We start from the raw sequence: 53626 nt of genomic DNA, 5'->3' as shown, positions 1-53626 counted from the left end.
CCACCTGATCCCATCCCGAACTCAGAAGTGAAAAGCGCCATCGCCGATGGTAGTGTGGGAGATCCCATGTGAGAGTAGGTCGTCGTCAAGCTTTACATTAAGAGAAACCCCACATGACAATGTCATGTGGGGTTTTTTCGTTTAAGAGAAGTAACGAAGTAACAACGCTTCCCACGTGTGGGGCTCTTTATCAAAGACACGCATGTGAGAGTGACGCTGTTATCAAGCTTTAAATATAAGAAGCCCTGATAGGTTATCCTGTCAGGGCTTTTTTACGTCTGTAGGAAAGCCAGCATGGCTTGATCTCCACTTAAGTTTGAACCACCTGATCTCATCTACTTTCTTTTCGCCGCAGGCGCTCGCCATGCCGATGGTCGTGTGGGTCTTATAATAGAAAGAAAGCATGTGAGACAAGGTTGTCGTCAAGCTTTAAAACGAAAAGAACCCCATCCTGCATAGCAGGGCGGGGTTTTTTATGCCTGAAATAAATCAAAAACCCAGAGCTGGGTCTAACCCTCCTAGAAAGCGTTGGTGTCTTGGTCTTGTCGCCAAGATCGCTTCTTGTTCTTTCATTTACTTGCGCCTGCCTCGTACCTCGACGCGTCAGCGCAAATGAAAACAAGAATCTCTCACACTGATTGCGCAAGGTCAGATCTCTTAAACAGAGCAGTATCTCCTTTAACCAAGACAGGCATAGTTAAAACCCAGTAAACACAGTACTTCCCATAAAGTCGCTCCTTGGTTTTCCCTTTACTTGCGCCTGTTTCGTCCCTCAATGCGTCGGCGCGAATCAAACAGCAAGGAAGATAGAGTTGTACAAGATGATTTTTACCTAGAGGACACTTTGTCATCCGATCCGCTTGCGTCTGTTTGGTACCTCAACGCGTTGAATCGAATAACAATGTGAATAGAATCTTGCATGAGGCCCCGGTCTTATAAGGACGCGCTACTTGGGTCATTCCCGTAAAGTGTTAATCGAAGCATCGGATAATAAAAAAGGCCGCTAGGCGACCTTCTTGTTATTAACTGGCTATGTTATGCACTCAAAGTGAAGCGAGTTTTATTTTGATTGTTAATAACTTAGGCACTTATCCACTTCATTAGCTGCACCTAGTATGACGGCGACGCGTTGATGAATGGCATCTGGTTGTATATCTAGAATGCGTTGTGTGTGTGTATGAGCTTTGCCGCCAGCTTGTTCTAGAAGCATGGCCATCGGGTTAGCTTCATACATTAGACGAAGTTTACCTGCTTTAGATGGATCTTTGTTATCCCATGGGTAGATGAAGATACCACCACGACAAAGAATACGATGTACGTCACCTACCATAGCTGCAACCCAACGCATGTTGAAATTCTTATCGCGAGAGCCTTCTTTCCCCTTCACAAGGTCAATAACATAGTTTTGCATGTTGGTTGACCAAAAACGTTGATTAGCCATATTGATGGCAAACTCTTGTGTGTCTTTCGCAACTTGAATGCCTTCATTCGTTAATGTGAAAACCTGGTTCATTGGATCGTAAGTAAACATGTTAACGCCGTTGCCAGTTGTCAGAACTAACATGGTTGATGGGCCGTATAGAACGTAACCTGCTGCGACTTGTTCTTTGCCTGGAATTAAAAAATCAGCTTCACTTGCTGGTTTGTCACCTGTTTGGTGATAGATGGAAAAGATAGTTCCGACCATTGCATTTATGTCGATGTTAGAAGAGCCATCTAATGGGTCAAAAGCGATGAAGTATTCGCCATTTGTGTTGGCTGGAACAATGTAATCTTCTTCTTCTGAAGCAATGGCTCTAACCGCTGGACAAGCAATCAGGGCATCTTTCAGCATGTCGTTAGAGATGACATCCAGTTTTTTCTGTTCTTCGCCTTGAACGTTTTCATTGCCAGCCATACCTAAAATGCCTGCAAGCGAGCCTTGTTTTAGCGCATCTGAAATGGCGATACAGGTGTTAGTCGTAACCGTTAACACCTCTTGTAATGTTTTCGGTGTCGCGTTGGATGCTAAAACATCAGATAGGTTTTGCATGGTGTGGCATTTCCTTGTTATTTGAGGTTGTTGAAATTATGCCATCCTAGTAGCAGGGTGTCAGCCAAGCTCGCGTTTTGAGCATAAAATAAATAGGGAAAATTGACGTTTTCAGATAATCTACGAGAAATGTTTAGAGGAATAGCTATGTCTGCGTTTGTTGTGCACAACTTAGAGCTTGATGGTCAAGGCGGCGCTACCTTGTTACCCGCTTCAGAGCTGCCTGAAGCTTTGCCAGTTCAAGGTTGTCGCTGGGTGCATTTGGATTGCCGCGAAGAAGAGGGATACGATTGGCTTTCCAGTTTAGACGGTGTTCCTGAAACGGCTGTCGAAGCGTTATTTGCCGAAGAAACCCGGCCTCGTACGGTTAGAATGGGAAAAGGGTTATTGCTAACGCTACGCGGAGTGAATTTAAACCCTGAATCCAACCCCTCTGATATGGTGTCTTTACGTCTTTGGGTAACGCCTCATTTTATTGTTTCTAGCCGTCGCCGTAAGTTGCTATCTGTTCAAGATGTCGTAAAGGACTTGGCGAATATGGAAGGGCCAACAAATACAGGTGATATTGTTGCGACCTTGACTGAGACCTTGACAGGTCGAATGGCGAAGGTTATTGCGAGCTTAGAAGATGAGCTGGCGGATTTGGAAGAGAGTATTGGTGAAGGTATCGAAGGAGGACAGCGTGACTCTCTTGTTAAACGCCGCCTTGAAACCATACGTCTGAGACGTTTCTTGGTACCGCAAAAAGAAGCGATTCATAAGCTATCTCAGGAGTCAGCTAATTGGATGGCGGCGGATCAAATTGCACAAGTGCAGGAAGCGGCCAATGATATCACTCGCTATGTCGAAGGGCTGGAATCGTTGCGTGAGCGTTGCTTGTTGATGCAGGAGGAATTCGCCAATTTACAAGCAGAGAAGATGAACGCTCGTATGTACGTGCTATCGATTTTATCTGGTATTTTTATGCCGTTAGGTTTTTTGACTGGTTTGTTTGGTATCAATATTGGCGGTATGCCAGGGACTGATAGCAATGCCGCTTTTTGGTTGTTCTGCCTGGTGTTATTGGTGTTAGGTGGTGGGCAGTTTTGGCTGATGCGTAAAAGTCGCTGGTTTTAAGGCGCTGATTATTTTTTGTATGAATCGTTCAAAGCCTCGTATTTATCGAGACTTTGAACGCAGTAAGACTATTTCTTTAGGGTTTTAACGCCATCTTTCGTGGCTAATAGTAAAACGTCTGCAGAGCGTTTTGCGAACAAGCCATTTGTTACCACACCAACAATGCCGTCGATGCTTTTTTCTAGGGCGATAGGATCAAGAATTTCTAGATTATAGACATCTAAAATATGGTTGCCATTGTCGGTAACAACGCCTTCACGATAAACCGGATCACCGCCTAGTTTTACCAATTCACGTGCAACATGCCCACGTGCCATTGGGATGATCTCTACAGGAAGAGGGAAATCACCAAGCACTTTTACGAGTTTAGATTCGTCTGCGATACAGACAAATTCATCACTGCATGCTGCTACAATTTTTTCGCGGGTTAATGCCGCACCGCCGCCTTTGATCAAATGCAGGTGGTCATTCGACTCATCGGCGCCATCGACATACACACGAATGCTGTCAACACTGTTTAAATTATAAACAGGGATGCCATGCTTTTTCAGACGTTCAGCAGATGCTTCAGAGCTTGCTACAGTGCCGTCAAATAAGCCTTTGTGTTTAGCTAATTCATCAATAAAAAGGTTTGCTGTCGAGCCTGTGCCAACACCGACGATAGTGTCGGTTTCTAACATAGGAAGAATGTAAGCTACCGCAGCTTCTGCAACGGCTTGTTTTAATTCGTCTTGCGTCATGGTGATGTTCACCTTCTATTATAGTTTTACAAGGGGGCGGTATTATTCGGCTTACCTATAATGATAAGCCACCTCTGATGGTGGTCGTATTATAGGCGCTTCATCTCTCTATTGTTACCCTAACTTATTAGGCTATTGATGGGTTTTATCTCTTTTTGATGTGAATTTAGAAAGCATCGGTCTTTGCGCCAAGAGAGGTGAAAGAGTATATTTCCTACTCGGTTTTTTTTGACTAGCAGTCAGCGCAGATGTCATTAAGAACATCGTGTTGTCGATTTTTATTCGTTTAGGAAACACTATGCCTCATACCATGATCAAAAAGATTCTACAGGCGCGCGTTTATGACGTTGCCGTAGAAACACCACTGTCTCGTGCCAATCAATTATCGAATCGATTGGGTAACGAGATTATTTTGAAGCGAGAAGACTTACAGCCGGTTTTTTCTTTCAAAATTCGTGGGGCATACAACAAAATTTGTCAGTTAACACCAGAAGAGCGGGCTCGTGGCGTTATTGCTGCATCGGCAGGTAACCACGCACAAGGTTTGGCCTTGGCGGCTAAGAAACTTGGCATTCAGGCAACGATTGTCATGCCAGCGACTACGCCAGAAGTGAAAGTCAGCGCGGTGCGTAATCATGGCGCAGAAGTGGTTTTGTTTGGTGATGCCTTTGATGAAGCTTCGGCAAAGTCTCGTGAAATCATGGAGAAAACTGGCCAAGTTTACGTTCACCCATTCGATGATCTAGACACTATTGCGGGTCAAGGTACGATCGGTATGGAAATCCTTCACCAACATGAAGGGAATATCGACGCAATCTTCATTCCAGTCGGCGGCGGCGGTTTGATTGCTGGTGTGTCGGCTTATATCAAATACCTTCGTCCAGATATTAAAATTATTGGTGTTGAGCCACAAGATGCCGCCTGTCTAAAAATTGCTCTGGAAGAAGGTAAGCCGACTCGTTTGGCGACCGTAGGTATTTTTGCCGAAGGTGTGGCGGTGGCAGAAATCGGTCAAAATACTTTTGCTATTGCCAAAGATACCGTCGACGAAGTCATCACAGTGACTACAGACGAAATGTGTGCGGCCATCAAAGATATCTACGATGACACTCGTGCGATTACTGAGCCTGCTGGCGCATGCGCCTTGGCTGGCTTGAAGAAATACATCGAGCGTGAAGATGCGCAAGGACAAACGCTTGTTGCGATCAATAGCGGCGCCAATGTCAATTTTGACCGCTTGCGTCACGTATCTGAGCGTGCGGAGTTAGGTGAAAAGCGCGAGGCTATTATTGCCGTGAAGATTCCTGAGCATCCAGGTAGTTTTAAAGATTTCTGTCAAGCGTTGGTCGGTCGTAATATTACAGAATTCAATTATCGTTATGGCGATGATCAAGAAGCTGTCATCTTTGTTGGCGTCGCTTTAGGCGGCAGCCCGCATAGTCGTAAAGAGCTATTGGAAGACCTGAAAGATTACGAAATCACAGATTTAACTGATGATGAAACGACCAAAGTTCATGTCCGTCATATGATTGGTGGGCATTTACGCAGCGATAAAGGTGAGTTGTTGTACAGCTTTGAGTTCCCTGAACGCCCAGGTGCTCTGTTGAAATTCTTAAACACGCTTGGTGGTCAATGGAATATTTCTATGTTCCATTATCGTAATCATGGCGATGCTTATGGGCGTGTTTTGGTCGGGTTGCAGGCGGTAGGCGAAGAAACTGATGTGACTAAATTCTTAGATGAGTTGGGTTATCCTTACCAAGACGAAAATAACAACGACGCTTGCAAGCTGTTCTTTCGCTAAAAGCTCTAAAATCGGTTATCATAAGTACAATTATTTTTTTGAATTCAGCCCTCTCATTGGTGACAGTGAGAGGGCTGTGTGATTTTAATGTGACGCCATTATGAGCGGCATATATACTGTTTAAAGGTCTCCCTTGTGAATATTCAAACTCTTCTAAATCGACGTATCCAAGCTGCTATGGTGGCGGCTGGTGCGTCTGATACTGCGCAAGCGCTAGTTCGTCAATCAGCAAAAGTTCAATTTGGCGATTATCAAGCTAACGGCATTATGGGTGCGGCAAAAGCGTTGAAAATGAATCCTCGTGATTTTGCGAAAGCTACGCTAGAGCAATTGGATTTGTCTGACCTTGCCGATAAGGTAGAAATCGCAGGGCCAGGTTTTATTAATATCTTTCTGAAGAATGTTTGGTTGAGCAAAGAGTTAGTTCAATTACGTACTAGCGAGCGCCTTGATGTTAACCCTGTTGAAGCGCCAGAAACCGTGGTAGTGGATTATTCTGCTCCCAACCTTGCCAAAGAAATGCACGTGGGTCATTTACGTTCGACGGTGATTGGCGATGCGGTTGTTCGCACCTTAGAGTTCTTCGGGCATCATGTGGTTCGTCAAAATCACGTGGGCGATTGGGGAACGCAATTCGGTATGCTGTTGGCGTACATGGAACGCCTACGCGCCGAAAATGCTAAAATCAGCATGGCGCTTGCAGACCTTGAAACCTTCTATCGTGCAGCAAAGACTTGCTTTGACGATGATGAAGCGTTTGCTGCTCGCGCTCGTGAATTGGTGGTTGAGTTGCAGTCAGGTGACGAAGAATGCTTGGCGCTTTGGGATGAGTTTATCGAAATATCTATGGCGCACTGTGAAGAAACCTACAAGATGCTTGGGGTGTCTTTAGAGCGCCAGCACGTGATGCCAGAAAGTGCCTATAACGATGACTTGGCGAACGTAGTTAACGAGCTAAAAGATCAAGGTTTGCTACAAGAATCTAACGGCGCCCAATGTGTGTTCATGGAAGAGTTTGCTAATAAAGACGGTGAAGTTACCCCGATTATTGTACAAAAAACTGGCGGTGGTTTTTTGTATGCAACCACTGACTTGGCAGCGGTGCGTTTCCGTCAACACACTTTGCATGCCAACCGCGTACTGTATTTTGTTGATGCGCGCCAATCTTTGCATTTCCAGCAGATTTTTACCTTATCTCGTAAAGCAGGCTTTGTGAAACCAGAAACACAACTAGAACACATGCCGTTTGGTACTGTGATGGGCAGCGATGGGAAACCATTCAAAACTCGTTCTGGCGGCGTAGCAAAACTGTCCTCTTTATTGGAAGAAGCGCAGGAACGTGCTTATCAATTGGTGGCGTCGAAGAACCCAGAAATGAGCGAAGAAGAGCTACGAAACATCGGTCGTGTTGTTGGTATTGCGTCGGTTAAATACGCTGACTTATCGAAAAACCGTACCAGTGATTACGTTTTTAACTGGGACACTATGTTGAGCTTTGAAGGCAACACTGCGCCTTATTTGTTGTACGCTTATTCTCGAGTAGCAAGTATCGTTAAACGCTCTGAAATCGATCTAGCGGGCCTTACGGGCGACATTTCTGTTGATGCTCCTCAAGAGCGCGCTTTAGCCGTGAAATTGTGTCAGTTCGAAGAAGCCATTCAACAAGTAGCGAACGACGGTATGCCGCATTTCTTGTGTTCTTACCTGTATGATTTAGCGGGCACCTTTATGACTTTTTACGAAGCGTGCCCTATTCTAAATGCTGAGGATGAAGTGAAACACAGTCGCCTGCAATTGGCATTGAATACGGCTTCGACGTTGAAACTCGGTTTGTCTTTGTTGGGTATTGAAACGTTAGAACGTATGTAAGTACTAGGCGAATAACGAATAAAAGGCACTGAAAGGTGCCTTTTTTACGATTATTGGAAAATAGCGATGGGGGCGAGTTTGTGCTTTTCTGCGTATGTTTTCAGTCGTCCATCCTCTTTTATCTTAGTCACAAATTGATTTACTTTTTCTAACCAATCAGGCTGCCCTTTTCTTATAGCATAGGCGTAGTTAAGCGGCTCTGATGATTTTTCTAAAGGAATAAGTTTAGCCCAATCAAATAGAGAGATCATTTTCTGCCCATACGGGAAATCAGTAATAAAAACGTCAGCACGTCCAGATCGGACTTCTAGTTCGCGCTGATTGGGCTCCGTGGTGATGGTTAACGATGCGTTTTTCAGTTTTTTACTCATAGCACTTTCCATGTAGGTGCCTTTTTGTACAGCAACGATAACTCCTTTTTGATCAATATCTTTCCAACTTTTAATGAAAGGGTGCTTTTTAACAGTGATTGCGTACATATGGCTAGAAAGGTAAGTATTACTAAAATCCACACGTTTTTTTCTATTTTTTGTCGCGGCAATACCAAACATGGCGATATCGCATTTACCCTTTTCAAGGTCGTTCATAAAGCGCCCGAAATGGCTGGTTACGTAGTTAATTTTCACATTAAGCTCTTTGGCAAAAGCTTTGCTTAAATCAATATCAATCCCTTCTAGCTTATTAGATCTATCGTTGTAATAACTAATTGAAAAATAATCCGGCCAGATGCAAACATCTAACTGACCTTTTTGATGAATAATACTTTCTCTTTCTGATGCGATAATTGAAGTCGCAGCGAATAATAAAAAGTAACAAATTACATACATAAAGCCCTTCTTTGCTTGTGACATACTTACACCCTTATGATTTATATCTATTATTCAGGCACATTTAAATAATGTGATACGACTTATGTTTAAGCAAATACAGCAAATGTTAGGCATATACATTAGAAGACAACCTGTCTTAATTCCTGCTGCTGTTGTTCTTGTTATTTTTATGCTCGTGTTGCTGCAACAATTGTTACAGCGTGGTTATGAACGAGCCTTAAAAGAACAATTGATAACCAATACCGCTCTGATCTATGCAATTGAGGACTCTGTCACTCGTTCTATTCAAGCGGTAAATGGTAGTCTTACTTCGCTTGCTACTCAAATTCCAGAGTTGTCAGAAGAGTCCAGACAATCAGTCGAGCAACAGATGCTTCGATCTCTCCCACAACTTCGAAGTATTGATGTCATTCCTCTCGCCAAGGCAACTTTATGTCAACCTCTCGTTACTTCACTTAAGCGATCTGAAACTCGTATGCTGGCACCTCAAAATGGTCGTCAATGGGGAGTAAGCCCGAATTTAAAAGGGTTACAGTATTGGCCTGTTTGCTCGCCATTTTATGTCGATGATCAGCTTAAAGGATTTATCGTAGGGTCAATCAATCCGCATTACTATTCTAATTTAATTAGTGCCACAGAGTATGGTGGCAGAGAAATCGAAATTTTCCACTCGTCAGGTGAAAATATGTTGGGCGGGGCTTCATCCATGCCTCTTTGGATACAGATGGCATTACAAGACAAAGCGTGGGGGAAAATACGAGTACAAGACGACAGTTCCTCCGGTTATTTAGAGAATTTTCGTGCGACTTCTTTAATTCCTTTGGTTGTGACACTTCGTTCTTATGATCGGATAGATCTATCTAGTTGGTTTTCTGATGTGCTTATATTGAAGTGGAGTTTTGGTCTTTTGGTATTGGCTGTTCTCCTAGTTTCAACCACTTTTATGATCCTAAAAAATCGACAGGAATATGAACGAGGCAGTAACTTGTTATTGAGTGAAGCTATGCGAAATACCGCGAACGCTATTTTTATTACTGACTCAAAAGGTAAAATTCATTGGATAAATCAAGCGTTTACCTATTTGACTGGTTATAGTCTAAAAGAAGTAAGAGGCAAAACACCTAATATTTTAAATTCGGGGTATCAAGATAAACGTTATTTTAATGCCCTGTGGAGAACGGTGAAGTCTGGTCAAAGTTGGCGAGGAGAGTTAATTAATAGAGACAAGCATGGTCGTTTGATTTCAGTCAACCAAATCATTACACCGATTAAGTCCGCTGCTGGTGAAATTGAGCATTTCATTGCTGTTCATGAAGACATTAGCGCACGAAAAGAAGCCGAAGAAAAAGCGTCTTTTTTAGCCAAGCATGATGGCTTAACTGGCCTAGCGAATCGTCATCATTTTGAAGAGCATCTTGGTGAGTTGTTTCACTCCTGTGTCCAAGGAAATATAGGGTTAATCTTTATCGATTTAGATCGCTTTAAAGAAATTAATGACACTCTCGGGCATGAAGCGGGCGATGTTTTATTAAAACGAACGGCTAATAAACTTAAGCAGGTTTTGCCTGATGAAACCATACTTGCTCGTTTAGGTGGAGACGAGTTCGCTTTGCTTGTTTATCCGTTGGTAGATGTTAGTGATATGAGTCAGCTTGCTAAGAATATTGTTGCGACCCTAGCCACGCCTTTTGATTATTGTGGTTCTAAGTTCGCTGTTACCTGCAGTGTGGGGGTTGCAGTGAGCGATATTGGAAAGACCGATGCTTCTACCTTGCTGCGTCAAGCCGATATGGCAATGTATCGAGCTAAGCAAGAGGGGAGAAACACTTACCAGTTATTTGATCAATCTATGGCAGAAGTAATGAAACATCGAGTTTATTTACAACAAGAACTTGATGCCTCTATGTGCACAGGAGAGGGTTTTAGCTTACATTTTCAGCCTCAGGTTGATGCACAGACATACGAGGTAGTGGGTGCTGAAGTGCTGTTTAGATGGCAGAGAAAAAGTGGTGAAAATATTTCTCCTGGAGAGCTTATTCCTATTTTAGAAGAATCTGGTCAAATAGTGGCGCTAGGAAAGTGGATTATTGAAGCCAGTTGCAAACAGTTGTGTGAATGGCGTGAGTTAGGTCTGGATTTAGGAAAGGTTGCGATTAATATCTCGCCAGTTCAATTATCTAGCTCTAACGTTGCTGATGATCTTTTGGCGGTAATGAATAAGTATAATATTCCTAGTTCAGCTATGTCTGTGGAATTTACAGAAACCGCACTCTTGGTTAGTTCGCCGATCTTGACCTACAATTTGACTCGGTTTGGAGAGGAGGGAATCACCATAGCGATTGATGATTTTGGAACGGGTTATTGTTCACTTGCGTACTTAAAGCGCCTTGATGCCCATTATTTAAAAATCGATCAGTCTTTCATTGCTGGTATTGGGCATAATGAGGCGGATGAGAGTATTGTCTTGGCCACAATTGCGATGGCGAAAGGGCTAAAAATGTATGTGATTGCTGAAGGTGTTGAAACCCAAACACAGATAAATTTTTTGATAAAACATCAATGCGATATTTTGCAGGGGTATTTCTTTGGCAAACCAATGCCTGCACCTGATTATCAATCTTATTTGAATCTCGCCAAAGAGTCATACCAAGCTGTCAGCGTGGAGCTTTAGTCTCAAAAAGTCACTATTCGTTTATAACAGATCATCTTCTTACCTTTTGATATTAGGCGTGATTCTCGTGTAGGAACGTATTCAAAGATGGCTTAAACTAGTCGCCATTATTAGCCTAGAATTGGCTTATTTATTGAATGCTTTTAAGTGATGGGAGTGACATGAAGATATATATTGCTTACACAGGCGGCACGATTGGTATGGTGCCTTCGGAGCAAGGCTTGATACCAGACGCCGCCTTTGCAGACCATCTAACCCAACATTTAAATGAATCCGATGAACTTGCTCATGACTTTGTAATTGCAAGTTATCCTACCTTAATCGATTCCTCCAATGCTACGGCAAAAGACTGGCAAACCATTGCTTGTGATATTAAAAGCAAGTGGCATGACTTCGATGCCTTTATTGTTCTACATGGCACAGATACCATGGCTTATACCTCGGCGGCGCTGTCCTTCATGTTTTCCCATAGTGATAAACCTATTATTGTCACTGGCTCGCAGGTTCCCATGTATAAGGTGCGTACCGATGCCATGATCAATGTCATGGGCGCTATTTCGGCTTGTGAAGAACTTAACTGTAAAAAGAATAGCAATGGCGTGTTTTTATTTTTTGCTGGTCGTTTGATTGAAGGGGATCGTGCTCATAAAGCACATACCAGTGACTGGCAAGCGTTCAGCTCTCCAAATTGTCCAGAGCGAGGCGTATTAGGTATTGATTGGCGTTGGCGCTCTGTCGATGTTGTTAAGCAATCCATGCAAATTCAGATTCCCGAAATGCAAGAAGGTTCTGTAACCATTTTGCCTGTCTTCCCTGGTGTTCACGCTGCCCATTGGCAAGGATTGTTGAGTGAGAACGTAAAAGGCGCGGTGTTATTAAGCTATGGCGCAGGCAATGCACCAGATAGAGACCCTGCTCTTTTAGCGCTACTAAAAACCGCGTCAGAGCGCGGTGTGGTGATCGTTAATGTAAGTCAATGTGGCGCCGGAAGTGTTGCTGCGGGCGCTTATGCAGCGGGTTCTGCATTGGTCGAAGCGGGCGTAGTTTCAGGTCAAGATATGACATATGAAGCGGCATTTGTGAAGCTGAGCTTTTTAATAGGTTTAGGAGCTTCGAGCGAAGAGATTAGAAACTGCTTTTTATAACAAGAAGAGTTAAAAGGGATTTTGTATGGCATTTTTATATGTGCTCTTAGTACTGATTTGGTCAACAGGCTTTATCACTGGCAAACTTATCGTCGGTCTGATTGATCCTAACGTTTTTTTGAGTATTCGTTTTGTGTTGGCTGGATTACTATTTTTATCCATTGCCTTGTGGCAGCGTCGACGTTTTCCATCATTGACAGAGCTACCTAAGCACATTATTGCTGGCATGTTGATGAATGGTTTTTACTTGGGCTTTGCCTATGTTGCTATTGCAAAAGGTCTACCTGCTGGTGTTATGGCTTTAATCGGTGCATTACAGCCTGCTTTGGTAACCTTGCTCGCCTTCTTGTTGATCAAAGAGAAAACGTCTCTGAAAGGAATCATCGGAATGTTGGTTGGTATTGTGGGGCTAGTGTTAGTCATCAGTCCAGCACTAGAGCTTGATATGAGCCACGGAGGCGTCACTTTGCTGACGTTTACCTTGGCTTGTGCGGCGATATTTACTCTTTCTCTTGGTGTCACGTATCAGAAAATGTCTATATCATCGTCTGATATTTTCAGCTCAATGGCGATTCAAAACCTCGCGGCGAGTGTTGTCTCGATTGGCTTTATGTTGCTACTCGGTGAGACCTTATTTGCAGTGCAGTTGGAATCGTTCTTACTCGTTATCTGGGGCGTGCTGGTTTTATCTGGCGGCGGTGTTTTCTTAATGGTGTGGTTATTGAGAAAAGTCAGAGCATCACAGGTGTCGACTATGTTGCTATTAGCCCCACCTTTGGCGGCTGTAGAAAGTTATTTCTTATTCAGTGAATCCATGACAAGTATTCAAATTGTCGGTTTTGTGATTACGATTGTCGGTGTGTATTTTAGTAGAGCAAAATACAGCGATAAATGAAAGGGAAAAGAATGTACTTTTCTATGACAATCAATTGAACTTCGCTTTGGTGTGTTTAAATAAAATCACGATATGCTTTAGCTTCTTATAAAAAACTACATTGGTTAACATGCTATTTGTCATTAAACGACTACTATTAAATTTTTTGCATTTTGTGTTTTTAATGATGGATTTTAGTAGGTGGGTATATGGGGTTGTTTGCAAATAGTAGTGAAAAACAAGCGCTAGAGCAGAGTATTGTTGCGGTCATTACAATTGATACGAAAAATGCGGTTGACTTTTTTTAACCCTGCTGCAGAGAAACTTTGGGGTTATATGAAAGAGGAAGTGATTGGTAATAATGTTAAAATGCTTGTGCCTGTAGCAATACAATCTCAGCATGACGAATTAATTGATCGAAATCGCCGTACAGGTGTCGATAAAATTGTTGGTACTAGCCGAGAAACTAAAATCGAACGCAAAGATAAGCGGGTGGTCTGGGGGCAATTATCGCTATCAAAGATTGAGCTTGATGAAGGTACGTTGTACACAGCTTTTGTCAAAGACGTTACCTAATAAGTTAAACAACGAGCCGAGCGAGAAATGTTGTCCTTGGTGGCAAATGAGACCGATAATGCCGTTATTATTACTAATGCTTCAGGTTTGATTGAATATGTTAACCAAGGGTTCGAGCGTTTAACTGGCTATGAAATGGCTGAAGTTCGTGGCAAAAATTTTACAAGGTCATGAAACTAATCCTGCAACAGTAGACAATATGCGACGTCATATTGCTAAAAAAGAGCCTTTTTATGATGAAATCCTTAACTACGCTAAGAGTGGAGATCCGTATTGGGTTTCTCTTTCAATTAACCCTGTATTTGATGATGAGGGGAACGCTAAAAACTTTATTTTCGTACAAGCAAATATTACCCAAGTTAAGCAAATGGCGCTGGATTTTACACGCAAGCTAGATGCGATTAGTGAAGCGTTGGTAATGATTGAGCTTGATACGAAATTCTCTCTAATCAAAGCGAATACTCTAATAGAGAGCAAACTTCAAGGTCTCATGAAAGCCGCAGATTTTGGCTTTTATATCATGAACAGATTAACGGACAACCAGAAATCAGAGTTAAATAAAAAGGGTAGTTTAAGTTTACAGACGGACATAAAGAGTCATGGTGAGGTACTCAGTATCGATGCCAAATTATATGTTTTGCGAAACTTTAAGGGTGAAGTAACCCAATATGTCTATTTTGGTATTGATATTACAGGTCGTAAGTTGACGTTTATCAAAACTCAAGAAGCGATGTCTGAATTGGTAGCGGCGAGTAATAAAATCAGTGAGATGGTTAGCACCATCAATGGTATTTCTGAGCAAACTAACTTACTGGCGTTAAATGCGGCTATTGAAGCCGCGAGAGCGGGAGAGATGGGAAGAGGTTTTATTGTCGTTGCTGACGAAGTGCGATCTCTGGCTGCTAACTCTAAGAAATCAAGTAATCAAATCGACGGTTTAGTGAGTGATACGCTGTCAAAAGTGGATGAGCTTGCCGAGTTATTGAAAAAGATAGACAACTGAGCTCTGAGTAAAAAAAACCACCAGTTAGTCAGGCAAACTTGGCTAGCCTGACTTTTTCTTTTCCAATACTCTCAATTTAGCTTCGGCACCATCAATTAAGGTGCCGAAGCGTTCTATTCTTCCCAGTTGAAATTATTTTATGCCGTGTCATTAGGGCTTGAGCATTGTCTTGAATGCGTAGGTCACCGTCAAAGAAACCATCGCCATTCAATAATTTTCGATAAGACGAACTTGGTTTTGCGCCAGTATGCGAGTCTTGATTTTATCAAATCTGTATAATGAACTTAATGATAATGGGTTTTATTACTATTATATTTATGTAAAACTATCAAAATTGATAGGATGTCATTAGTAAATTGTATTTATGGATAAAACAAATCGCCAACCAAACTCTTCTCTATTTAGGCAAGAAGTCTTACATGAGGAGCAGCGCTCTCATATGGGGCAAGTGCTTATTCATCAGCCTGCAAACTATGTATGGGTTGTACTCGTTGCAGTTTTGCTCGTTATTCTTGTAATAGCGTTTGTATTCTTTGGTATTCATACTCAAAAGGTGAGGGCTCCGGGTATTCTAGCTCCAAGTCAGGGGGTGCTTAGAATTCTAGCTCCAGTACAGGGCCAAGTCGAAGAGGTAAAGGTCAGAGAAGGTCAGTTTGTTAACGCTGGTGATCCCTTATTCACAGTCTCTGATGAGCGAGTTTCCAGTATCGGTGAATTACAAAACCTTTTAGCGGAAACGCTGGCACTGCGAGAGTCTTTAATAAAACAAGACAAAGAACAGGCCAAAGTCAGATTTGCTCGCCAGAAAAAACTACTCGCACTTCGCCTTTCTTCGATGGAATTGGAAAAATCGCAATTTGACGTTGAAATTGATTTGTTAGAGCGAAGAGAGGGGCTAGCAGAAAAGAGTCTTAACCGTTTGCGAGTCCTACATGATCAAAGGCATGTTGCTGAATTTGAATTACAAAATGCAGAAGCAGAGTTATTAGTTTTAGCTAGTCAGAAGCAATCTCTCATACGTAGCCAAAGTAGCTTAGAAAATAATCGTTTAGAGTTAATCGCTCAACGCCAAGATCAAGAAGAGCAATATCAACGTCAGATGACGGACGCTGAACAAAGATTAGCGTTATTACAGCAGGAAATAGCTGAGAACACTGTGCGCTCAAAGCAAATAATACAAGCGCCTTTTAGTGGAAAAGTAACAGGTTTAAGTATTCAAGCAGGTCAGCAAGTCATGATCAATACTCTAATGGCTAGTCTAGTGCCTCAGAATAGTAAGCTGCAAGCTGACCTATACATCACTCCCAGTCAAGTGGGTTTTATAGCCATTGATCAAAATGTTTCGCTCCGTTACACAGCCTATCCATATCAGAAATTTGGCATGGCGCAAGGACGTATTATGAATATTGCCAGCAGTCCATATTCACTCCAAGAACTCCCCACACACATTGCTAGTATTCTACAGAATACTCTAGCCACGCAAAATCAAGCGCAGAACTTTTATAAAGTTACTATGGCAATAAACTCCCAACATCATGGCGATTCTCAACCGTTACTCCCCAGTATGCAGCTTGAAGCGGATGTTCAACAGGACACACGTAGATTCTACGAGTGGATACTCGATCCTATTTATTCAATAGTACGAAAAATATAGTTAAGACAAAAAAGGTTAACACTATGAGATTAACAAATCGAGAACAGGAAGTTCTACGAGTTCTGGCAGAGGGGAAGAGCAACAAAAAAATTGCTGCTGAGCTTAATATCAGTCATTTCACAGTTAGGGACCATGTCTCCTCATTGCTTCGAAAGAAGCAGGTTTCATCTAGACAGCGGCTGGTATCAGCTTATTACTTTGAAAGTATGGAAAGTGGTGAATTTTAAAACCCTACATCTGTAGGATTATATCTTAACTTTATATCTATAATAATACATTTTTTATGAATAGTGTTCGCGATATTTTTACGAAAATATAGATTCTTATTTTGGAGTCAGCTTTGGAAATTAAAAAAAAACTTTTAAATCGGTTTTAAAGGTTTTATTAAAAATTATTTTTGTAGGTGTGATTAGTGGAGTCTTAGGAAGTCTCATTGTTGATTTTTTAGATTTTTTATAAATGTTTTTCTTGATAGGGGGATAAATGAGAGAGCTTAATATAGCTGAGTTAGAGTGTGTTGGCGGAGGTGTTAGTCCATTAGTTACGGTTCCTATAAAAATGGCTGTAGGTGGTGTGTCGAGTGCTTTGGGTTATACCATAACTAATGCAATTCAAGGTCAAGAGATAACACAAAAAGGCCTTATTACATCTTTTTCAGTTGGGGCTTTATCAGGAGGCGGGGCGAGCTCTCTAAGAACTTCTGTACTTTCTTCTACTGGTGGAGCGGTAGCGGGAAATGTTTTGGACTCTATGGATGGCTCGAATTATTGTTCTAGCGATGGTACAAGCTACTAAATATATGAAGAATTCAATGCATTAAATTTTCTAAAGGTAGTTCGCTTTGAAAAATAAGTCATATGATTTTTTTATAATGGTTTTCAAGGTAATTCTTGGTGGTGTCGTAGGAGGTATCATTTTATCTTTTACTAGTTTCTTTGTTTTTTATTGTAGTGGCAGTTAAAGCAGTAGTAGCTGATGTCGATTATCTAACTAATAGTTAATTCAACTCAAGGTAATTAGCCAACAGTGTAAGGAGCTACGACAGCTGCAGTTGTTGGTGGAACTGCTGCTTTGCTAGGCCCCTTATCCCTCCATATTCTTAGGACGACAGTGTTGTCTTCTATTACTGGAGGGGCTGCAGGAAATGCAGCCGATGGCTCTGATTATTGTTCGGATGGTACAAACTATAATTAGTGTTATTTTATTGTTGATCTTAAAAGGATTTTGATTTTGTTCGATACTTATAGGGATGATTTTTTTTCTAACCATATTTATAAAAAACCTTTTTTTTTTAAATATCGTATCTGATATTGAGTTGTCTTGGAAAGATATTAGTGAAATATATGAGAGGGCAGACGCATCCGATCCTAGTTTCAAATTGATGAATGGTCATGAGGTACCAAAGTCAAAGTATTTAGAGTCATATGTCAATGTAGGAAGAGTGGAGTATCGTTATATAAAACCTATTATTTATGATTATATGCGTAAAGGTGCAACCCTAGTTTATAATCGTATCCGTAATGAGCCCTTTGTTAGCAATATTTCTCGACAAATAGCTAATTTCGCTCAAGCACAGGTCATTACGAGTGGTTATGCTGCATTTAGTGCTAAGCCTTCTTATCGCTGCCATTGGGATACTCGTGACGTTTTTGCAGTTCAGTTAAAAGGCCGTAAGCGTTGGATTTTAAAAGAACCAACCTTCAAACTCCCTTTGTACATGCAGCAAACGAAAGATATGCCCGATGCTGAGGAACCAGAAGAGGTTTATTTAGATGTCGTACTTGAAGAAGGCGATATTCTATATGTACCGCGTGGTTGGTGGCATAATCCAATTCCTATGGGAGAAGAAACATTTCATTTGGCTGTTGGAAGCTTTGCGCCAACTGGCTTTGATTATATCCGTTGGCTTGTTCAGAAGGCTCCTAATATAGTGGATGGCCGCCATAATTTACATGGATTCCAAGAAAGTAAAGAATCATTAGATCGATTCGGAAAAGAGTTTGCTTCACTAATGTCTGATGAGGCGACTTATGAGCAGTTTATGGCAGATTATATAGGACAACATAGAGTTGATTCGCCAATATCACTTGGTACTCTTGCCAATGGAAAGATAAGTCAATTGGAAATGACTCAAAGAATTAGACTTAATGTGAATTTACTCTATCCGTTTTCTAATAACTTTTTGATAGTTAATGGTAACAAAATAAACTTAGATGAGATTAGTCAGAAGCTTATTAACTATATAAATAAGCATCAGGCTTGTACCGTCAGCGATGTTCTAACTGTGTTCTCAAACTATCCTAGAAATAAACTTCACGAGCTATTATTTCAACTTGCATTGAATGATATTCTAGAGTTGATTTCAGTTTCTGACAGTGTGGTCATTGGTTCGGAAGAGAATAATGTTACCCTGAAGATGGTTTGATGAAATGAAAGTTATTCTTCAATCAGAAAGCCATGAATGTGGACTTGCTTGTCTTGCTATGCTTGCCAGTGCCTATGGCTCGCACTTAGATCTTCCAACCTTACGGCGACGCTTTTCTATCTCAATTAAAGGTACTAATCTTCCACAAATCCTTAATTATGCGCAGTCATTAGATTTTTCCAGTCGTCCAGTTCGGTTGGAATTAGATGAATTGAAGCAACTTCGTCTGCCTTGCATCCTCCACTGGAGCTTGAATCACTTTGTTGTGCTAGAAAAGGTAGGGACGCAGAAGGTGACGATTCTGGACCCAGCAGCGGGACGAAGAACATTAACAATGGACGAGGTCTCTCGTTTTTTTACTGGGGTTGCTTTAGAACTGACGCCAAATTCAAGATTCCAGTCTGCAGAAAAGAAGCCTCGTTTACGACTTCGCGAATTAACTGGACATGTTCTTGGTTTAAAACGGGCTCTGGTAAATATCCTTATGCTTGCTTTGGCTTTAGAAGTTGTTGCTCTGTTATCGCCACAAGTTATGCAATGGGTTGTGGATCATGCCTTGGTTTCGGCTGATTATGATTTATTGTTGTTAGTTGTCATCGGTGGTTGCCTTTTGTTGGTGATTGACTTTGTCTTGCGTATGGCAAGGGGATGGATGGGGCTCAGGCTAAACCAACAGCTGACGCTGCAATGGACCAGCAATTTCTTTCACCATTTATTGAGACTATCTTGGTCTTTTTTTGAAAAACGGCATTTGGGTGATATTACGGCCCGCTTTCAATCCTTAGATGCTATTCGTGCCGTTATTACAAATGGTGCTGTGACTATCTTGCTTGATGCATTGGTTGCCTTGATCACGCTCACACTGATGACACTCTATAGTAAAATGTTGACTGTTATCGTTCTGACTGCGGTTGCGTTATATGTGCTTCTTCGTTGGGCTTTTTATGTACCCTTACGAAATGCGATGGAAGAACGTATCGTTTTAGCGACAAGAGAAAATGCGTATTTTTTAGAAACTATTCGTGCTGTCCAGCCTCTGAAACTCTTCAATTCAACACCCTTACGATTGGCTACTTGGCAAAACTTACTGACCGATGTGCAGAATCGAGATCTTAGAACCCAAAAAATGTTGTTGGTATTTGGTGGCTGCAATACTTTGATTTTTGGTTTAGAGGGAATGTTGCTTCTGTACGTCGGTGGAGTTGCGGTTTTAGGTAACACCCTAACGTTAGGGATGTTGTTGGCGTTCCTTGCTTACAAAAGTCAGTTTACTACTCGCGCAAGCAAGCTGATTGACCTAGGGATTGAAATCAAAATGCTATCTTTGCATGGAGAGCGCTTGGCTGATATTGCTCTTGAAACACCAGAGTCAGATATTGCAATCGAAACGGACCTCAGCAGGATAGAACCACGTATCGAGTTTAAAAATGTGTCCTTTCGATATGCTGATGGCGAGCGTTGGGTCATTAAAGATCTATCCTTCACAATTGATGCTGGTGATGCGGTTGCCTTAGTTGGCCGTTCTGGTTGTGGTAAGTCTACTTTATTTAAGCTCATGTTAGGGCTGTTAGAGCCAACCGAGGGTGATATTCGTATTGGTGATATTTCGATTCGTCAGCTGGGACCAACGGCTTTAAGGAACATAGTTGGTGTAGTGATGCAGGATGATCAGCTTATGGCTGGTTCTCTTGCTGAGAATATAGCGTGTTTCGAGGCTGGTGCAACACAAGAGAGGATTGAAAAAGCTGCGCAGCAAGCCAACATTCATAAAGCTATCACAAACATGCCGATGGGTTATCAGACTTTGGTAGCTGAAATGGGGAGTGGTTTATCCGGTGGACAAAAGCAGCGGATGTTATTAGCGAGAGCATTGTATAAACAGCCAAGCATTTTGGCACTGGATGAAGCGACCAGTCATTTAGATTTGCATGGCGAGCAGCATGTTGTGAGTAACTTACAGTCATTGTCCATGACACGAGTCGTTATTGCCCATCGTAGAGAAACGGTTGCTATGGTTTCTCGAATAATTCATTTCGAACAAGGAAAGATAACGGAAGACATTCGTTTAGACACAGACGAAGTTGCATAATTGCTAATAAGGATAGGCTAATGTTGCGGTATATAGTGTTTGTTTTATTTGTTTTTCTTTTTTCTCAAGCAAAAGCCTCACCTGAACTGATTAGAAGTTGGGAGGGGATTAGCGAATATCGACTAGAAAATGGCATGAGTATTTTATTTGCTCCCGATGCTGAAAAAAAAGTCATTCATGCCGACCTTGTTTATTTGACAGGCAGTTTAGCTGACCCTGAAGGCGCTTCTGGTACGGCGCATTTTCTTGAGCACATGATGTTTAAGGGTACAACTCAGCGCACAGGGCCGCAGCTTCTGGCAGGTTTGCAAGAGCAAGGTATTCAATTCAATGCAACGACCAGTTTTGATCGAACTCGCTATTCCGCTAGATTAAATGCCGATCATAGTAAGTTGGATTTTTTGTTGGAGCTTGAAGCAGAACGTATGGTGGTTCCTGTTTTTTCAGAATCTGATATGAGTGCCGAAGTCGAAGTGGTTCGCCAAGAGATTGCTCGAGCACAAAATGATCCATTAGGCTTCTTCAATCAACAATTGCTTGCGGCAACATGGGATGGAAAGGGGTACGGACGTCCCGTTCTTGGTAACTATGATGAGTTGCGAGCAATTACGCTTCAAGATCTACGTCAATTTCATGCCGACTATTACCACCCTAATAATGCCGTACTTGTGTTAACTGGTGGTTTTGATTTAGATCAAGCTCTTTCATCCGTGAATGATCGATTCGCGAAGATTAAGCCTTCTTCTCATGCCATCCATAACATCAAACATACGCCTTCGAAAAATACAGACAGTACTATTCAAGTTCAGCAGGGGGGACTGAACATATTGGCCTTGAGTTATGAGTTACCACCTAGTCAGGATGAGCGTAACACCGCATTAATCGTACTTGCCGAAATGTTAGCAGGTGAACCTCATGGACGGCTTTACCAATCACTTGTTGTCTCAGGAAAAGCCCAATCCGTTTTTGTCATTCCCCAATTTTTTCGGCAAGGAGGGCAAGTGATAATTGGGTCAGTGTTAGGGCAAGGGCAATCGCCGCAGGTTATTCAGCAAGAGCTTATCGCTCAAATAGAACGGCTACGAGAGCAACCAATACCGATGGAGGAATTAGCGCGTATTCAGACGATGAGACACCCACTAAAAAACTTGATCTTAAATGATGCTGCTAGCCTATCGGACGTACTTTCTGAAGCCGCAGTGCAGGGTAATTGGTTACTCAACTTTCAGCGCCATGATCAAGTTGAGAAACTCACACCAGTACAATTACAAGTTCACGTTGAGACTCTATTGGCTGATAAAAAGCCTGTTGTGGGTTATTTGCTAGCAGAGCAGGAAGAGAATAGTGTTTCAGATAATGCTAATGAGCCGCTAAGTAGTGACAGAAGTGCAACATCAACAAAGAGGTATTCACGGATGTCTGCTAGTGAAAAAGCAGCGATAGAGTTAGATATGCCAGATGTTGAGGAGTTTAATGCTTATATTAGAACAATAGAAAGTAGCATTCTGCGTGATAAGCTGAGCAATGGCATGAAAGTGGCGTTACGTCCCTTACCAGACAGTAAAGACCTTATTAGAGGACATCTTAATCTACGTTTTGGTAACCCAGACACTTTGAAAGGAACCCAAGCTGTATCAGACCTTGTTGGCACTTTGCTGATCAGAGGAACACATAAGCGCAGCTATCAAGAACTGATAGATAGAGTGAATCAATTAGGCGCAGGTTTTCATGTTATGCCCAAGCGCGGAATGTTAAGTGTTCGCTTTGCTAGCCCACCTGGTAAGTTAACAGAGGTTCTAGGCTTGATTGCTGAGGTGTTAAAAGTTCCATCTTTTACTGAGAGAGAGTTTGATCTGGTTAAAAGACAGCAAATGCAAGCCTTAATGACTCCGGTTACTCAGCCTGTAGATATCGTAAATAGAGCGTTGCGACGCTATACAGAACAACACTATTCTCAACAGGATGTTAGACGCCATCTAGAGCCAAAGGAGATGCAGCAGCAGCTTGAAAAGGTAACTCGAGAGACGGTACAACAATTTCATAGAGACTATTATGGTGCCCAGCATGGAGAGGTGGCGATTAGTGGAAATTTTGATTCTGAGGAAGTAAAAGAAGCACTAGAGGTATTGTTTGGCAACTGGATGGGTCGATCAACCTACGAGCCAATCGTCATAATGCATAATGATCATACGCCTATTCGTCAGTCTCTCAAGTCGAGCTCGAACTCTGGTTACTACAATGGACGCATTTACTTTGCAGCAAATAGTAAGTCGCTAGAAGATGCCGAGCTTTTTATTATCGAGCATGTGCTCGGTCGACATCCACTAGCGTCTCGTGTGAGTAGACGATTGCGTGAGCAAGAACAACTTTCCTATGACATTCGCTCATCGATACGTGTACCGACTCAAGGCGACTATGCTTTTGTGAGTATCCGAGGAGACTTTTTCGCTGGTCAAGGTATGCGGTTAGCCGATGCTGTTAAAGAGGAAGTTGCTCGAATAGCGAACTTTGGTATTTCTCAATATGAGTTGGATCTAGCCAAATCAACGATATTGGATAGTCGCCGTCAAACCTTAAACAACGAAATTAAGGTTCTTGGTCTATTATCAAAACAACTGGCTGAAGGGACGACAATGGAATCTTGGATTGACCGCAACAATGAATACGCAGGTGCGACTTTAGACGGGGTGAATGAAGTGGCTAGTCGTTATTTTAAAGTGGATGAAATGGTAGAGATTTTGGCTGTGCCTAAGCTGTAAGGCTAACGTTTAAACGCATTTCCAGCATGAGAGTCATATATTACTTTTATGCTGGCTAATATTACTTTAAAGACGGCCTCGCTCTAGGATTCTTAACTTGGCTTCAGTACGATCAATACGGGTGCCGAAGCTTTCCATCTCATCGACGAAGTTGTCGAATTCAATTTTACTTGGTAGTAGTTGGCTGTCGGTTTGTAGGTGATGAACCATCTGCATTCTGGCGTTGGTGGCGAATTCTTTGCTCCAAGACCATTGGGCGCGAAGCAAACGAGCCAAGGCCGCTGCAGATAAGTCACCAATGTGATCTGCGAGTAACCCTTCCCAATCGAATTCGAAATTTTCCATCACTTTATGCAGTGTCATTAAGGCTTGAGCGTTGCCCTGAATGCGTAAATCGCCATCAAAGAAGCCATCTCCCTCAAGTAATTTTCGGTACGCGGCGCTCGGTCCTTGAACAAGAGTGTCCAGTCGCGGATCGAGTTCAATTTCGTTTAGACTTTCTGGGTGGCTCAGCATCACGCCTTGTTCGAGAATATGAATCTGCAAAATAAAGGCAAAGTCTTCAACATAAAGAAAGACTTGTTGTCCTGCTAATTTACTTAGACGATTTTGGGAAGGCGTGTCTTGTTTAAGGGCGAGATTGATCGCATTTTCAATGGCGCTGAGTGCCGATAAACTGAGTGAACCCATAAAAAATTTTCCCGATGATGGCTAGAATGCAGTTAAAACTACACTTGGTGAATTTGAATCACTGAAGTGTCACGCGTCTGGCCTTCTTTTTCAAGGCGATCTAAGTACATTTGCCAAAGTTCGTCGCGATTTTTACCAATATTATAGAGGTATTCCCAAGTATAGAGACCAGTATCATGGCCATCATCAAAGGAAATTTTTAACGCATAATTACCTGCACCTTCAATATTATAGATGCCAACGTGCTTTTTGCCGTATTGCAGAATGGGCATTTGTAAGCCATGACCGCGGACTTCGGCTGAAGGTGAGTGCACGCGTAAAAACTCTGCACTGAGGCGAAAGCTCAATCCGTCAGCGAAAGTGAGCGCCAATTCACGGGACTGCTTGTGATAATTAATAGTGGTTGGCGCGGGCGTTGCCATGTTTTGTCCTATAAGGCCCCTTCAATAGAAGGGGCTTCTTTTAGATTATAAGAAGGAGTCAGTTATAAAATGTATTGGCTCAAATCTTCGTTTTCGGCGATTTCGCCAAGCTGTTCGTCAACGTATGCAGCGGTAATGTCGACCGTTTGGTCATTTGGCATGTCGCTGGCGGAATAAGACACTTCCTCAAGCAGGCGCTCTAGCACCGTATGTAATCGACGAGCACCGATATTTTCAGTGCGTTCGTTCACTTGGAAAGCAATCTCAGCAATACGATGAATGCCTTCTTCAGTAAAGTTCAGGTTGATGTTTTCTGTTTTTGCCAGCGCCACATATTGCTTCGTAAGAGACGCGCTTGGTTCGACCAATATGCGTTTGAAATCTCCCACTGTTAGTGCGTCTAGCTCAACGCGAATGGGCAAGCGACCTTGTAGCTCAGGAATCAAGTCTGATGGCTTAGACAAGTGAAACGCACCTGACGCAATAAATAGGATGTGATCAGTTTTGATCATGCCGTATTTTGTGCTGACGGTACAGCCTTCAACCAAAGGTAATAAATCACGCTGTACACCCTCACGGGAAACTTCACCGCCAGAGCGTTCAGAGCTTTTTGCCACTTTATCGATTTCATCTAAGAACACGATGCCGTTTTGTTCAACTACTTCAACTGCACGAGCTTTTAGTTCTTCTTCGTTTACTAATTTTGCGGCTTCTTCGTCGCGAACTTGGCGTAATGCTTCTTTGACTTTCAGTTTACGCTTTTTAGTCTTTTGTGAGCCGAAGTTAGAGAACATATTTTGCAGCTGGCTGGTCATTTCTTCCATGCCAGGAGGTGTCATGATTTCTACGCCCATTGGGGAATCGGCAACATCGATGTCTATTTCTTTGTCATCCAATTGACCTTCGCGTAATTTTTTACGGAAAGTCTGACGAGTACTATTGTCTTCTAGTTCAGGGTCGCCACCTCGAGCTGGAGGCAATAGCACATCAAGAATGCGGTCTTCTGCCGCATCTTCTGCTTTATGGCGCAGTTTCGCCGTTTCTTGTTCACGAAGCATTTTAATTGCCATTTCGACTAGGTCACGGATAATAGACTCTACATCCCGACCAACATAGCCTACTTCGGTGAATTTAGTGGCTTCAATCTTGATGAATGGTGCATTGGATAGCTTGGCTAAACGGCGTGCAATTTCTGTTTTACCAACACCGGTTGGCCCTATCATCAAAATATTTTTAGGAGTTACCTCCGCACGCATTTCTTCTGGAAGTTGCATTCGACGCCAACGGTTACGCAATGCGATAGCGACCGCGCGTTTTGCTTTTTGTTGACCAATAATGTGGTTGTCTAAGGCGTTAACCGTCTCTCTTGGGGTCATGCTGCTCATTATCAATTCTCTTCTATATTCTTGAATTATGGTATCTGCGTCGTTTTAATGTTTGCTTCGATACGTTGGTAAAGTATTACTTAGACTTATCTTCAAGTTGCGCATCAACAGTGACTTCTTCGATAGTTAAACTGTGATTGGTGAACACACAAATATCAGCCGCAATATTAAGACTTTTTTCAACGATTTCTTTGGCCGATAAGTCTGTGTTGTCAATCAAGGCTCGAGCTGCCGCTTCTGCGAAATTACCGCCAGAGCCAATCGCCAGCGCGCCATGTTGAGGTTCGACCACATCCCCCGTTCCCGTAATGACTAAAGTGCTCTCTTTATTGGCGACAATCAGCATAGCTTCTAATTTGCGTAATGCTCGGTCAGAGCGCCAGTCTTTAGCAAGATCAACGGCAGCACGAACAAGGTGGCCTTGGTGTTTTTCTAGTTGGCCTTCGAAGCGTTCGAATAGGGTAAAAGCATCCGCTGTACCGCCAGCGAAGCCGGCAATTACTTCACCATGGTATAGGCGGCGCACTTTACGAGCATTGCCTTTCATCACGGTGTTGCCTAAAGATACTTGTCCATCGCCGCCTACGACGACTTGGTTGTCTTTTCGTACAGTAAGAATTGTTGTCATGGTCTACTCCAGTTTCGATTCTAACGAAATGGGGGCAAGCCGGAGGATTTCAAGCGAGGATTGCACACAGAGTAAGCTTTCACTTTCTGTATGCAATCTATACGTGATGGTAAGGAGGCGTTATTGCTCTTTTTTGACTTTATAGGAGTAGGACGCAATATCCATGGAAACGAGTTTATCTTCTGCTCGGTTCATTTTAGAGCGGGACTCATAAGGACCGAGAACGACACGGTACCAAGGCTGCTCACCTTTGCCGATGGTTTTACGGACACTCGTTTCTACCATGCCAGATAAGATCAATTTAGCGCGCATACGGTCAGCGTCTTCAGCGTTACGGAAGGACGCAGCTTGTATCATGTAATAAAAATCTTGCTCGCCACGAGGCGTTGACTGATAAGCATCAACGTGACTGGTATCAACTTCGCTATCTTGAAGGATTTGGTAAAATTCAAAAGTGTCTTTTTTAGGCGTCACTGGTACTGGTGCTTTTTCTTTTACGGGCGCTGGCTTAGGTTTGGGTAACGCCGTTTTAGGTTTGTCGATTGTTATCTGTTTTGGTTTGGGAGCAACTTGGTTTAATTGCATTAATCCATAAATAAAAGCCACAAGGATTGCGGGTACTAGAAGCCATAACCACCATGCAGTTTTACGTTTTTGTGGTGGCGGTGTTCGGCGTGTAGCCCCTTTTTTTGGGCGACTTCCTTTTGCTGCAATTTGAACAGGATTAAACATAATTTGGGCTTTTTGCTTTTAGCGTAAATAAACAGAGCGTGAGTGGCGCATATTATGCGGGCAAGATCAGTAAGTTTCCAGTGGATCAACATCAATTGCAAAACGAATTCTATGTTGTTTTGTTGATTGTTCTAACCACTCGGTCATCATTTGCGTTGCCTGATGTAAAGGTGCACGTTGTGCGGCTTTAATTGAAATGAGAGCGCGATGCTGTCCCGCTTTGCGAACAATGATGGCTGCATAAGGGCCAACCAGATGCACGTCCTTGGCAAAGTAGGGTTCAAGGTCATTTCTCATGGCGGCTAAAAGCTGCATGGCTTCTTGTTCATTACCTGACTCTGCGCGAATAATAACTTGATGATAAAAAGGAGGAAGCGAGAGTGACTTACGCTCGGCCAAGCCATCAATCGCAAAGTGTTCGTAGCCTAGGTTGCATAAACATTCGATGGCCGCATGATCAGGGTGGTAAGTTTGCAGCAATACATGTCCCTGTTTTTTTGCTCGACCAGCACGGCCGGCGACTTGGGTAATCAGCTGAGCGGTGCGCTCCATGCCCCGAAAATCGGAAGAGAATAAACCCGCGTCAGCGTCCATGATGACTACAAGTGTGACATTAGGAAAGTGATGCCCTTTTGCCAGCATTTGCGTACCAATAAGGATCGCTTGGTCATGTTCGTGGATTTTTTGGGTGAGCTTCGCCATGGCGGATTTGCGCTGAGTGCTGTCACGGTCAATACGTAAAATCGGTACCTCTTTAAAAAGTGTACTGAGCTGAGTTTCAATTTGCTCAGTGCCTTCGCCGACGGTAAATAATTCTTCCGATTGGCATTCAGGGCAAGTATGAATCAATGCCTTTTGCGTGTCGCAATGATGGCAATGTAGTTTATTGGCGCGTTTGTGCACGGTCAAATTGACGTCGCAATGATCACAAGCGGCAATCCAGCCACACTGATGACACATTAAGGTTGGCGCATAACCTCGACGGTTTAAAAATACTAAGACTTGCTCTTTTCGTTCCAAACACAGTTTCATGCTAGCAAGGGCGTGTTCGCTAAAACCATGAACTAAGGTCTTGCCTCGCAGATCTACTCTTTCCATTTCAGGAATGTGTGCATTGCCTGCTCGTTGACGAAGCTTTAGCCAAGCGAAGCGTTTTTGCAGGGCGTTGGTGAGGCTTTCATAAGACGGTGTGGCCGAGGCGAGTAGAACGGGAATGTTCAGCGCTTGAGCACGCTTTACGGCAAGATCTCGAGCATGATAACGAAAACCTTCATGTTGTTTGTAAGAGGTATCGTGTTCCTCGTCAATCACTATCAAGCCAAGGTTAGGCGCTGGAATAAAAGCCGCTGACCTTGTCCCTATGATGATTTTAGCGTGGCCGCTGGCCGCCAATAGCCAAGCATCCAGACGCTCTCTATCGCTCATATTAGAGTGCATTAAGACGATGTCGGTATTGAAGCGGTTTTCAAAGCGCTTCAGCGTTTGTGGTGTCAGGCCGATTTCTGGGACCATGACTAAAATTTGCTTCCCTTCCTCAATCAGTCGTTCCATAACTCGCAAAAAGACTTCAGTTTTGCCGCTGCCTGTCACACCGTCTAATAAAGCGACGTTGAATTGGTGGCGGTTGTTTAATAAATGCTCGGTTGCGTGTATTTGCTCCGGATTGAGGGTCGGGGGAACTTGAGTTTGGTGTGCGTGTTTTTCACCTCCTTTATTGAAAGAGCGTGGTTCTCGGCGTAGCAGACCTTTATTTTCTAGGCTTTTTCCGGCCGCCGGAGCCAGGTCTAAGACTGAAGCGGCATGTTGGCTCAAACCATTGGGATGTTGCTGTACGGCTTTTAAAAAATCTTGCTGACGTGGTGCTCTGCTAAGTTGTTCAAGGGGTAAAGACTGTCCTTCGGGTGTGGTAAGCCACCAGTTCTCTGTGCGGAATTCCGCGCTTTCACCTTTGCGTAGTAGAACGGGTAGAGCATGAAAAATAACGTCGCCAATTGGGTGATGATAATAACGCGCAGCCCATTCGCACAGTGCCATTAGTTCTTTTGTAATCACCGGGCTCTGGTCGTGCATTGAGGTCAGTGCTTTAACTTGACTAGGATCCCAATCACTGGTTTCACTTAGAGCGACAATAACGCCAAGACGACTGCTCTTACCAAAAGGAACTTTAACACGCATGCCGGGTTTCAGTTCGTGTCTTAGCGCGATCGCTTTGGGCACCTTGTAGTCAAACAGTGTGCGCATTGGTACAGGCAAAGCGACTTTGATAAATGAATAAGGAGTAAGAAGCGCCTCGGACATGCGTTAGGTTAGACCTTGTTTAGTAAAGCAAAAATGGGATGTCTTGATCATTTCGTAAGTGTACGTCAGAGTGGTGGGTCGGTGCGAGCCACAATTTTATGAGAAAAGCATGAAAAAAGGTTGCTGATTGGGCAATAGATCCCTAAAATACGCGACTCTTGGCTCCACTGTACAATGTCTGTACAACGAAACGTGCGGTGCTTGACGCGGCGAAAGCCCTTTTATATCGATCAAGTGGCGGCACACCAAATCTAGAAGGTATATACGATGAAAAAAGATATCCACCCAAATTACTCTGCCGTTACTGCTACTTGTACTTGTGGTAACACTCTAAACCTAAATTCTACTTTAGGTAGCGACCTTCACGTCGACGTATGCAGTAACTGTCACCCATTCTACACAGGTCAACAGAAAATGGTTGATACTGGTGGTCGTGTTGATCGCTTCAACAAGCGTTTCGGAGCTCGTCGTACTACTAAGTAATTGGTGGCATGATAGTGAACGTATTAAAAAAGCGCCAAGTCATCTTGGCGCTTTTTTTGTTTTCATCACTTGCTGTTCAAGCCACTGAAACCTGTACGGCAATCGGCGAACTCGAAAAAGCCAGGATCAAGAGGGTGGTTGATGGAGACACTATTCATCTAACCGATGGCCGAAAAGTTCGGCTGGTGGGTCTCGATACGCCAGAACTTGATCATAAAAAAGGCAATCATGAGCCTTATGCTGTAGCGGCGACAGACTTCCTTCGTTCTCGTCTTGATCAATTTGTCTACTTGCAAAGAGCGAAGAATGATCAAGATAGATATGGTCGTTATTTGTACTACCTTTTCGATAAAGATCGTATTTCCCTGACGAGTCAGTTACTATCCGAGGGACTTGGTTATCGTATTGCTGTTCCTCCAAACTTAGCTTATCAAGACTGTTTTGAGGCGGCTGAAAATGCAGCTCGCAATGCGCATAAGGGATTATGGCAGCAAAATTTGCAATGGCAGCCAAAAGCTGGATTTGCAATCTCCCGTGTCAATATCACTTCAATTACTCGGAACCGAGGAGGTTGGTGGCTAGAAACCGATCAGGATCTAGTGATCAATTTACCACCAAACGCAACGGATTATTGGCCCGCTCAGACGGTATTTTATCTTGAGGGTAAGTCAATTGAAGTACGTGGTTGGCAACATCAAAGGAAAAGTCGCTATTCAGACTTTAAATCTTGGGTGCTTTCTGTAAGGCATCCCAATGATTTGCTTGAAATCAAGGCATTCCTAACACATTGAATGATAGAATATTCCTATAGTTTTACGCTTTAAACTATTGAGTAGATCGATTATTCTGACGATACAAAATTATAAGGTGCCGCTTTCGAAGCTGTTTAAGCTTGGGAACAAGGCCCAGTTTGGCTATGATAAAATTAATTAATTACACCAAATAGACGGAAACATCATAATGGCAGAAGATATAAAGCAAGCTGCACTGGACTACCATGAGTATCCAGTTCCAGGAAAACTGAGCGTCACTATTACTAAACCAACAGCGACCGCTCGTGACCTTTCTCTAGCTTACAGCCCAGGTGTGGCTGAACCTTGTCGTGAAATCGCAAAAGACCCAGAAGCAGCTTATCGCTTTACAGGTAAAGGCAACCTAGTTGCTGTTATTTCTGATGGCTCAGCAATTCTTGGGTTAGGTAACCTAGGTCCATTGGCAAGCAAGCCAGTTATGGAAGGTAAAGGTTTATTGTTTAAGCGTTTTGCTGGCATTAACTCTGTTGATGTGGAAGTTGAATCTGAAAGCCCACAAGCTTTTATTGATACTGTTGCTCGTATTGCAAACACCTATGGTGGTATCAACTTAGAAGATATCAAAGCGCCTGAGTGTTTTGAAATCGAACGTCAGTTGATCGAACGTTGCTCTATCCCTGTTTTCCATGACGATCAACACGGTACCGCGATTGTTACTGCGGCGGGTCTTTTGAATGCGCTTGAGCTTCAAGGTAAAGATATTGCCGATGCTAAAATTGTTTGTCTAGGTGCTGGGGCTGCCGCAACAGCTTGTATGAAGCTGATTATTGCTTGTGGTGCACAACGCGAAAATATCTTCGTTCTTGACCGTAAGGGTGTTATTCATTCTGGTCGTACTGACTTAAACCAGTTTAAAGCTATGTTTGCAGTTGATACGGACAAACGAACTCTTGATGATGCAATTGATGGTGCTGACGTATTCATCGGTGTGTCTGGCCCAGATCTATTATCTGCAGACCAGCTTGCTAAAATGGCCGCTAATCCAATCGTTTTTGCTTGTTCGAATCCTGATCCAGAAATCAATCCAGAGCTTGCGCGTGCAACTCGTGATGATTTGATTATGGCAACAGGCCGTTCTGATTACCCTAACCAAGTAAACAATGTTCTTGGCTTTCCTTTCATTTTCCGTGGTGCTTTAGACGTTCGTGCGACTAAGATCAACGAAGAAATGAAAGTGGCAGCCGTTCACGCACTTAAAGATCTGGCTAAAGAAGAAGCACCAGCAGATGTTGTTGCGGCATACGGCGGCGCGGCATTGAGTTTTGGCAAAGAATATATCTTGCCTAAGCCAATGGATTCTCGTTTGCTTAACGTTGTTTCTGCAGCGGTTGCTCGTGCCGCGGTTGATTCTGGTGTAGCTATGCTTCCATACCCAGATTTCTACCCGCTAGAGAATCTTGATCACTTCGGTGCTTAATCGAATCGTGATCTGATAAAAAAGGCGACTCCCTAACAAGGCGTCGCTTTTTTTTGTGTATTGTTTGATAAATTATTTTGTTGATGAATAAATTGACGTTAGTTAAATAGGAGCAAGGAGCCTTCGTATGAAAGTAGCAATATATTGTGGTTCTGCTGAGGGGCATTCTCCTGAATACGCCAATGGTGTGAAAGCCCTGGGCGTGCATCTTGCTAAGCAAGGAATCGACATTGTCTACGGTGGTGGTAATGTTGGCTTAATGGGAGTCATTGCTAATTCTGCTTTACAGGCTGGTGGGAAAGTTATCGGTGTGATTCCTGCACACCTTGAGTCCAAGGAAATTGCTCATACAGGTTTAACTGAGCTACATGTGGTCGCTAATATGCATGAGCGTAAAGCTAAGATGAGTGAATTAGCGGATGCTTTTGTTGCACTACCTGGTGGAGTTGGAACACTAGAGGAAATATTTGAAGTTTGGACTTGGGGGCAACTCGGTCTGCATGGTAAACCTTGTGCTTTTTATAATATAAATGGCTTTTACGATCCAATGTTTATTATGTTGGAAAGTATGCTGCATGCTGGTTTTGTTAAGCAGTCTTATATTGATATGGTTATTAAAGCCAACACACCAGAGATGCTTGTATCGACTTTTCAAACTTACCAAGCACCCCAGCCTAAGTGGAGTTAATGGGCTTAATGCGATAAAAAATGCCAGCGCTTAGGCTGGCATTTTTAGTGAAGATGATGAAAATATAATCAAAATAAATTCTCTAAGACGTTATTTTCTTGTTTCTCTTCTTGTGCTTCATTACCAACATTGTTGTTAAAGGTTGGTAAGTTCAAGTCGCGTTGTGGCGGCACATGATCCTTTCGGAATATTTCAAAAATGGCATTCGATTGCCCAGGTAGCGCACGTTCACCAGTATTGGGGTCAATTCTCACCGTCACCAAAGAAGAAGGTTTTGCGACGAAATCTGGCGGCGTACCTTTTAGTGCCTCACGCATGTAGTCAATCCAAGGCGGTAATGAGACTGAGCCACCCCATTCAGCTCGTCCGCCACTGTAACGGCCAAGTGGCGAAGAATTGTCGAAACCACTCCATACAGAAGTCACTAAATTGCCATTGAAACCTGAAAACCAAGCATCACGACCATCGTTTGTAGTCCCTGTTTTGCCTGCTAGATCATCACGTTGTAGCACTCTTGCGCGTCGGCCAGTACCGTATTTAATAACATCTCGCATCATATCGTAGGTGATGTAATTCACTTCTGGATCGAGTACCTGTGGTGCAATTGGTAAGCTAAGAATGCCTTCAGGAGTATTAAATAGCCCCATTTGTTGTTCACCATCGCTGGTTTTTTCCAAAGGGGTACAAGCCAAGCACACCGTCACTGGATTTGCTTGGAACAGTGTTTCGTTGCTTCTATCTATTACTTTATCTATTAAGTAAGGCTGTACTTGATAGCCGCCATTAGAGAACACAGCAAAGCCCGTTGCGATTTGCAAAGGCGATAAGTTTGCACTCCCTAAAGATAACGATAGATTGTGCGGTAATTCCTTTGGATCAAACCCAAAGCGACGTAAGAAATTTAATGTTGGTCTCACGCCCATCTCGTCAAGTAAGCGGACAGAAACGATATTCTGTGAGCGATACAGTGCTTGGCGTAAACGAGTGGGGCCATAGAATTTTCCTCCATCGTTGGTGGGTCGCCATGCTGATGCTAGGTTGGAGTCATTAAAGACAACTGGCGCATCGTTGATAATACTGGCTGCGGTGTAACCTCGGTTTAGTGCGCTCGCATAAATAAAGGGTTTAAAGTTCGACCCCGGCTGGCGTTTGGACTGAGTAACACGATTGAATTTGTTTTCGTAGAAGTTAAAGCCGCCAACCAAAGCTTGGATGGCGCCATTTTTGCTGTTCAATGAGATCAGCGCAGTTTGTACTTTCGGCTTTTGTGCGAGTAACCATTCAAGCTTATTATCTGGTCGCAAGCGAACAATATCGCCGGGTACTAAAACATCAGATACAAGGGTAGGGGATTTACCTTGCGCATTTTCATTAATGTAAGGTCGTGCCCATTTGATGGCATCCCATGGTAACGTCGCGCGTTGGCCATTGGCTAAACGCACATCAGCAGTCGTCTCTGTGGTTGAAATAACCAATGCCGCTTGCCAGTTTTTAAAGCGTTTTACGTCTTGTAAGGCTTTTTCTTGCTCTTCCAATGGGGCGTCAATCAAATCCACACGAGTCTCAATAGAACCTCGGTAACCGTGGCGCATGTCATAATTTAATACGCCATTGAACACGGCTTCGTTGGCCGCTTTTTGACGGTTTGAATCAATCGTCGTATAGACGGTCATGCCTGTGCTGTAAAGATCATCACCAAAAGTACTGTAAAGCTCAGCCCGCACCATTTCAGCGATGTAGCCCGCCTCGATATCAGGCATAACGCCGTGGTTTTTGGCTGTGATTTGTGCTTCTACCGCGATTTGGTAGGCGTCTTTATCAATCATGCCAAGCGATAGCATGCGTTGTAGAATCCAGTTGCGACGAATTAACGCACGCGAAGGGTTGACGACAGGGTTAAAGCGCGATGGTGCTTTTGGTAAGCCGGCTATCATGGCTAATTGCGCAAGATTTAACTCATTTAAGCTTTTTCCATAATACACTTGTGCCGCTGCTTCGAAGCCATAGGCGCGATTACCCAAGTAGATTTTGTTGACGTACAATTCAAGAATTTCATGTTTAGATAATTCTCTCTCCATTTTTAGCGCGATAAAAATTTCAGTAAACTTACGGGTATAGGTTTGCTCAAATGAAAGGAAGTAGTTTCGCGCTACCTGCATAGTGATGGTGCTGCCGCCGCCTTGCTTTTGTCCAGTTGTTATGAGTTGAAAAACAGCTCGGCCTAAGCCAAGAATATCAACGCCAGGGTGGTGATAAAAATTGGTGTCTTCGGCCGCCAAGATTGCATGTTCTAAGTTTTGAGGGATTTCTGCATAATTGATCGGGCTACGACGTTGCTCACCAAATTCACCAATAAGTTGGTGGTCAGCTGTGTAAATGCGCAGTGGTATCCTTAACTCGATGTCTTTTAGTTCGGCCACAGTAGGAATACGGTCTTTTACGTTGTAGTAAATCGCGTAGGTGATTCCTGCGGCACACAGCGCCCCAAAGAGACCTAGAAAGAAAAGTATTTTGAGTGTCTTAGCCATATAAATTCAATTAATACAGAGTGAGAAAATGGCATTATACCTAAGATGATCACAGAATAGGCGGTTAACTTTGCAGCAAATCGTGTTATCGTCATAAAAAGTTTGCATGGAAGTCAAACTAAAACCCCTACTTGGTTGCTTGCTATTTCAAGGATGAATGATGAAGCTTTTATCGGACTATTCTGTCGCTGTTTATTCGGCTCAAGAATGCAAACTGTATAACTCCAGCAAAGTTGCTTGCTTAGCAGACTTTTCCGCTTTTATAAATGCCCCCCGACCTGATTCCCAGCAATTGTATGCTATTCATCAAAGGCTAAAAATTGGCCAAGAGTTAAATGGCTCACGAATTATTATATTAGTGCCTGATGCTTGGCTATCTGTATCACAACATAGGGTTGATCACCTTATTCCTATGTCGTTACGACCTTTAGCGGCATTGAGCTATGCTGTTGAAGCAACTTTTTCACTGCCAGAGAATTTGCTGTTTAGTTATCAATATGAGCCGCTGTCAGCACAGCAGTCTCTGTTATCTGTTTATGCTTGTTCATGCGAATGGGCAGAACAATTGGTTTTGCCGTTTCTATCGATTCCCAAGACGTACTTGCTTATGACGATAAGTCAATGGCAGGCAATGTCATCGCGCAAACGCTCTTGGTCATCTTGCTCCTTTTGTTCTTTGTCATTGTACCAGCCGGAAAAAGCGAAGCGTGTAAAAGCTCGACAGCTTTTTTGGTGCTTAGTGGTCTTGAGCTTGGTTTTGAATAGTACGGCATCGGTCTATTTTTTATCTCTCGATCAAAACACGACATACATGCGGATCGCACGTCAAACGATACAAAACACTCAATCTGCGTGGTCGTCGACTCATAGCGCCAATGCGTTTTCTGCGTCAGCATTGGACTTGATCCAAGCTTTGCCTAGATCTGCTCGGCTCGAATATTTTGAAAGCAGAGCCCAACGGGCTTTTCTGCAAATGACGTTACCAGCAAGAGATTTAGAACTCTTGTTGGTAACGTGGCGCCAGCATAAGCCAGATTGGCGTTGGGAAGTAAAGCAACGACCACATCATCCCACTTCTCCAATAACGCAAAAGGAGGTGGTGGATGTCTCTATCAAAGTATTTAAAAGCGAGTAAAGCATCTTTAAGGCATATCAATGGCTCAGCAGTGGCACTGATGATGTTTGTACAAATTTCTCTTTGGTATCCCTTTTTGTCTCAGGCTCAAGAAGAGCTGAATAAGCAAGCTAAGTTAAAGGCGCGAGCTGAGGCCAGCTGGGAAAAAATACAGCAACAAGTAAATCAATTGCGTGGCATGAGTTTGCTTAATGAAACATGGGTACAGCATAGAGTGGAAGACTCTGAAAAGGGGATTCCAACCCAATGGTCTATCGCGGGGGCCGCTTCTCTTGCTGAGTGGCAGGCAGTGCTTGAGAAAGTGGAAGCTCAGTATGCTTTGGGTTTGCTTGCTGCCTCTTGGCAAAGAGAAAAAAACGGAGATTGGCGAGGCCACTTGTTGTTTTCTCTTGAGACCCCTAAAGCGAATAGGGTGTACCACAATTGGTTACCAACAAAGTTACATATGAATCGTTTTGAGCCAAATGATTGGTTGCTACTTTCCACCATGCGAATGGGAGATAAAACATCCGCTTTAGTTGCGTACAAACATGTTCGTCATTGGGTTAGTGACGGTAGTTGGTTACCCGATGCAGGTGTAACTGTTAATGGTGTTTCTTTTGGTCGAGTTACTTTGATTGCTAAAGATGGCTCGGAGAAAGTATTGGCTATGCGTGAAAAGGGGGTGAGTGATGAATAAGCGGCTAATTCGATGGCTGTTGATACTTTTTGTCATTATGCCTCGCACTCTCTTGGCAATGGATGTGTATTTTGAATCGCGCCCAGTACAAGAAGTGCTACCTTGGTTGGCATCGCAGATGAATGCAAGTGTGGTAATTAGTCCTGATATCGATAATGTGCTAACTCTTTCTATCAAGGATGCGAGTTGGAAAGATGTGATGGAAGCGGTGGCCCAGCTGCCAAATATTCAGCTTGAGTGGCAGGGTCAGGTTGCCGTACTTATGTTAGCGAAAACAAAGTCAGTGGAAAGCTCGACGCATGCCCCCTCTGAGTGTCAGAGGTCCTATTGGGTGTTGAAGCATGCCAAGGCAAAGAGTGTCGGTTTGCACTTACAAACTTTATACCCTGCTATTTCTTTAGTGGTCGATGATCGAACTAATTCCATTATTACTTATTCTTGTGATGCCTTTGAAGGCGTTCGGGAAACGCTGGCTTGGTTAGATTCACCATTAAGACAAATTGAAATCAGCGCGCAAATTGCTCAAGTGAGTCGAACGGCTCAATCTCAGTTTGGGGTAAACTGGCAAACTAAGTTGTCTGATGGTGTTCGATCATCTATTGGTGGCGCCATCGATTTGGGGGCATTAACACCAACCACGAATTTAGGTTTTTCCAGTGTTGGGGGTTCTAGTTTGTTGTCAATGACTTTAGATATGATGGAAAGTGAGGGGTTAGCCGATGTGGTGTCGAAACCGAAAATTGTGACATCAGAAGGGCAGCCCGCTCGAATTGAGTCGGGAACGGAAGTGCCTTACCAAACTGTGAGTGATGATAAAGTGAGTATTGAGTTTCGCCAAGCTGCACTCATGCTAGAGGTAACACCATTTGTAAAGGATGGTGAATATATTCTGCTGTCGTTAAACATTCATCAAGATTCTGTTGGCGAGTTAGTAAATGGTGTTCCCAGCTTAAAAACCAATCGTTTGAAAACACAGGTGGTCGTGAAGAGCCAAGAAACGCTTGTTTTAGGTGGGATTTTTCGAGAGGAGCGCTTTGAATCAGAGAGCCGAGTTCCCTTCTTGAGTGATATTCCTTGGTTAGGTGAGTTGTTTAAAAGACGGTCAGAACAGCAAGAAAAGGTTGAATTACTTGTATTTATTACACCAAAGCTGCTACAAATGTCAGTTAACTAGGCCGCAGTCTAAATCTGCTTAATCCCGACGTAATTGAATACAATGATAAAAGCCCCCAATATTATTTTAGTAGGCCCGATGGGCGCAGGAAAAACGACGATAGGCCGTTTGATTTCTCAATCGCTGGGCAAAGAGTTTTATGATCTTGATAAAGTCATAGAAGATAACGCCGGCGCAGATATCCCTTGGATTTTTGAGCGAGAAGGAGAAGATGGTTTTCGTAAGCGCGAGACCCAAGCGCTGGCTACTATTGCCGAATCAGACACTGGCGATTGCGTGTTAGCAACGGGTGGCGGTATCGTGATGCGTGAAGAAAACAGAGATATTCTTCGAGACAATGCACTCGTAGTGTATCTGTATGCTTCAGTTGCGCAGCAACTATATCGCACCTCAAAAAGCACTCATCGACCTCTTCTACAAACCGGTGATCCGAGAGCAACGTTAAAAAAGTTATTTGAAGTACGTGATCCTCTGTACAGAGACGTTGCGACCTTAGTAATTGAAACCGACTCTCGCCATCCTCGTTCTGTTGCTAACAAGGTGCTCGATGCGATCAAGCGCCATCTTAAAATGGAGATTACTGTATCCTAATGCGCACGTTAACCGTTGACCTTGGCGATCGTAGCTACCCTATTTTTATTGGTAGTGGTATTCGTCAGCAGAAAGCTCTTTTTGACGATGCTATTCATGGTAAGCAAGTCATGATAGTCACTAATGACACTGTTGCTCCCTTGTATCTAGAGTCTATGGTGTCCATGCTATCTTCTGATTATAAGGTCGATACCTGTATTTTGCCTGATGGTGAAGTGTATAAGACACTTGAAACCTATGGCATGATCATGTCAGCTTTATTGGAAGCAAAGCACAATCGCACCACTACGGTTATCGCTTTAGGTGGAGGCGTAGTCGGTGATATGGCGGGGTTTGCCGCAGCGACATATCAACGAGGTGTGCCTTTTATCCAAGTGCCAACCACGCTGCTTTCCCAAGTAGATTCCTCTGTTGGTGGAAAAACCGGTGTGAATCATCCTCTTGGGAAAAATATGATAGGCGCGTTTTATCAGCCTCAAGCAGTGATTATTGATACGGAGACATTATCGAGTTTGCCACAACGTGAATTGTCAGCGGGAATGGCTGAAGTCATTAAATACGGTTTGATTTGTGATGTGCCATTTTTTGATTGGTTAGAGCAAGAAATGTCTGACTTAATGGCATTAGACAACGACAAAATTAGTGAAGCTATTTATCAATCTTGTTTAGCAAAGGCCAATGTGGTTGCGCAGGACGAGAGAGAGGGCGGTATTCGTGCTATTTTAAACCTTGGGCATACATTTGGTCATGCGATTGAGACTGAGATGGGCTACGGCAATTGGCTGCATGGCGAAGCCGTTGCTGCTGGTAGCATGTTAGCGATTGACCTTTCGTGGCGTATGGGAAATCTTACGGAGCAAGATGTTAGTCGTTCCGTGGCGCTGTTTCAAGCCGCGAATTTACCAGTATTACCGCCTGTTGAAATGACAGTTGAAAGCTTTGTTGACCGCATGGCGCTGGATAAAAAAGTATTGGATGGTAGCTTACGTTTGGTGTTGCTTGGCGCATTGGGCGATGCAATTGTGACGTCGGATTTTCCGATGGAAGATTTTAGTTCTAGCCTTTTAGATGCACTTGAAGCGAGTAAACAAGCTAGCCTTGTTTAATCTTACTGACTCTTGTTCGTTATTTTACGTTAAAGGATGACTATGTCTAAGCCAGACTTTCAGTTTGATCTAGAGGATGCGCTTAATCAGCCCCCCAAAGCCACGCTAAGAGATCCTTTTGGTTCGAAAGACGCATCACTTTATTTCGCGTCTGAAGAAGGGAATCAGCAACTGGCTTTGCTTGAGCATTTGAGCCGCTACAGTAGTTTACTGTCTGTCGTTCAAGGCCCTCAAGGCAGTGGTAAAAGTCGTTTTTTAATGGAGTTTGCTCGCCACCAAGATGACACTACAGTTGTTAGTCATGTAAAAGGTACTATGCTAATGACGGCTGGGCAGTTGCTGCAAGCTATCTATGCTGGTTTTGCCAGTCATTTTAGTCAGCCGCCGAACGAAACCACCTTTGGTCCTTTGCTTAAGTTCTCTCATGATTTAGATGAGAAAGGCCAAGCGGCCTTAGTTCTAGTTGATAATGCCCAAGAGCTAAACACCGACGCGGTGAGTATGTTGCTTGATATGATGTCATTGGCAACAGAAAACCAAACGGTTCCTCATATTGTCTTGTTTAGTGAATATCCTTTGTCGCGTAACCTAGATGCCTATCAGCGTTCTCGTTATGAGCAATTGAGTCATTCATTTACCCTAGCGCCTTATTCATTAGAGCAAACTCGTGCTTATCTATTGCATCGTGTTCGTGCGGTAGGCGGCGGAATCAATTTGCCATTTAATGACAAGCAAGTGAAGCAGATTCATCAAGAGTCTGGTGGTTACCCTGGACGAATCAATCAGCTTGCTCAGGCTATGATGGGAAATGGGGATAAGCCCGTAAAATCAGGGATGCGTTTTAATCTCGCTATCGGCTTTCCTTTAGCGCACATGGCGCTGCTTTCCGTGGTTATGTTGGGTATTTTGGTGGCGGTATTATTCTCTGATAAACAGTCTGATAAACCGTCGTCGTCGTCGTCTTCAGCAGCCGATAGAACGAGTAACGTCATTCCTTTGAGTCCAAGGCAAGGACAGTCATCTCCTGATACGATTGCTCGTATTGACGCTATGCAGCGCAAGATAGGCCAAGAAGGCGAAATTATACTTCCTCCTATTCCGGCGGGTACCTCACTACCTCCGATCAGTATGTCAAATACTCAAACGACAGGGCAATCGAACACGCCTTCAATGGTGACGCCTGCCATTTCTACTGCACCTATTCGTGCTGAAGCACCTTTAGCGCAAGTTGCACCTAGTGCCGATGTGCCTGTCGAAGACGTTCCACCTAAGAAAGAACAAGCTAATCTGAAAGTCTCACAAGATCGCTTTGATAAGACGGAATGGTGGCTATCGCAGAGCCCAAACCGTTATACCTTACAGCTCTTAGGTACACACAATAAAGGGACTGTTCAAGACTTCATTCGCGCTCAAGGTAGTGTGGATGCTTTTGGCTACTTTAAGTCAAAACACAATGGCAAAGATTGGTTTGTCGTTGTTTATGGAGCTTATCGTAATCGTAGTGAAGCAATCGCTGCAGCCGAAACGCTACCGAAAGATATTCGTGACCTTAATCCTTGGGCGCGAAGTGCTCGTGGTATTCAGGATGATATTAGAAAGGCCCAGTGACTTTCTGAAAAATTAAGGCTGATTGGCGTTTACCCTTTTTGTTTTATATTGAGGATTCCGAGTTTTCTTCTGGCTCAAAGTGTATAAAACGTTGCCAAAGCCTCTTTTTGTGAAGGTTTTGTATAGCATCCCCCCTAATTTAGTAAAAATCACTGTAATTCTCTGAAAAACATGAATGAACAGTGGAATTTTCTGTTTGGAAAAACTCCAGCCATAGATAATTCTCTAAGTCCGCGCTATTTGCCGCTAAAACCCCTATAAAAAACGCCAAAATAACATAAAGTAGGCCTGCGCTCGTTTGAGTAGTGCTCTTCGTCAGGGTAGTATGATCGTCCATTTCGGTGGTGTTTTGGGTAGATGATAGTCATTCTCGAAGCGAGCTTTTCGCTTTTTAGTCCAGCCACCTGATAATCGAATTTATATCTAATTTTTATTTTTTTATGTTTCAACTGTGGGAGTTGGTGTATGAATGCAGGCCTTTATCGTCCTGGCGAGTTCAAAGACAACTGTGGCTTTGGCTTAATTGCTCATATGGAAGGCAATACTAGCCATGAATTACTTAAGACAGCCATTGAATCTTTGACATGTATGACACACCGTGGCGGCATCGCTGCCGATGGCAAAACAGGTGACGGCTGTGGTCTTCTTATCCAAAAGCCGGATCTTTTTTTACGTGGTGAAGCGCACGCTTTATTTAATCACACTCTGTCTGACCTTTACGGTATCGGCATGGTGTTTCTTGATCAAGATGACGCGCTTGCAAGTGAGCAACGTGAAACCTTAACGAAAAAATTGACCGATGAAGGTCTGAATGTTGTAGGTTGGCGTGAAGTTCCTATTGATGCGTCTTGCCTAGGTATTATCGCGATGGATTGCTTGCCTCGTATTGAGCAAGTATTTGTCGACAGCAACCGTATGGATGCTCGTACTTTCGCAACGCGTTTGTTTGTGGCTCGTCGCCAAACTGAAATCGCGTTGTCGGAATACGAAAACTTCTACATCTGTTCTTTGTCCGACAAGGTGTTGGCGTACAAAGGCTTAATGATGCCAGTAGATTTGCCTTTCTTTTATAAAGATTTAGGCAACGAAAAAATGCAAACAGCGATTTGTGTTTTCCACCAACGTTTCTCGACTAATACGCTTCCTAAGTGGCCATTGGCGCAACCATTTCGTATGTTGGCGCACAACGGTGAGATCAATACCATCGAAGGTAACCGTAACTGGGCATTGGCTCGTAGCAGTAAGCTACGTACGCCGTTGATTCCAGAGCTACAAGACTTGCAGCCAATTGTTAACTTGACTGGTTCTGACTCTTCTTCCATGGACAACATGTTGGAAGTCTTGGTTACGGGTGGCGTGGATATTTTTCGTGCGGCACGTTTGATCATTCCGCCAGCGTGGCAAAACGTTGAAAACATGGATCCAGAGTTGCGTGCTTTCTATCAGTACAATTCTATGCATATGGATCCTTGGGACGGCCCAGCTGGTTTGGTTATGACAGACGGACGTCATGCGGTTTGTATGCTTGACCGTAACGGTTTGCGCCCTGCGCGTTGGGTTATTACTAAAAATGGCTTTATCACGCTGGCTTCTGAAGTAGGGACTTATGGCTACAAATCAGAAGACGTTGTGTCAAAAGGGCGAGTTGGCCCAGGCCAAATGTTGGTCATCGATACGCAAAACGGCAAAGTGCTCCACACAGACGACATTGATAATCGTCTGAAGTCCATGCATCCGTACAAAAAATGGTTGAAGCAGGAAGCGATTCGTATTGAGTCTTTGTTAGAAGAGTCGTCTCTTGAATTCGAACCTTTCACCAAAGAAGAAATGCTCACATATCAGAAGATGTTCCAAGTGTCTTTTGAAGAGCGCGAGCAAATTTTCCGTCCATTGGCTGAAAGTGGTCATGAAGCAGTTGGTTCTATGGGGGATGATACGCCGATGGCTGTTATGTCTAGCCAGACTCGCCCTGTTACAGACTATTTCCGTCAGAAGTTTGCGCAGGTAACCAATCCGCCTATCGATCCGCTACGTGAATCAGTGGTGATGTCATTGGAAACGTGTATCGGTGTGGAACGTAACTTATTTGAAGAAACACCAAAACACGCAAACCGTATTATTTTGTCTTCGCCTGTCTTATCACCACGTAAATACAGCCGTTTGTTGGCATTAGATGATCACCGTTTCCGTTTGGTACGTTTGAACACTAATTACAATCCAGAAAACGTTTCTCTTGAGCAAGCGATTAAAGATTTACAGCTAAAAGCGGAAGAGGTAGTACGTAATGGCGCGGTTATCCTTGTCTTGACTGACCGTGATATTGAGAAAGGCCATTTGCCAATTCCTGCACCAATGGCCGTAGGCGCGGTACATCATTATTTGTCTAAGCAAGGTTTGCGTTGTGATTCTAATATTATCGCTGACACTGGCTTTGTTCGTGATCCTCATCAATTTGCCGTGTTACTTGGCTTTGGTGCGACAGCGGTTTATCCCTACCTTTCTTATCGCTTAATCAATGACATGATAAATAAAGGTGAGGTGTTGGGTGATCCGATTGCTTGTCACGTTAAATACCGTAAAGGTATTAACAAGGGCTTAATGAAGATTATCTCTAAGATGGGGATCTCGACGATTGCCTCTTACCGTGGTGCGCAGTTGTTTGAAGCGGTTGGTTTAGACTCTAAAGTGGTTGATCTATGCTTCAAAGGCGTTCCAAGTCGTATCAAGGGCGCGCGCTTTGAAGATTTCCAAAAAGATCAAACATCCATCGCAAACAATGCATGGAAGTTGCGTAAACCGATTCAACAGGGCGGTTATCTAAAATACGTTCATGAAGCGGAATACCATGCGTTTAACCCGGATGTTGTGCGCAACTTGCAAACAGCTGTGGGTAGCGGTCGTTTTGAAGACTTCACTAAATACACAGAACTGGTTAACAACCGTCCTGCCTCTATGCTGCGTGACTTGTTTACCTTATCCGATAAGGCGAAATCTATTGCGCTGGACGAAGTAGAATCCATTGAAACGATTCTGCCACGCTTCGATTCAGCGGGTATGTCTTTGGGTGCCTTGTCGCCAGAAGCACACGAAGCCTTGGCGCAAGCGATGAATGAATTAGGCTGTCGCTCTAATTCTGGTGAGGGTGGTGAAGATCCAGCTCGTCACGGTACTGAGCGTCGTTCTAAGATCAAGCAAATCGCGTCTGGCCGTTTTGGTGTGACACCAGAATACTTAGTCAACGCCGAAGTCCTGCAGATTAAAGTGGCACAAGGTGCGAAACCAGGCGAAGGTGGTCAATTGCCAGGCGGTAAGGTAAACGGCTTAATTGCTCGACTACGTTACGCGGTTCCAGGTGTTACCTTGATTTCACCACCGCCACATCATGATATTTATTCTATCGAGGATTTGGCACAGCTGATTTTCGATTTGAAACAAGTAAACCCAGATGCCTTGGTATCGGTGAAACTGGTTTCTGAACCAGGTGTTGGTACGATCGCCGCAGGTGTCGCGAAAGCGTACGCGGATTTGATCACTATCTCTGGTTATGACGGCGGTACAGCAGCCTCGCCAATTACGTCGATTCGCCATGCGGGCTCACCTTGGGAACTAGGTTTAGCGGAAGCGCAACAAGCGCTTCGTTCTAATGATCTTCGTGGCAACATTCGCCTACAAACAGATGGCGGTTTGAAAACGGGTCTAGATGTAGTGAAAGCCGCGATTCTTGGTGCGGAAAGCTTTGGCTTTGGTACCACACCAATGGTTGCTATGGGTTGTAAGTTCTTGCGTATTTGTCACTTGAACAACTGTGCGACCGGTGTGGCGACTCAAGATCAAATGCTACGTGATGAACATTTCATCGGCACAGTAGAAATGATCAAAAACTTCTTCCGCTTTATGGCTGAAGATACACGCCTATGGTTGGCAAAGCTTGGTGTTGCAAAGCTACAAGATTTGATTGGTCGTACAGATCTGTTGGCTATCTTACCAGGTGAAACCGATAAGCAGCGTAACTTAGACTTATCTCCGATCTTAAAAAATGATTTGATTCCAGCGGATAAAGCACAATATTGTCAGGCGCCATTTAATCCGCCACACGATAAAGGTCTATTGGCTTTGAAAATGTGGGATACGGTTAAAGAAGTGGTCGAAGAGAAAGAAGGTGGCGAATTTGCTTTTGATGTGACCAACTGTGACCGTTCTATCGGTGCGCGTTTGTCTGGTGAAATAGCGAAGCGCTACGGTAATCAAGGTATGTCTGATACTCCATTAACATTGAAGTTGGCTGGTACGGCTGGTCAGAGTTTTGGAGTATGGAACGCGGGTGGTTTAAACATGTACCTGGAAGGCGATGCGAACGACTACGTTGGTAAAGGCATGACAGGCGGAAAATTGGTTATTCGTCCACCAAAAGGATCTGTCTTCCAATCACAAGATTCGGCCATTATCGGTAACACCTGTTTGTATGGTGCGACGGGCGGTAAGTTGTTTGCGGCAGGTACGGCAGGTGAACGTTTTGCTGTACGTAATTCTGGCACTCATACTGTTATCGAAGGCGCAGGCGATCACTGCTGTGAATACATGACCGGCGGTATGGTGACTGTCCTTGGAAATACTGGTTACAACTTTGGTGCGGGCATGACTGGCGGTTTCGCTTACGTGCTCGATTTAGACCGTACCTTTGTGGATAAATACAATCATGAATTGGTTGAAATTCACCGTATTGGTACGGAATTAACGGAAGAGTATCGCTCACACCTTCGCTCTGTGATCGAAGAATACGTCCGAGAAACTGACAGCGAATGGGGCCAAGAGATCTTAGAAAACTTCTATGACTACATTGGCAAGTTCTGGCTAGTCAAACCAAAAGCCGCCAGCTTAGGCGCGCTATTGGCAAGCACTCGTCAACGTCCGGAATAAAACACGCTGTTATAGCGCTTGGCTTGTGATGAAACGAACCAAGCGTTGTGAACGAATCAGTCTGACCCATTTGAGAGAAGCGCTGCCTGTTTACAGGCAGCCAAGGAGATAGCAGCTTATGTCTGAGCGCTTGAACAACGCATTTCAATTCGTCGAAGTGGACCGTAAGGACCCTAAAAAGAAGCCTTTAATTACTCGTAAGGCGCAATTCGTCGAAATTTATAAACCATTCGAAGAGCCGGGAGCCAAAGACCAAGCGCACCGTTGCCTAGAATGTGGTAACCCTTATTGTGAGTGGAAATGTCCAGTACACAATTACATCCCAAACTGGCTGAAACTAGTGAGCGAAGGTAGCATTTTAGAAGCCGCTGAGCTGAGCCACCAAACCAACTCCTTGCCAGAAGTCTGTGGTCGTGTCTGCCCGCAAGATCGTCTTTGTGAAGGTGCTTGTACGCTTGGGGAAGGTGGTTTTGGTGCCGTAACGATTGGTTCGGTTGAGAAATACATTACAGATACGGCTTTTGCTTTGGGCTGGCGTCCAGATATGTCTAACGTCGTACCGGTCAATAAAACCGTTGCTATTGTTGGCGCAGGTCCAGCAGGTCTTGCCTGTGCTGACATCTTAGTACGTAATGGTATTAAGCCAGTTGTATTTGATAAGTACCCAGAAATTGGTGGCTTGCTGACGTTTGGTATTCCGGAATTCAAACTGGAAAAAAGCGTTATGGCACGTCGTCGTGAAATTTTTGAAGAAATGGGCGTAGAATTTGTTCTAGGCACCTCGGTTGGTGATGACGTACCGTTTGAACATGTATTGGAAGAGTACGATGCGGTATTTTTAGGCATGGGTACTTACAAATACATGAAAGGCGGTTTTCCAGGTGAAGAGCTTCCTGGTGTTCATGACGCTTTGGATTACCTGATTTCTAATGTGAACCATTGCCTAGACTTCGAAGAAGATGAAGCAGACTATGTAAACCTAAAAGGTAAACAAGTTGTTGTCTTGGGCGGTGGTGATACGGCGATGGACTGTAACCGAACAGCTATTCGTCAAGGCGCGAAAAGCGTGACTTGTGCGTACCGTCGTGACCAAGAAAACATGCCGGGCTCTCGTAAAGAAGTGCAAAATGCGAAAGAAGAAGGTGTGCAGTTCCTATTTAATCGTCAGCCAGTTGAAATCATTGGTGATGAAAAAGTAGAAGGTATCAAGGTTGTTGAAACTAAAATGGGTGAGCCTGATGAAAATGGCCGTCGTTCTGCAGAAATCGTTGAAGGTAGTGAGCAGATCATTCCTGCCGACACTGTATTGATTGCCTTTGGTTTCCAAGCTAGCCCTGCGCCTTGGTTCGAAAAATTCGGCATTGAAACAGACGCTCGCGGTCGTGTCATCGCGCCGAAGAAAGGTAAATTCATGTTCCAAACGACCAACGAAAAAATCTTTGCTGGTGGCGATATGGTTCGTGGTTCAGATCTAGTGGTAACGGCTATCGATGAAGGTCGTAAGGCTGCGGAAGGGATTATGGATTTCCTAGACGTTTAACCATAACGACTGAGCTAGCAAGGTTGTGTTACTTTGAATTAAACGCCAGTCAGAGAAATCTGATTGGCGTTTTCGTTTTGATGATATGCAAGGTTAAAGCGATCTAAATCTTGTTCCGTCACGTATGAATGTTATTAACTCACAACAACAGGCTAATTATGTTTTCTTTTCTAAAGTCCGACCCGATTAAAAAGCTCGACAAAGAATATGGTGAGCTACTAGAAAAAGCCATGCAAGCCCAACGCGGCGGCGACATCAGGCTCTATTCAGAGCTGACAGAAAAAGCCGAAGCTTTGAAAGTGAAGATAGATGAAGCTGGGTCTAAATAGATTTAATAAAAAACGCGGTGCCATGTTAATGGCACCGCGTTTTTAGTTATAGCGCATAAGATTTTAAGCGTTTAATTTTTTCAATGACTAGGATGGCGTAGCGTTGTCCATTGGTCGAATGAGCGCCAAACTTTCTTCCGCAAAACCAGTACCAGCTTCGGTATAGAAGTTGAAAACGTTGTCTATGCCGCTGTTGATGAGAATATCTCTTTCATCTTGGTAGCGAGCAATCGCGGCGATTTGTCCTGTGTAGTTGGCTTTACGCAACTGGATGGCGACATTGGTTGTATCTTCTGCGGCAGGCAGAGCCAGCAAGACCAAATCAATTCGAGAGGTGTCTAAACGCTCCCACAAGTCGGCGTCTTCACCGTCGCCGTAAAAGACGTTTTCTTGGTCGGCTTGCATTTGGTTGATACGGTTACGATCGGCATCCATACCGGCAACAGTATCGCCTACAAAACCTTTTAACGATTCGAATGCCCCGCGTCCAACTCGACCTAAACCTACCACCAAAATATCGCTGTTTACCGGTTGCACGAAGCGGTCTTCAGGTAAGCAGTCTGCACTTTCAAACCGGCGAATGACGTCTTTGTTTTTACGGTACATGCGATGAACGTTGCGGTACAAAATACTGGTAATAACGAAAGAAAAAGACACGGCGAGAGCCAAAACAACCAGCCATTCTTTTTCTAACCAGCCGTTCGCCACACTCAGAGCAACGACAATGAGGCCAAATTCGCTGTAGTTTGACAGAATCATTGACGACAGGAAGGATGTTCGACCGCGTAGTTTCATCTTGGTTAGTAGCAAGAAGAAGAGAGCGAACTTTGCCAAAATGACTAAGGTAATGATCAGACTGATGCCGATCATGCTTAATGTTGGTAGGGCGGTAAAACCAATGGATAAAAAGAAGCCTATCAAGAATAGGTCCTTGAAGTTCATTAGGGACTTATTCATTTCAGCGGCTTTAGAATGAGAGGCCAATAGAATACCGAAAATCAGCGCTCCTAAATCGCCTTTAACGCCCACCAAGTAGAATAGCTCGTAGCCACCTAGCGCAAGAAATAGTCCCGTTAATGGCAGCATTTCCCCGTGGCCAGCCTTGTCGACGACCTTGTTTATAACAGGGCGAATCAGTAGTAAGCCAAATAACCCCAGTGCCCAGATAGACGGAATCTTACCTGTGGCGGCCACAAGAAAAATCACCGCGACTATGTCCTGCATAACCAGAATGCCAAGAGATAGTTGTCCGTGACGAGTTTTAAGTTCGCTGCTTTCTTCCAGTAATTTCATAACACAAACTGTGCTGGAAAAACTGAGGGCAAAACCAAGTAGAGCAGCGGTTTTAAAATCAAGTAAACCAAAATACGGCAGGCTCAATGTGCCGAGTAGCAGGGCGATACCGGCAAAAATGACGGTGCTTATTCCCATATGACTTAATGTAGAAGCCCATACTTCACGTTTTAGGAGGTCTTTAACATGCAATTTCAAACCGATACTAAATAGCATGAGCGTAATGCCAATGTTGGCAAGAGAGTCCAATGTGCTACTTGGTTCTAGGCCCGCATAGTTAAGTAAAAAACCAGCCAATAAGAAACCAATTAGTGGTGGTAAATTGATCATCTTGACAGCCAGTCCGCAGACGAATGCGAATAAGATCCAAATGAATTCCATAGATTCCTTCTAAATTAAAGAATGTGTAAAGGGGAGTTTTATCATACGTAATTTGTCTAAGGCGTGCAGCACGTAATACTGCAAATTATTCTATCTCGCTCCAGAAATTAACATACCTAAAATGGTATGAAGAACAACATTTCTCATAGTGCTTCAATTAAATTCTAAAGTAGATAAATAGACTTTAGATAAATTGCGGTAACACTCAGTAAGCGTGATGCAATGATTTTATTGATCACGCTTTTTTTATTGTATTGTTTTATCTTGGCGCAGCATTGATGAATGAAATTTAGTTTTCTTTTTATTCATCATGACGAGTAAACTATTGAGCCATTTTACCCATTGCTAAGGAAAAGGATGTCACTCTCTCATTCATCACAACCCACCGGACTGCCAGTAAAGCGCTTAGCTGAAAAAGAGCTGGTGGCTTTGTTTGCTTTGATGATGTCTCTGACGGCGCTGAGTATGGATGCCATGTTGCCGGCGTTTCCTTTTATTGCTGAGTCTCTAGCGATTGTGGATTATCAGAAAACCCAATGGATTGTGTCTGCAATGATTTTGGGAATGGTGTTTGGTGAGATTTTCTTTGGGCCTTTGTCTGATGCTATTGGCCGGAAAAAGAGTATTTTGCTTGGTATCAGTGTGTATCTTATGGGTTCTTTGGTGGCGTTGTCGGCGTCGTCCATTGAGGTGTTTTTGTTGGGACGTATGATTCAAGGTTTTGGCGTTGCTGGACCAAAAATTGCCTCTCGCGCCTTGATCCGAGATATGTACAAAGGCGCGGCGATGGCACGCATTATGTCTTTTGTGATGATGGTGTTTATTTTAGTGCCTATGCTTGCGCCTTCGATTGGACAACTGGTGTTGCAAGTCGCAGATTGGCGTTGGATTTTTGGTTTGTTGATGGCTCAAGCAAGCATTGCTGGCGCATGGCTACTGCTTCGTCAGCCGGAAACGCTATCAAAAGAAAATCGTATTCCGCTCAACCGAAAACGATTAATGGCCGATGTTCGTATTGTTCTAAGTCGTCGTGATGTGATGGCGTATACCGTTTTATTAGGCTGTATTTTTGGTGGCTTAATGTTGCACATTAGTACCGCACAATCGATTTTTCAGGATGTGTATGAGACTGGTGATCGCTTTCCTTTGTTCTTTGCGATGTTGGCAATTGGTTCTGCTGTTATCAACTTTTCAAATGGCAAAATAGTTCTACGAGTCGGCATGTTGCGCTGTGTTATCGGCGCATTGACAGTATTGTTATCGACCGCTTTTATTCTTTTGTTTGTGTCTTTACTTTTCGATGGTGTGCCGCCTTTTGCCCTATTTATGGGATTAGGTATGGTGATGTTTTCTTGCTTCGGTATGGTGTTTGGCAACGTCAATGCTATGGCGATGGAGCCGCTGGGAAAAATGGCAGGGCTTGGAGCATCACTGATTTCGTCGCTATCAAGTTTGCTTGCGATTGTGCTGTCGACCTTCGTTGGGCAGTTTTATAATTTTACGGTTATTCCGTTAGCCAGCGGCTTTGTTCTCTTCTCTATGATTGCATTTATCATGCTTAGATATGGCTATAATTACAGCCGACGTCACGCTGAAGAATAAGACTATTTAGCGCATCATGGGTTAGGGGAAGGTGAGTGTCATTCTGTCTTCATCAAAGTAGGTTAGAATATAAACTCAGTTTTTAAGTATGAGCACACCTATTTCTATGTCATCTCAAATACCCCAATCTGGTTCTTTAGCAAAACAACTCTTTTCCATGACATGGCCAATGCTGTTTGGCGTTTTGTCGTTGATGAGTTTTCAGTTGGTGGACAGTGCTTTTATCGGACAGTTGGGGCTTTTGCCGTTGGCGGCACAGGGTTTTACCTTGCCCATTCAGATGATTGTAATTGGTCTGCAAGTGGGACTGGGTATCGCGACGACGGCAATTATTTCTCGTGCTTTAGGGGCAGGGAACACGCGTTATGCCAAGCAGTTAGGTGGTTTGGTGTTAATGATGGGAAGTGTGGGGATCGCTTTCTTTAGTGTGATCATTTGGCTATTACGCCATCCTATTTTGGCGTTACTGAGTGCGCCGGACTCAGTTTATCCTGTTATCGATTCTTACTGGCCTCACTGGTTGCTCAGCGCTTGGGTGGGTGCGTTAATTTACTTTTACTACAGTATTTGCCGTTCCAATGGGAATACCATGTTGCCTGGCATCATGATGATTGTGACCAGCGTATTGAACTTGGTATTGGATCCTATTTTTATCTTCACTTTTGACCTTGGCTTGAACGGTGCAGCTATGGCGACCACACTGGCGTTTGGTTTGGGAACTTTGATTGTTGCACCAAAAGTAGCTCGTAAACATTGGATTACCTTTGATTGGAAGGACCTAAATATCGGCAAAAGCTTGGGGGCGATTGGTCACATAATGGGGCCTGCGATGATTAGTCAGTTGTTGCCGCCAGTCTCTTCTATGTTGGCGACCAAGCTTATTGCTGGATTTGGTACGGCGGCCGTGGCGTCTTGGGCGTTGGGCTCACGTTTTGAATTTTTCTCGATTGTGGCTGTGTTGGCGTTAACCATGTCGATGCCGCCAATGGTTGGTCGCTTATTGGGGGCCAATCGGATTCAAGACATTCGTACTGTGGTGTCGATCTCAATTCGCTTTATTCTGCTGTTTCAATTTTGTGTGGCATTACTGACTTTCGTATTAGCTGGGCCTTTGGCTCGTCTCATGACCAGTGAACAGGCTGTGTCGGACATTTTAACTTGGCATTTAATCATTGTGCCTGTCAGCCTTGGTGCGTTGGGAATTTGCATGTTGATGGTGTCTGTTTGTAATGCGCTTGGTAAATCTTATGTGGCGTTAACCATTTCAACGTTACGGCTATTTGCTTTCTTTTTGCCTTGTCTATGGCTTGGTGCTGAGTTGGCTGGGCTAAAAGGTATTTTCATTGGCGTACTCATTGGTAACTTATTCGCCGGTATGTGCGCATGGAGAATGTATTTGCGTGCTTTGTCGAAGGTTGACATGTCTGGCCAAGTCGCATAGGAAACGGTTACGTCAGGCAAACTTGGTTCAATTGGGTTCAGCATGCCGACAAAAAAGCCTCTCTCTGAAGTGACCCCCAATAGTTGGACAAACAACATTGGGGGTTCTTTTTATGTCAAAGTACAGTCGTGCTTTTAAAATCACATTAGCTCAGCAATGC

40 protein-coding genes, 1 rRNA gene and 2 pseudogenes are annotated in these 53626 nt (G+C 43.6%); 32 read left to right on the top strand and 11 right to left on the bottom strand.

The features are described 5' to 3' along the window. A 5S ribosomal RNA gene (gene rrf, locus DFP80_RS19505) occupies window positions 1–91 on the top strand; the annotation flags it as partial. A gap of 981 nt (window positions 92–1072) precedes the next feature. Here the strand turns inward: rrf and DFP80_RS19495 are convergent. Next, window positions 1073–2032 carry a class 1 fructose-bisphosphatase gene (locus DFP80_RS19495; RefSeq protein WP_113918459.1) on the bottom strand — a complete coding sequence of 320 codons (960 nt, stop codon included), beginning with the start codon at window positions 2030–2032 and terminating at the stop codon, window positions 1073–1075. Between the two features lie 147 nt (window positions 2033–2179). Here DFP80_RS19495 and DFP80_RS19490 point away from each other — a divergent pair, with 147 nt between their 5' ends. After that, entirely contained in the window at window positions 2180–3148 is a 969-nt protein-coding gene (locus tag DFP80_RS19490) for a zinc transporter ZntB (protein ID WP_158601382.1), read from the top strand. A 68-nt stretch (window positions 3149–3216) separates the two neighbouring features. Here the strand turns inward: DFP80_RS19490 and rpiA are convergent, their stop codons facing one another. Next, window positions 3217–3888, bottom strand: a complete 672-nt coding sequence (gene rpiA, locus DFP80_RS19485) for a ribose-5-phosphate isomerase RpiA (protein WP_113918457.1) — start codon at window positions 3886–3888, stop codon at window positions 3217–3219. A 298-nt stretch (window positions 3889–4186) separates the two neighbouring features. Between rpiA and ilvA the strand changes: the two genes are divergently transcribed. Together ilvA and argS are read left to right on the top strand one after the other, a co-directional pair. Beyond that, window positions 4187–5692 (top strand): threonine ammonia-lyase, biosynthetic, encoded by a 1506-nt coding sequence (gene ilvA, locus DFP80_RS19480; protein WP_113918456.1) that lies wholly within the window; start codon window positions 4187–4189, stop codon window positions 5690–5692. Between the two features lie 135 nt (window positions 5693–5827). After that, window positions 5828–7561 (top strand): arginine--tRNA ligase, encoded by a 1734-nt coding sequence (gene argS, locus DFP80_RS19475; protein WP_113918455.1) that lies wholly within the window; start codon window positions 5828–5830, stop codon window positions 7559–7561. Window positions 7562–7611: 50 nt separating this feature from the next. Here the strand turns inward: argS and DFP80_RS19470 are convergent, their stop codons facing one another. Beyond that, window positions 7612–8412, bottom strand: a complete 801-nt coding sequence (locus DFP80_RS19470; protein WP_113918454.1) for a substrate-binding periplasmic protein — start codon at window positions 8410–8412, stop codon at window positions 7612–7614. Window positions 8413–8473: 61 nt separating this feature from the next. On the opposite strand from DFP80_RS19470, the gene DFP80_RS19465 reads away from it, so the two are divergent. The 13 genes and pseudogenes from DFP80_RS19465 (at window position 8474) to DFP80_RS19410 (ending at window position 23587) form a co-directional block, all read left to right on the top strand. Next, the gene (locus DFP80_RS19465) at window positions 8474–11062 is read left to right on the top strand and encodes a putative bifunctional diguanylate cyclase/phosphodiesterase (protein WP_113918453.1); all 2589 of its coding nucleotides are present in this window, start codon (window positions 8474–8476) and stop codon (window positions 11060–11062) included. 161 nt (window positions 11063–11223) lie between these two features. Continuing rightward, on the top strand, window positions 11224–12207 hold the full coding sequence (locus DFP80_RS19460; protein WP_113918452.1) for a type I asparaginase: 984 nt from the start codon (window positions 11224–11226) through the stop codon (window positions 12205–12207). Between the two features lie 25 nt (window positions 12208–12232). Continuing rightward, a complete protein-coding gene (locus tag DFP80_RS19455; protein ID WP_113918451.1) occupies window positions 12233–13102 on the top strand; it encodes a DMT family transporter in 870 nt (289 codons plus the stop codon). A gap of 267 nt (window positions 13103–13369) precedes the next feature. Then, complete coding sequence (locus DFP80_RS19450) at window positions 13370–13657, top strand: PAS domain S-box protein (RefSeq protein WP_113918450.1); 288 nt, start codon at window positions 13370–13372, stop codon at window positions 13655–13657. A gap of 27 nt (window positions 13658–13684) precedes the next feature. Next, window positions 13685–13831 (top strand): PAS domain S-box protein, encoded by a 147-nt coding sequence (locus DFP80_RS19445; protein WP_113918449.1) that lies wholly within the window; start codon window positions 13685–13687, stop codon window positions 13829–13831. After that, a pseudogene (locus tag DFP80_RS21090) lies at window positions 13788–14003 on the top strand (PAS domain-containing protein); the annotation flags it as partial. The gene DFP80_RS19445 and the pseudogene DFP80_RS21090, both read left to right, overlap by 44 nt. Before the next feature lie 369 nt (window positions 14004–14372). Next, window positions 14373–14603: pseudogene (locus DFP80_RS21085) on the top strand (methyl-accepting chemotaxis protein); the annotation flags it as partial. Window positions 14604–15024: 421 nt separating this feature from the next. Beyond that, window positions 15025–16314, top strand: a complete 1290-nt coding sequence (locus DFP80_RS19435) for an HlyD family secretion protein (protein WP_113918447.1) — start codon at window positions 15025–15027, stop codon at window positions 16312–16314. 23 nt (window positions 16315–16337) lie between these two features. Beyond that, a complete protein-coding gene (locus tag DFP80_RS21080) occupies window positions 16338–16541 on the top strand; it encodes a response regulator transcription factor (protein WP_113918446.1) in 204 nt (67 codons plus the stop codon). 256 nt (window positions 16542–16797) lie between these two features. Continuing rightward, window positions 16798–17109, top strand: coding sequence for a hypothetical protein (locus DFP80_RS19425; protein WP_113918445.1), 312 nt, complete (start codon window positions 16798–16800; stop codon window positions 17107–17109). A 454-nt stretch (window positions 17110–17563) separates the two neighbouring features. Beyond that, window positions 17564–18739: a JmjC domain-containing protein gene (locus DFP80_RS19420; protein ID WP_206610629.1), complete on the top strand. Its 1176-nt coding sequence runs from the start codon at window positions 17564–17566 to the stop codon at window positions 18737–18739. A 4-nt stretch (window positions 18740–18743) separates the two neighbouring features. Further along, complete coding sequence (locus DFP80_RS19415; protein ID WP_113918444.1) at window positions 18744–20828, top strand: peptidase domain-containing ABC transporter; 2085 nt, start codon at window positions 18744–18746, stop codon at window positions 20826–20828. A 20-nt stretch (window positions 20829–20848) separates the two neighbouring features. Further along, window positions 20849–23587 carry a M16 family metallopeptidase gene (locus DFP80_RS19410; RefSeq protein ID WP_113918443.1) on the top strand — a complete coding sequence of 913 codons (2739 nt, stop codon included), beginning with the start codon at window positions 20849–20851 and terminating at the stop codon, window positions 23585–23587. A 66-nt stretch (window positions 23588–23653) separates the two neighbouring features. Here the strand turns inward: DFP80_RS19410 and DFP80_RS19405 are convergent, their stop codons facing one another. The 6 genes from DFP80_RS19405 to DFP80_RS19380 all read right to left on the bottom strand — a co-directional run bounded on the left by DFP80_RS19405 (window position 23654) and on the right by DFP80_RS19380 (window position 29742). Beyond that, complete coding sequence (locus DFP80_RS19405) at window positions 23654–24277, bottom strand: ubiquinone biosynthesis accessory factor UbiJ (RefSeq protein ID WP_113918442.1); 624 nt, start codon at window positions 24275–24277, stop codon at window positions 23654–23656. Window positions 24278–24315: 38 nt separating this feature from the next. Continuing rightward, the gene (locus DFP80_RS19400) at window positions 24316–24699 is read right to left on the bottom strand and encodes a gamma-butyrobetaine hydroxylase family protein (RefSeq protein ID WP_113918441.1); all 384 of its coding nucleotides are present in this window, start codon (window positions 24697–24699) and stop codon (window positions 24316–24318) included. A 62-nt stretch (window positions 24700–24761) separates the two neighbouring features. Then, complete coding sequence (gene hslU, locus DFP80_RS19395; RefSeq protein WP_113918440.1) at window positions 24762–26084, bottom strand: ATP-dependent protease ATPase subunit HslU; 1323 nt, start codon at window positions 26082–26084, stop codon at window positions 24762–24764. Window positions 26085–26160: 76 nt separating this feature from the next. Further along, window positions 26161–26712 (bottom strand): ATP-dependent protease subunit HslV, encoded by a 552-nt coding sequence (gene hslV, locus DFP80_RS19390; protein ID WP_113918439.1) that lies wholly within the window; start codon window positions 26710–26712, stop codon window positions 26161–26163. 120 nt (window positions 26713–26832) lie between these two features. Continuing rightward, on the bottom strand, window positions 26833–27444 hold the full coding sequence (locus DFP80_RS19385) for an SPOR domain-containing protein (RefSeq protein ID WP_113918438.1): 612 nt from the start codon (window positions 27442–27444) through the stop codon (window positions 26833–26835). 66 nt (window positions 27445–27510) lie between these two features. Then, the gene (locus DFP80_RS19380) at window positions 27511–29742 is read right to left on the bottom strand and encodes a primosomal protein N' (RefSeq protein WP_113918437.1); all 2232 of its coding nucleotides are present in this window, start codon (window positions 29740–29742) and stop codon (window positions 27511–27513) included. A gap of 267 nt (window positions 29743–30009) precedes the next feature. Here DFP80_RS19380 and rpmE point away from each other — a divergent pair, with 267 nt between their 5' ends. The 4 genes from rpmE (at window position 30010) to DFP80_RS19360 (ending at window position 33142) form a co-directional block, all read left to right on the top strand. Beyond that, window positions 30010–30225, top strand: coding sequence for a 50S ribosomal protein L31 (rpmE, locus tag DFP80_RS19375; RefSeq protein ID WP_072840831.1), 216 nt, complete (start codon window positions 30010–30012; stop codon window positions 30223–30225). 8 nt (window positions 30226–30233) lie between these two features. Beyond that, window positions 30234–31016, top strand: a complete 783-nt coding sequence (locus DFP80_RS19370; RefSeq protein ID WP_113918436.1) for a thermonuclease family protein — start codon at window positions 30234–30236, stop codon at window positions 31014–31016. 169 nt (window positions 31017–31185) lie between these two features. Continuing rightward, window positions 31186–32454 carry a malic enzyme-like NAD(P)-binding protein gene (locus DFP80_RS19365; protein ID WP_113918435.1) on the top strand — a complete coding sequence of 423 codons (1269 nt, stop codon included), beginning with the start codon at window positions 31186–31188 and terminating at the stop codon, window positions 32452–32454. Window positions 32455–32581: 127 nt separating this feature from the next. Next, window positions 32582–33142: an LOG family protein gene (locus DFP80_RS19360; RefSeq protein ID WP_113918434.1), complete on the top strand. Its 561-nt coding sequence runs from the start codon at window positions 32582–32584 to the stop codon at window positions 33140–33142. 68 nt (window positions 33143–33210) lie between these two features. Here the strand turns inward: DFP80_RS19360 and DFP80_RS19355 are convergent, their stop codons facing one another. Beyond that, complete coding sequence (locus tag DFP80_RS19355) at window positions 33211–35670, bottom strand: penicillin-binding protein 1A (protein WP_113918433.1); 2460 nt, start codon at window positions 35668–35670, stop codon at window positions 33211–33213. 160 nt (window positions 35671–35830) lie between these two features. Here DFP80_RS19355 and DFP80_RS19350 point away from each other — a divergent pair, with 160 nt between their 5' ends. The 9 genes from DFP80_RS19350 to DFP80_RS19310 all read left to right on the top strand — a co-directional run bounded on the left by DFP80_RS19350 (window position 35831) and on the right by DFP80_RS19310 (window position 48749). Next, entirely contained in the window at window positions 35831–36805 is a 975-nt protein-coding gene (locus tag DFP80_RS19350; protein WP_113918432.1) for a hypothetical protein, read from the top strand. Further along, window positions 36774–37484, top strand: coding sequence for a hypothetical protein (locus DFP80_RS19345; protein ID WP_113918431.1), 711 nt, complete (start codon window positions 36774–36776; stop codon window positions 37482–37484). The genes DFP80_RS19350 and DFP80_RS19345 overlap by 32 nt, the downstream gene beginning before the upstream one ends. Further along, window positions 37477–38658, top strand: a complete 1182-nt coding sequence (locus tag DFP80_RS19340; protein WP_113918430.1) for a secretin GspD/PilQ domain-containing protein — start codon at window positions 37477–37479, stop codon at window positions 38656–38658. The genes DFP80_RS19345 and DFP80_RS19340 overlap by 8 nt, the downstream gene beginning before the upstream one ends. A gap of 42 nt (window positions 38659–38700) precedes the next feature. Further along, a complete protein-coding gene (locus DFP80_RS19335; RefSeq protein ID WP_113918429.1) occupies window positions 38701–39249 on the top strand; it encodes a shikimate kinase in 549 nt (182 codons plus the stop codon). Further along, the gene (aroB, locus tag DFP80_RS19330) at window positions 39249–40355 is read left to right on the top strand and encodes a 3-dehydroquinate synthase (protein ID WP_113918428.1); all 1107 of its coding nucleotides are present in this window, start codon (window positions 39249–39251) and stop codon (window positions 40353–40355) included. Before DFP80_RS19335 ends, aroB begins: the two co-directional genes overlap by 1 nt. Before the next feature lie 42 nt (window positions 40356–40397). Continuing rightward, entirely contained in the window at window positions 40398–41963 is a 1566-nt protein-coding gene (locus DFP80_RS19325; protein ID WP_113918427.1) for an SPOR domain-containing protein, read from the top strand. 465 nt (window positions 41964–42428) lie between these two features. Continuing rightward, entirely contained in the window at window positions 42429–46880 is a 4452-nt protein-coding gene (gltB, locus tag DFP80_RS19320) for a glutamate synthase large subunit (RefSeq protein WP_113918426.1), read from the top strand. Window positions 46881–46998: 118 nt separating this feature from the next. Continuing rightward, window positions 46999–48420: a glutamate synthase small subunit GltD family protein gene (locus DFP80_RS19315; protein WP_113918425.1), complete on the top strand. Its 1422-nt coding sequence runs from the start codon at window positions 46999–47001 to the stop codon at window positions 48418–48420. A gap of 158 nt (window positions 48421–48578) precedes the next feature. Then, window positions 48579–48749, top strand: a complete 171-nt coding sequence (locus DFP80_RS19310; protein WP_113918462.1) for a DUF6435 family protein — start codon at window positions 48579–48581, stop codon at window positions 48747–48749. Between the two features lie 87 nt (window positions 48750–48836). On the opposite strand, the gene DFP80_RS19305 is transcribed toward DFP80_RS19310, so the two are convergent. Further along, on the bottom strand, window positions 48837–50423 hold the full coding sequence (locus DFP80_RS19305; RefSeq protein ID WP_113918424.1) for a cation:proton antiporter domain-containing protein: 1587 nt from the start codon (window positions 50421–50423) through the stop codon (window positions 48837–48839). 357 nt (window positions 50424–50780) lie between these two features. Between DFP80_RS19305 and DFP80_RS19300 the strand changes: the two genes are divergently transcribed. Both DFP80_RS19300 and DFP80_RS19295 read left to right on the top strand, forming a co-directional pair. Beyond that, the gene (locus DFP80_RS19300) at window positions 50781–52025 is read left to right on the top strand and encodes a multidrug effflux MFS transporter (protein ID WP_113918423.1); all 1245 of its coding nucleotides are present in this window, start codon (window positions 50781–50783) and stop codon (window positions 52023–52025) included. A gap of 88 nt (window positions 52026–52113) precedes the next feature. Continuing rightward, window positions 52114–53466, top strand: coding sequence for an MATE family efflux transporter (locus DFP80_RS19295; protein WP_241560320.1), 1353 nt, complete (start codon window positions 52114–52116; stop codon window positions 53464–53466). The last annotated feature ends 160 nt before the right edge of the window (window positions 53467–53626 follow it).

This window comes from Marinomonas rhizomae (assembly GCF_003315485.1).
In the GTDB taxonomy this organism is placed as follows: Bacteria; Pseudomonadota; Gammaproteobacteria; order Pseudomonadales; family Marinomonadaceae; genus Marinomonas; species Marinomonas rhizomae.
Note: the sequence above shows the minus strand (reverse complement) of the source record. Positions and strands in the feature narration are given on the sequence as shown.

Bases quoted from the DNA above. Each gene is read 5' to 3' on its own strand.
- DFP80_RS19495 (WP_113918459.1), bottom strand. From the start codon at position 2,032: ATGCAAAACCTATCTGATGTTTTAGCATCCAACGCGACACCGAAAACA.
- DFP80_RS19490 (WP_158601382.1), top strand. From the start codon at position 2,180: ATGTCTGCGTTTGTTGTGCACAACTTAGAGCTTGATGGTCAAGGCGGC.
- rpiA (WP_113918457.1), bottom strand. From the start codon at position 3,888: ATGACGCAAGACGAATTAAAACAAGCCGTTGCAGAAGCTGCGGTAGCT.
- ilvA (WP_113918456.1), top strand. From the start codon at position 4,187: ATGCCTCATACCATGATCAAAAAGATTCTACAGGCGCGCGTTTATGAC.
- DFP80_RS19470 (WP_113918454.1), bottom strand. From the start codon at position 8,412: ATGTCACAAGCAAAGAAGGGCTTTATGTATGTAATTTGTTACTTTTTA.
- DFP80_RS19465 (WP_113918453.1), top strand. From the start codon at position 8,474: ATGTTTAAGCAAATACAGCAAATGTTAGGCATATACATTAGAAGACAA.
- DFP80_RS19460 (WP_113918452.1), top strand. From the start codon at position 11,224: ATGAAGATATATATTGCTTACACAGGCGGCACGATTGGTATGGTGCCT.
- DFP80_RS19455 (WP_113918451.1), top strand. From the start codon at position 12,233: ATGGCATTTTTATATGTGCTCTTAGTACTGATTTGGTCAACAGGCTTT.
- DFP80_RS19450 (WP_113918450.1), top strand. From the start codon at position 13,370: ATGCGGTTGACTTTTTTTAACCCTGCTGCAGAGAAACTTTGGGGTTAT.
- DFP80_RS19445 (WP_113918449.1), top strand. From the start codon at position 13,685: ATGTTGTCCTTGGTGGCAAATGAGACCGATAATGCCGTTATTATTACT.
- DFP80_RS19435 (WP_113918447.1), top strand. From the start codon at position 15,025: ATGGATAAAACAAATCGCCAACCAAACTCTTCTCTATTTAGGCAAGAA.
- DFP80_RS21080 (WP_113918446.1), top strand. From the start codon at position 16,338: ATGAGATTAACAAATCGAGAACAGGAAGTTCTACGAGTTCTGGCAGAG.
- DFP80_RS19425 (WP_113918445.1), top strand. From the start codon at position 16,798: ATGAGAGAGCTTAATATAGCTGAGTTAGAGTGTGTTGGCGGAGGTGTT.
- DFP80_RS19420 (WP_206610629.1), top strand. From the start codon at position 17,564: ATGATTTTTTTTCTAACCATATTTATAAAAAACCTTTTTTTTTTAAAT.
- DFP80_RS19415 (WP_113918444.1), top strand. From the start codon at position 18,744: ATGAAAGTTATTCTTCAATCAGAAAGCCATGAATGTGGACTTGCTTGT.
- DFP80_RS19410 (WP_113918443.1), top strand. From the start codon at position 20,849: ATGTTGCGGTATATAGTGTTTGTTTTATTTGTTTTTCTTTTTTCTCAA.
- DFP80_RS19405 (WP_113918442.1), bottom strand. From the start codon at position 24,277: ATGGGTTCACTCAGTTTATCGGCACTCAGCGCCATTGAAAATGCGATC.
- DFP80_RS19400 (WP_113918441.1), bottom strand. From the start codon at position 24,699: ATGGCAACGCCCGCGCCAACCACTATTAATTATCACAAGCAGTCCCGT.
- hslU (WP_113918440.1), bottom strand. From the start codon at position 26,084: ATGAGCAGCATGACCCCAAGAGAGACGGTTAACGCCTTAGACAACCAC.
- hslV (WP_113918439.1), bottom strand. From the start codon at position 26,712: ATGACAACAATTCTTACTGTACGAAAAGACAACCAAGTCGTCGTAGGC.
- DFP80_RS19385 (WP_113918438.1), bottom strand. From the start codon at position 27,444: ATGTTTAATCCTGTTCAAATTGCAGCAAAAGGAAGTCGCCCAAAAAAA.
- DFP80_RS19380 (WP_113918437.1), bottom strand. From the start codon at position 29,742: ATGTCCGAGGCGCTTCTTACTCCTTATTCATTTATCAAAGTCGCTTTG.
- rpmE (WP_072840831.1), top strand. From the start codon at position 30,010: ATGAAAAAAGATATCCACCCAAATTACTCTGCCGTTACTGCTACTTGT.
- DFP80_RS19370 (WP_113918436.1), top strand. From the start codon at position 30,234: ATGATAGTGAACGTATTAAAAAAGCGCCAAGTCATCTTGGCGCTTTTT.
- DFP80_RS19365 (WP_113918435.1), top strand. From the start codon at position 31,186: ATGGCAGAAGATATAAAGCAAGCTGCACTGGACTACCATGAGTATCCA.
- DFP80_RS19360 (WP_113918434.1), top strand. From the start codon at position 32,582: ATGAAAGTAGCAATATATTGTGGTTCTGCTGAGGGGCATTCTCCTGAA.
- DFP80_RS19355 (WP_113918433.1), bottom strand. From the start codon at position 35,670: ATGGCTAAGACACTCAAAATACTTTTCTTTCTAGGTCTCTTTGGGGCG.
- DFP80_RS19350 (WP_113918432.1), top strand. From the start codon at position 35,831: ATGAAGCTTTTATCGGACTATTCTGTCGCTGTTTATTCGGCTCAAGAA.
- DFP80_RS19345 (WP_113918431.1), top strand. From the start codon at position 36,774: ATGTCTCTATCAAAGTATTTAAAAGCGAGTAAAGCATCTTTAAGGCAT.
- DFP80_RS19340 (WP_113918430.1), top strand. From the start codon at position 37,477: ATGAATAAGCGGCTAATTCGATGGCTGTTGATACTTTTTGTCATTATG.
- DFP80_RS19335 (WP_113918429.1), top strand. From the start codon at position 38,701: ATGATAAAAGCCCCCAATATTATTTTAGTAGGCCCGATGGGCGCAGGA.
- aroB (WP_113918428.1), top strand. From the start codon at position 39,249: ATGCGCACGTTAACCGTTGACCTTGGCGATCGTAGCTACCCTATTTTT.
- DFP80_RS19325 (WP_113918427.1), top strand. From the start codon at position 40,398: ATGTCTAAGCCAGACTTTCAGTTTGATCTAGAGGATGCGCTTAATCAG.
- gltB (WP_113918426.1), top strand. From the start codon at position 42,429: ATGAATGCAGGCCTTTATCGTCCTGGCGAGTTCAAAGACAACTGTGGC.
- DFP80_RS19315 (WP_113918425.1), top strand. From the start codon at position 46,999: ATGTCTGAGCGCTTGAACAACGCATTTCAATTCGTCGAAGTGGACCGT.
- DFP80_RS19310 (WP_113918462.1), top strand. From the start codon at position 48,579: ATGTTTTCTTTTCTAAAGTCCGACCCGATTAAAAAGCTCGACAAAGAA.
- DFP80_RS19305 (WP_113918424.1), bottom strand. From the start codon at position 50,423: ATGGAATTCATTTGGATCTTATTCGCATTCGTCTGCGGACTGGCTGTC.
- DFP80_RS19300 (WP_113918423.1), top strand. From the start codon at position 50,781: ATGTCACTCTCTCATTCATCACAACCCACCGGACTGCCAGTAAAGCGC.
- DFP80_RS19295 (WP_241560320.1), top strand. From the start codon at position 52,114: ATGAGCACACCTATTTCTATGTCATCTCAAATACCCCAATCTGGTTCT.